At 59.7% G+C, this 55,763-nt stretch carries 54 protein-coding genes and 1 pseudogene (1 of these 55 running past the window's edge); 20 read left to right on the top strand and 35 right to left on the bottom strand.

All coding sequences use genetic code 11. The annotated features are described in order from the left end of the window. A pseudogene (locus tag Q668_RS11300) lies at positions 1-937 on the top strand (acyl-CoA dehydrogenase C-terminal domain-containing protein) (it extends 854 nt beyond the left edge of the window). Positions 938-1,210: 273 nt separating this feature from the next. Here the strand turns inward: Q668_RS11300 and Q668_RS11295 are convergent. The 5 genes from Q668_RS11295 to leuS form a co-directional block, all read right to left on the bottom strand. Further along, complete coding sequence (locus tag Q668_RS11295; protein ID WP_022989717.1) at positions 1,211-1,846, bottom strand: endonuclease; 636 nt, start codon at positions 1,844-1,846, stop codon at positions 1,211-1,213. 188 nt (positions 1,847-2,034) lie between these two features. Beyond that, positions 2,035-2,298 (bottom strand): hypothetical protein, encoded by a 264-nt coding sequence (locus Q668_RS11290; protein WP_022989716.1) that lies wholly within the window; start codon positions 2,296-2,298, stop codon positions 2,035-2,037. 104 nt (positions 2,299-2,402) lie between these two features. After that, positions 2,403-3,416, bottom strand: a complete 1,014-nt coding sequence (gene holA / locus Q668_RS11285; RefSeq protein ID WP_022989715.1) for a DNA polymerase III subunit delta — start codon at positions 3,414-3,416, stop codon at positions 2,403-2,405. Then, a complete protein-coding gene (lptE, locus tag Q668_RS11280; protein WP_022989714.1) occupies positions 3,413-3,994 on the bottom strand; it encodes an LPS assembly lipoprotein LptE in 582 nt (193 codons plus the stop codon). Before lptE ends, holA begins: the two co-directional genes overlap by 4 nt. 1 nt (position 3,995) lies before the next feature. Continuing rightward, entirely contained in the window at positions 3,996-6,581 is a 2,586-nt protein-coding gene (gene leuS, locus Q668_RS11275; RefSeq protein WP_036219793.1) for a leucine--tRNA ligase, read from the bottom strand. 183 nt (positions 6,582-6,764) lie between these two features. On the opposite strand from leuS, the gene Q668_RS11270 reads away from it, so the two are divergent. Further along, a complete protein-coding gene (locus Q668_RS11270) occupies positions 6,765-7,313 on the top strand; it encodes a zinc ribbon-containing protein (protein ID WP_022989712.1) in 549 nt (182 codons plus the stop codon). 306 nt (positions 7,314-7,619) lie between these two features. Here the strand turns inward: Q668_RS11270 and Q668_RS11265 are convergent, their stop codons facing one another. From Q668_RS11265 to miaB, 6 genes are all read right to left on the bottom strand, one after another. Next, positions 7,620-8,660 (bottom strand): IS110 family transposase, encoded by a 1,041-nt coding sequence (locus Q668_RS11265; protein ID WP_022989711.1) that lies wholly within the window; start codon positions 8,658-8,660, stop codon positions 7,620-7,622. Positions 8,661-8,937: 277 nt separating this feature from the next. Continuing rightward, entirely contained in the window at positions 8,938-10,407 is a 1,470-nt protein-coding gene (gene lnt, locus Q668_RS11260) for an apolipoprotein N-acyltransferase (protein WP_152521782.1), read from the bottom strand. Between the two features lie 67 nt (positions 10,408-10,474). Beyond that, positions 10,475-11,320 (bottom strand): HlyC/CorC family transporter, encoded by an 846-nt coding sequence (locus Q668_RS11255; protein ID WP_022989709.1) that lies wholly within the window; start codon positions 11,318-11,320, stop codon positions 10,475-10,477. Then, complete coding sequence (ybeY, locus tag Q668_RS11250) at positions 11,317-11,790, bottom strand: rRNA maturation RNase YbeY (protein ID WP_022989708.1); 474 nt, start codon at positions 11,788-11,790, stop codon at positions 11,317-11,319. Before ybeY ends, Q668_RS11255 begins: the two co-directional genes overlap by 4 nt. After that, on the bottom strand, positions 11,787-12,773 hold the full coding sequence (locus Q668_RS11245; protein WP_022989707.1) for a PhoH family protein: 987 nt from the start codon (positions 12,771-12,773) through the stop codon (positions 11,787-11,789). Before Q668_RS11245 ends, ybeY begins: the two co-directional genes overlap by 4 nt. Positions 12,774-13,224: 451 nt before the next feature. Then, complete coding sequence (gene miaB / locus Q668_RS11240) at positions 13,225-14,571, bottom strand: tRNA (N6-isopentenyl adenosine(37)-C2)-methylthiotransferase MiaB (RefSeq protein ID WP_022989706.1); 1,347 nt, start codon at positions 14,569-14,571, stop codon at positions 13,225-13,227. 393 nt (positions 14,572-14,964) lie between these two features. On the opposite strand from miaB, the gene trmH reads away from it, so the two are divergent. Then, positions 14,965-15,705, top strand: a complete 741-nt coding sequence (gene trmH / locus Q668_RS11235) for a tRNA (guanosine(18)-2'-O)-methyltransferase TrmH (protein WP_022989705.1) — start codon at positions 14,965-14,967, stop codon at positions 15,703-15,705. Between the two features lie 155 nt (positions 15,706-15,860). Here trmH and Q668_RS11230 read toward each other — a convergent pair whose 3' ends face one another. The 6 genes from Q668_RS11230 to Q668_RS16895 form a co-directional block, all read right to left on the bottom strand. Beyond that, entirely contained in the window at positions 15,861-16,877 is a 1,017-nt protein-coding gene (locus Q668_RS11230) for a nucleoid-associated protein (RefSeq protein WP_022989704.1), read from the bottom strand. 249 nt (positions 16,878-17,126) lie between these two features. Next, complete coding sequence (locus Q668_RS11225; protein ID WP_022989703.1) at positions 17,127-17,381, bottom strand: Txe/YoeB family addiction module toxin; 255 nt, start codon at positions 17,379-17,381, stop codon at positions 17,127-17,129. Then, positions 17,378-17,629: a type II toxin-antitoxin system Phd/YefM family antitoxin gene (locus Q668_RS11220; RefSeq protein ID WP_022989702.1), complete on the bottom strand. Its 252-nt coding sequence runs from the start codon at positions 17,627-17,629 to the stop codon at positions 17,378-17,380. Before Q668_RS11220 ends, Q668_RS11225 begins: the two co-directional genes overlap by 4 nt. A gap of 148 nt (positions 17,630-17,777) precedes the next feature. Beyond that, positions 17,778-19,436, bottom strand: coding sequence for a sulfate adenylyltransferase subunit CysN (gene cysN, locus Q668_RS11215; protein ID WP_022989701.1), 1,659 nt, complete (start codon positions 19,434-19,436; stop codon positions 17,778-17,780). Position 19,437: 1 nt separating this feature from the next. Then, positions 19,438-20,346 (bottom strand): sulfate adenylyltransferase subunit CysD, encoded by a 909-nt coding sequence (gene cysD, locus Q668_RS11210; RefSeq protein WP_022989700.1) that lies wholly within the window; start codon positions 20,344-20,346, stop codon positions 19,438-19,440. 146 nt (positions 20,347-20,492) lie between these two features. After that, the gene (locus Q668_RS16895) at positions 20,493-20,939 is read right to left on the bottom strand and encodes a PilZ domain-containing protein (RefSeq protein WP_022989699.1); all 447 of its coding nucleotides are present in this window, start codon (positions 20,937-20,939) and stop codon (positions 20,493-20,495) included. Positions 20,940-21,192: 253 nt separating this feature from the next. Between Q668_RS16895 and rimO the strand changes: the two genes are divergently transcribed. Continuing rightward, the gene (rimO, locus tag Q668_RS11200; RefSeq protein WP_022989698.1) at positions 21,193-22,533 is read left to right on the top strand and encodes a 30S ribosomal protein S12 methylthiotransferase RimO; all 1,341 of its coding nucleotides are present in this window, start codon (positions 21,193-21,195) and stop codon (positions 22,531-22,533) included. A gap of 156 nt (positions 22,534-22,689) precedes the next feature. Here rimO and Q668_RS11195 read toward each other — a convergent pair whose 3' ends face one another. Genes Q668_RS11195 through Q668_RS11185 form a run of 3 tightly spaced genes read right to left on the bottom strand, consistent with a single transcriptional unit; the run spans position 22,690 to position 26,628 of the window. Then, the gene (locus tag Q668_RS11195) at positions 22,690-23,355 is read right to left on the bottom strand and encodes a carbonic anhydrase (protein WP_022989697.1); all 666 of its coding nucleotides are present in this window, start codon (positions 23,353-23,355) and stop codon (positions 22,690-22,692) included. Between the two features lie 18 nt (positions 23,356-23,373). Continuing rightward, positions 23,374-25,182, bottom strand: a complete 1,809-nt coding sequence (gene oadA, locus Q668_RS11190; protein ID WP_022989696.1) for a sodium-extruding oxaloacetate decarboxylase subunit alpha — start codon at positions 25,180-25,182, stop codon at positions 23,374-23,376. A gap of 18 nt (positions 25,183-25,200) precedes the next feature. Then, on the bottom strand, positions 25,201-26,628 hold the full coding sequence (locus tag Q668_RS11185; protein WP_022989695.1) for an acetyl-CoA carboxylase biotin carboxylase subunit: 1,428 nt from the start codon (positions 26,626-26,628) through the stop codon (positions 25,201-25,203). A 132-nt stretch (positions 26,629-26,760) separates the two neighbouring features. On the opposite strand from Q668_RS11185, the gene Q668_RS11180 reads away from it, so the two are divergent. Further along, entirely contained in the window at positions 26,761-27,708 is a 948-nt protein-coding gene (locus Q668_RS11180) for a LysR family transcriptional regulator (protein ID WP_022989694.1), read from the top strand. Positions 27,709-28,201: 493 nt separating this feature from the next. Here Q668_RS11180 and gatB read toward each other — a convergent pair whose 3' ends face one another. The 3 genes from gatB to gatC are packed head-to-tail and all read right to left on the bottom strand — an operon-like array spanning position 28,202 to position 31,454. Continuing rightward, positions 28,202-29,653, bottom strand: coding sequence for an Asp-tRNA(Asn)/Glu-tRNA(Gln) amidotransferase subunit GatB (gatB, locus tag Q668_RS11175; RefSeq protein WP_022989693.1), 1,452 nt, complete (start codon positions 29,651-29,653; stop codon positions 28,202-28,204). A gap of 22 nt (positions 29,654-29,675) precedes the next feature. Further along, on the bottom strand, positions 29,676-31,133 hold the full coding sequence (gene gatA, locus Q668_RS11170; RefSeq protein WP_036219790.1) for an Asp-tRNA(Asn)/Glu-tRNA(Gln) amidotransferase subunit GatA: 1,458 nt from the start codon (positions 31,131-31,133) through the stop codon (positions 29,676-29,678). A 33-nt stretch (positions 31,134-31,166) separates the two neighbouring features. Continuing rightward, the gene (gatC, locus tag Q668_RS11165) at positions 31,167-31,454 is read right to left on the bottom strand and encodes an Asp-tRNA(Asn)/Glu-tRNA(Gln) amidotransferase subunit GatC (RefSeq protein ID WP_036219802.1); all 288 of its coding nucleotides are present in this window, start codon (positions 31,452-31,454) and stop codon (positions 31,167-31,169) included. Between the two features lie 403 nt (positions 31,455-31,857). Here gatC and Q668_RS11155 point away from each other — a divergent pair, with 403 nt between their 5' ends. Genes Q668_RS11155 through Q668_RS11125 form a run of 7 tightly spaced genes read left to right on the top strand, consistent with a single transcriptional unit; the run spans position 31,858 to position 40,952 of the window. Next, positions 31,858-32,898: a rod shape-determining protein gene (locus tag Q668_RS11155; protein WP_036219800.1), complete on the top strand. Its 1,041-nt coding sequence runs from the start codon at positions 31,858-31,860 to the stop codon at positions 32,896-32,898. A 29-nt stretch (positions 32,899-32,927) separates the two neighbouring features. After that, the gene (gene mreC / locus Q668_RS11150; RefSeq protein WP_081697596.1) at positions 32,928-33,794 is read left to right on the top strand and encodes a rod shape-determining protein MreC; all 867 of its coding nucleotides are present in this window, start codon (positions 32,928-32,930) and stop codon (positions 33,792-33,794) included. Then, on the top strand, positions 33,794-34,270 hold the full coding sequence (gene mreD / locus Q668_RS11145) for a rod shape-determining protein MreD (protein WP_022989687.1): 477 nt from the start codon (positions 33,794-33,796) through the stop codon (positions 34,268-34,270). Before mreC ends, mreD begins: the two co-directional genes overlap by 1 nt. A 4-nt stretch (positions 34,271-34,274) precedes the next feature. Then, a complete protein-coding gene (locus Q668_RS11140; RefSeq protein WP_022989686.1) occupies positions 34,275-34,877 on the top strand; it encodes a Maf family protein in 603 nt (200 codons plus the stop codon). Further along, on the top strand, positions 34,874-36,355 hold the full coding sequence (rng, locus tag Q668_RS11135; protein ID WP_022989685.1) for a ribonuclease G: 1,482 nt from the start codon (positions 34,874-34,876) through the stop codon (positions 36,353-36,355). The genes Q668_RS11140 and rng overlap by 4 nt, the downstream gene beginning before the upstream one ends. Positions 36,356-36,394: 39 nt before the next feature. After that, entirely contained in the window at positions 36,395-40,117 is a 3,723-nt protein-coding gene (locus tag Q668_RS11130; RefSeq protein ID WP_022989684.1) for a YhdP family protein, read from the top strand. A 10-nt stretch (positions 40,118-40,127) separates the two neighbouring features. Further along, positions 40,128-40,952, top strand: a complete 825-nt coding sequence (locus Q668_RS11125; protein ID WP_022989683.1) for a carbon-nitrogen hydrolase family protein — start codon at positions 40,128-40,130, stop codon at positions 40,950-40,952. A gap of 28 nt (positions 40,953-40,980) precedes the next feature. On the opposite strand, the gene yjgA is transcribed toward Q668_RS11125, so the two are convergent. The 12 genes from yjgA to Q668_RS11065 form a co-directional block, all read right to left on the bottom strand. Continuing rightward, positions 40,981-41,508: a ribosome biogenesis factor YjgA gene (yjgA, locus tag Q668_RS11120; protein WP_022989682.1), complete on the bottom strand. Its 528-nt coding sequence runs from the start codon at positions 41,506-41,508 to the stop codon at positions 40,981-40,983. 18 nt (positions 41,509-41,526) lie between these two features. Next, positions 41,527-42,888, bottom strand: a complete 1,362-nt coding sequence (mgtE, locus tag Q668_RS11115; RefSeq protein WP_022989681.1) for a magnesium transporter — start codon at positions 42,886-42,888, stop codon at positions 41,527-41,529. Positions 42,889-42,974: 86 nt separating this feature from the next. After that, a complete protein-coding gene (locus Q668_RS11110; protein WP_022989680.1) occupies positions 42,975-43,244 on the bottom strand; it encodes an HPr family phosphocarrier protein in 270 nt (89 codons plus the stop codon). A 6-nt stretch (positions 43,245-43,250) separates the two neighbouring features. After that, positions 43,251-44,135, bottom strand: a complete 885-nt coding sequence (rapZ, locus tag Q668_RS11105; RefSeq protein WP_022989679.1) for an RNase adapter RapZ — start codon at positions 44,133-44,135, stop codon at positions 43,251-43,253. A gap of 34 nt (positions 44,136-44,169) precedes the next feature. After that, positions 44,170-44,640, bottom strand: coding sequence for a PTS IIA-like nitrogen regulatory protein PtsN (gene ptsN, locus Q668_RS11100; RefSeq protein WP_022989678.1), 471 nt, complete (start codon positions 44,638-44,640; stop codon positions 44,170-44,172). A gap of 95 nt (positions 44,641-44,735) precedes the next feature. Next, positions 44,736-45,038 carry a ribosome hibernation promoting factor gene (gene hpf / locus Q668_RS11095; protein ID WP_022989677.1) on the bottom strand — a complete coding sequence of 101 codons (303 nt, stop codon included), beginning with the start codon at positions 45,036-45,038 and terminating at the stop codon, positions 44,736-44,738. 96 nt (positions 45,039-45,134) lie between these two features. After that, entirely contained in the window at positions 45,135-46,667 is a 1,533-nt protein-coding gene (locus Q668_RS11090) for an RNA polymerase factor sigma-54 (protein ID WP_036219797.1), read from the bottom strand. A 133-nt stretch (positions 46,668-46,800) separates the two neighbouring features. After that, the gene (gene lptB, locus Q668_RS11085) at positions 46,801-47,526 is read right to left on the bottom strand and encodes an LPS export ABC transporter ATP-binding protein (RefSeq protein ID WP_022989675.1); all 726 of its coding nucleotides are present in this window, start codon (positions 47,524-47,526) and stop codon (positions 46,801-46,803) included. Further along, positions 47,504-48,073, bottom strand: coding sequence for a lipopolysaccharide transport periplasmic protein LptA (lptA, locus tag Q668_RS11080; RefSeq protein ID WP_022989674.1), 570 nt, complete (start codon positions 48,071-48,073; stop codon positions 47,504-47,506). Before lptA ends, lptB begins: the two co-directional genes overlap by 23 nt. After that, positions 48,057-48,656, bottom strand: coding sequence for an LPS export ABC transporter periplasmic protein LptC (gene lptC, locus Q668_RS11075; RefSeq protein ID WP_022989673.1), 600 nt, complete (start codon positions 48,654-48,656; stop codon positions 48,057-48,059). The genes lptA and lptC overlap by 17 nt, the downstream gene beginning before the upstream one ends. Beyond that, positions 48,653-49,234, bottom strand: a complete 582-nt coding sequence (locus Q668_RS11070) for a KdsC family phosphatase (protein WP_022989672.1) — start codon at positions 49,232-49,234, stop codon at positions 48,653-48,655. The genes lptC and Q668_RS11070 overlap by 4 nt, the downstream gene beginning before the upstream one ends. Beyond that, the gene (locus Q668_RS11065; protein ID WP_022989671.1) at positions 49,235-50,224 is read right to left on the bottom strand and encodes a KpsF/GutQ family sugar-phosphate isomerase; all 990 of its coding nucleotides are present in this window, start codon (positions 50,222-50,224) and stop codon (positions 49,235-49,237) included. It abuts the gene before it with no gap. 137 nt (positions 50,225-50,361) lie between these two features. Between Q668_RS11065 and Q668_RS11060 the strand changes: the two genes are divergently transcribed. The 8 genes from Q668_RS11060 to hisG are packed head-to-tail and all read left to right on the top strand — an operon-like array spanning position 50,362 to position 55,694. Then, complete coding sequence (locus tag Q668_RS11060) at positions 50,362-51,174, top strand: ATP-binding cassette domain-containing protein (protein WP_022989670.1); 813 nt, start codon at positions 50,362-50,364, stop codon at positions 51,172-51,174. Further along, positions 51,171-51,953, top strand: a complete 783-nt coding sequence (gene mlaE, locus Q668_RS11055; protein WP_022989669.1) for a lipid asymmetry maintenance ABC transporter permease subunit MlaE — start codon at positions 51,171-51,173, stop codon at positions 51,951-51,953. The genes Q668_RS11060 and mlaE overlap by 4 nt, the downstream gene beginning before the upstream one ends. Positions 51,954-51,975: 22 nt before the next feature. Further along, complete coding sequence (mlaD, locus tag Q668_RS11050) at positions 51,976-52,425, top strand: outer membrane lipid asymmetry maintenance protein MlaD (RefSeq protein WP_022989668.1); 450 nt, start codon at positions 51,976-51,978, stop codon at positions 52,423-52,425. A 38-nt stretch (positions 52,426-52,463) separates the two neighbouring features. Beyond that, positions 52,464-53,117, top strand: a complete 654-nt coding sequence (locus Q668_RS11045; RefSeq protein WP_022989667.1) for a phospholipid-binding protein MlaC — start codon at positions 52,464-52,466, stop codon at positions 53,115-53,117. Then, the gene (locus tag Q668_RS11040) at positions 53,114-53,425 is read left to right on the top strand and encodes a lipid asymmetry maintenance protein MlaB (protein ID WP_022989666.1); all 312 of its coding nucleotides are present in this window, start codon (positions 53,114-53,116) and stop codon (positions 53,423-53,425) included. Before Q668_RS11045 ends, Q668_RS11040 begins: the two co-directional genes overlap by 4 nt. A 60-nt stretch (positions 53,426-53,485) precedes the next feature. Further along, positions 53,486-53,734 carry a BolA family protein gene (locus tag Q668_RS11035; protein WP_022989665.1) on the top strand — a complete coding sequence of 83 codons (249 nt, stop codon included), beginning with the start codon at positions 53,486-53,488 and terminating at the stop codon, positions 53,732-53,734. A 19-nt stretch (positions 53,735-53,753) separates the two neighbouring features. Beyond that, a complete protein-coding gene (gene murA, locus Q668_RS11030; protein ID WP_022989664.1) occupies positions 53,754-55,016 on the top strand; it encodes a UDP-N-acetylglucosamine 1-carboxyvinyltransferase in 1,263 nt (420 codons plus the stop codon). 27 nt (positions 55,017-55,043) lie between these two features. Then, positions 55,044-55,694, top strand: coding sequence for an ATP phosphoribosyltransferase (gene hisG / locus Q668_RS11025; RefSeq protein WP_022989663.1), 651 nt, complete (start codon positions 55,044-55,046; stop codon positions 55,692-55,694). Positions 55,695-55,763 lie beyond the last annotated feature (69 nt).

Below are 55,763 nucleotides of genomic sequence, written 5' to 3'. Positions count from 1 at the left end.
CCTGGCCGCCATGTTCACCATGATGAACTACGAGCGTCTGGGTGTGGGCATCCAGGGCATCGGCGCCGCCGAAGCTTCCCTGCAAAGCGCCCGCGAATACGCTAACGAGCGTATCCAGAGCCGCGCGCCGACTGGTGCCCAGCAGCCTGAAAAAGCCGCTGACCCAATCCTGGTACACCCGGACGTACGCCGCATGCTGCTGACCATGAAGAGCTACGTGGAAGGCGGACGTGCCTTCTCTACCTACGTAGCCCAGTGGCTGGATATTTCCAAGTACTCCCAGGACGACGAACAGCGCAAACACGCCGAAGGCATGGTTGCCCTGCTGACCCCCGTCGCCAAGGCGTTCCTGACCGACCGCGGCCTGGACACCACCATCATCGGCCAGCAGGTCTTCGGTGGCCACGGCTTCATCCGCGAATGGGGCCAGGAACAGCTGGTACGCGACTGCCGCATCACCCAGATCTACGAAGGCACCAACGGCATCCAGGCCATGGACCTGATGGGTCGTAAAGTCGTCGGCAGCCAGGGCAAACTGTACGAACTGTTCGTACAGGACGTAGCTACCTTCATCGAAGCAAACACCGGCGACGCCGCCCTCAAGCCTTACCTGGAGCCGCTGGCGGCTGCTGTCGAGCGCTTGTCCGACGTCACCGAACACGTCATCAAACAAGCCGGCGACAACCCCAACGCCATCGGCGCCGCTGCAGTCGATTACCTCGACATGTTCGGCTACACCGCCCTGGCGTACATGTGGGCCAAAACCGTCAAAGCCGCCGCTCCGAAGGCAGAGGCTGACACCTCCGGCTTCTACACCGGCAAGCTGAAAACAGCCCGCTTCTACTTCGACCGCCTGCTGCCAAAGACCCTGTCCCTGGCCGAAGGCATTCGCAGTGGGAGCGATGCCATGATGGCTCTGGCGGCTAACGAAATCTGATACAGGTTTCGTTCCTCCAGAAAGCAAAAAAGCAGGCCCAGGTGGCCTGCTTTTTTGTTTGATGCTAGCTGAAATGTCCGGGCATTGGACCGGGGAGGCCCTTCCGAAACCTTGCGGAGCTGATCTCAGAAGTGCGGGCGCCGGTCAGGGGGTAGCTTTCCAAAACCTTGCGGAGCCAGGGATGGCGGAGCAGAGCGTACACGGACGTATCCACAGCGTGTTTTGGAAAGCTACCCCCTGACTGGTGCTTACTCCCAAAGTGAGATCAAAGCCTCAGAGCCGACTAATCAGCCCGGGATTAACCACAAAGGGATTCTCATTACCCTGAATCTCGGCAATCCGGCTATGCCGCGCCAACTCGCCATCATCCGGCGGATCCATCTCGTTCCAGCCCTGGAACAGCGTAGTAGCCCCCAACCACGGCAAACCGTACGTATCGACCATGTACGCCATGGTCCGGGCCACATCACCCTTGGCATGCTCGGGCGGCTCGAAAAATTGTGTGCTTTCACGAATACCGCAGTCATCCGGTTGGGCACTGGCGCCAATGTTTTCATAGCGGGCATTGCGGCGACGCATCTCTATCCGGCTGGTTACCGGCACCATATTGTGCAAATCCGAGGCAATCTGCCGGTAGCGGTTATCCCGCTTGCACTGCGATGTAGTGCCGCAATCCAGGGCGGAACGCACATCCGCCAGCGGGTAGATATAACCGTCGGTCAGCACAAAGCCCTTGCTGGTAAACGGTTTTTCGCAGAAGAAGGATGAACCGCCTTCCGCATACAGGTTGCCCCAGAACTCATTCTTGATAACGGTTTCGGGATCACTGAAACGGATGTTCTGGCCAGTAACCAGACCGGCAGAGAGGGACAGGGCGAGAGTGACAGAGAGCGCAGTAACTTTTTTCATATGACAGGTATACCTCACAGTATGTGCCATATTCCTTGGCCAGCCAGACGGCAGGTTGGTGGCAAAATAAACAGCACGACAAAATTATGACGCACGATTCATTTGTTACTGTGAAGTATGGCACAGAGACGGTGAGAAATTTGTCTCTGTGCCTGTTTTGATGTGTCTGTTTGTTAACAGGTTAACGTTTACTTCAGCTTGTTGCGGATGTTCTGGTAGCCGGATTTAAGCTCTTCACCCATCTTGCGGGCGGTTTCCCGAGCTTCCTGGCTGGCATCTTCTGCGTCATGGAAAATCTGGTCGAGCTTCGAACGGAACTTGTCCCAGTTCTGCTCCAGGTCGTCCCATTCGTCCTTCACATCTTCCTTGGCCAGGTGCATCTGCACCTTGGCTTCGTCGCGGTATTGTCTGACTTTCTCGGACAGCTTGTTGAATTCGTCTTGCAGGCTCATGGCAGGTTCTCCTTCCCTGATTGAGTGGAGAATGTACAATGCGCCCGATTGCAAAATGGTGTCAAGTGCCGCCGGGGCCGGTACTCTCCCGGGTTTGACCCAGGTCAGCTGTTACGGGTTGCGGCCAGCAGAATTGAGAGGTCACGCAGGTAATGCCATGGCGTCAGGTCATCAAAGCCCTTGGCGGCTCGGTCAGTCAGGCTGCACAGGGCCAGGGCCTGGTTCAGGCGGGGCAGGGTCAGGCGGCGGGCTGCCTGTTGGATGGCAGACGCTCGCCGGGGCTGGAAAACGCCCCGTTTCTTCAGGAAGCCCGAGGGGTTATCGCCCGGGGGCAGGGCGGTCTTCAGCTCGATAATCATGTTCAGGTCGCGCACCAGCACGCTCAGCAGGCCCAGGGGATTTTCGCCTTCCTGCTGCAGCACGCCGATGATGCGGCTGGCGTGGCCGGCCTTACCGGTGAGCAGTTCGGTGACCAGTTCAAAGCCGTTGAAGCGGGCGCTGTCCTGAACAGCCTGCTCCACGGTTTCCTCGTCAATGGTTTTGCCGTTGGTCAGCAGCGTCAGGCGATCCAGCTCCTGGCTCGCCGCCAGCAGGTTGCCTTCCAGCCGTTCAGCTAGCATTCCCAGTGCACCGCGGGTCAGGCTCAGCCCCTGATTGCTTGCCCTTTGCTGCAGCCAGTTGGCGAATTTGTCCGCCTCAACCGGCCACACCGGCACATGTACGCCGGTTTTCTGAAGGTCCTTGTACCATTTACGCTTGGTTTCCGCGGCATCCAGCCTGGCGCTGATCAGCAACAGGATGACGTCTTCAGGCGGGGCCTGCAGGATTTGCTCGAGTACCTTGCGGCCATCGCCGAGTTTGCCGGTGGGCAGGTGAATCTCGATCCGGCGTTTCTCCGCAAACAGCGACATGGCGTTGCATTCGTCTGCTACGGAGTTCCAGTCGAGCTGATGATCTGCGTGGTAGGTGAGGCGGTCCTGGTAACCGGCTTCCCGGGCGGCCTTTCGAACCTGGTCACAACATTCCTGAACCAGCAGGGGTTCATCACCGGAGATCAGGTAAACCGGTGCCAGGCCTTTTTTCAGTAACTGAGGGAGCTGGCCAGGCTGGGTTTTCATTGCGTCTCAGCCTGTTCCTGGCTGGCCTGGTAATCGTTGATGATGGCGTCTATCCGTTCCCGGGTCATGGGCGCCAGGCGGAAGATAACCTGTTGGGCCAGCCGGTCGCCCAGCTGTTGCCGAAGCCCCTCTTCCTCGCGCTGCTTGGCGAGTACGTTGGTTTCGTCGTAGCGGTAGGTTTCGCTGGCATTCAGGTTGGTGCTGGCAATCAGCGGGATCCGGTCAGCCGTGAGCAGTTCAATGGCGACAGTATGGCGCAGAACGTACTCTGCTGCAGCGGCCTGGGCAGTAATGGCCGAGGCCCGGCGGTCCTGCCGGTAATCCCGCAGGCGCAGGATGTAATCGGCCTGGGCGGCGCTGTCAGCAACCTGGACGCCGCCCAGGGTCAGCTGATCCCGAACCGATTGACAGAAACGGCCGGGCAGGTTGTCCGGGCAGTCTACCGCCAGGGGTTGCAGCGCGGCCGGTACCGGCGAGGTGCCCCGTAACTGAAAGCCGCAGCCGCTGGCCAGCACCAGGGTAGCCAGTGCCAGGGCGATGAGTTTCAACGCATTCAGGAGCGGGGCGGTGGCGGTCATATCAGTTGGCCACCACGTTGACCAGTTTGCCGGGCACTACAATCACCTTGCGAACGGTATTGCCTTCCACAAAACGCTGAACGTTTTCGTTATCCAGGGCCAGCTTTTCCAGGTCCGGCTTGCTGATATCGGCCGGGACTGTGGCCTTGGCCCGTACCTTGCCGTTGACCTGCAGGACCACTTCGATCTCACTGCGGACCATGGCGCTTTCATCGGCAACCGGCCAGCTGGCGTCAACCACCGGCTCACTGTGGCCCAGCACCTGCCAGAGTTTATGACAGATATGAGGCACGATCGGAGCCAGCACCCGTACCGCGGTGTCCAGGGCTTCCTGGCGCACGGCGCGGCTCTGGGGTTCGTCATCACCCAGGCGGCCTACTTCATTCAGCAGTTCCATTACGGCTGCAATGGCAGTGTTGAAGGTCAGGCGGCGGCTGATGTCGTCACTGACCTTGGCAATGGTCTCGTGGGTCTTGCGGCGCAGGTCTTTCTGGCCGCTGTTCAGAGCGCTGGTATCCAGGGCGGGAACATCGCCGCCGGCGGCATGCTCGGTCACCATGCGCCACAGGCGCTTGAGGAAGCGGTGCGCGCCCTCCACGCCGCTGTCAGACCACTCCAGGGACTGCTCTGGCGGTGCGGCAAACATCATGAACAGGCGCACAGTGTCGGCACCAAACTCATCGATGATCGACTGGGGATCGATGCCGTTGTTCTTGGACTTGGACATCTTGGTAACGCCGCCGATTTCCACCGGCTGGCCATCGGCTTTCAGGATGGCGCGTACCACCTGGCCCTTGCCGTCGCGTTCTACGGTGACGTCCGCCGGGTTGAACCAGGTCTTGCCGCCGTTGTCTTCGTTACGGTAGTAAGTCTCGGCCAGCACCATGCCCTGGGTGAGCAGGCGGTTGAACGGCTCGGAACTGTTAACCAGGCCCACGTCGCGCAGCAGCTTGTGGAAGAAACGGGCATATAACAGGTGCAGGATGGCGTGCTCGATACCGCCGATGTACTGGTCTACCGGCAGCCAGTAGTTGGCGGCGGCCGGGTCCAGCATGCCCTTGTCGTAGTTGGGGCTGCAGAAACGGGCGTAGTACCAGGATGACTCCATGAAGGTGTCGAAGGTATCGGTTTCCAGGGTCGCGGCCTGGCCGTTGAACTCGGTTTTGCACCACTCCGGGTCAGCCTTGATGGGCGACTGCACGCCGTCCATCTCGACATCTTCCGGCAGGCGAACCGGCAGCTGATCGTCCGGAACCGGCATTTCGGTGCCGTCGTCCAGGGTCATCATCGGGATGGGCGCGCCCCAGTAACGCTGGCGGGAAACACCCCAGTCCCGCAGGCGGTAGTTGACAGTGCGCTTGCCGATGCCGTTGCTTTCCAGGTAGCTGGCGATTTCCTCGAAGGCTTCATCGCTGGTCAGGCCGCTGTATTTGCCGGAGCTGACCAGTACACCTTTTTCGGTGTAGGCCTTTTCCTGGACATCGATATCTTCGTGGTTGCCCGGCGCAATCACCTGCTTGATGGCCAGTTTGTATTTGCGGGCAAACTCGTGGTCACGGTCATCGTGGCCCGGTACTGCCATCAGGGCGCCGGTGCCGTAGTCCATCAGCACAAAGTTGGCGACCCAAACCGGAATCTCTTCCTGGGTCAGCGGGTGGATGGCCTTGAAACCGGTATCGATGCCTTTCTTTTCCATGGTGGCCAGTTCAGCTTCGGCTACCTTGCTGTTACGGCACTGGTCGACAAACTCGGCTACGTCACGGTGGCGCTCTGCTGCCGCCTTGGCCAGCGGGTGCTCGGCAGCGACCGCCATGTAGCTCACGCCCATCAGGGTGTCCGGGCGGGTGGTGTAAACGGTCAGGCCGTCTTCACGGTCTTTCAGCGGGAAGGTCAGCTCGGTACCGGTGGACTTGCCAATCCAGTTGCGCTGCATGGTCTTGACCTGTTCCGGCCAGCCTTCCAGATCGTCCATGTCTTTCAGCAGTTCTTCCGCGTAATCGGTGATGCGGATGAACCACTGGGGAATCTTTTTCTGCTCTACCAGCGCGCCGGAGCGCCAGCCGCGGCCATCAACCACCTGTTCGTTGGCCAGGACGGTCTGGTCAACCGGGTCCCAGTTGACGGTGGACATCTTCTTGTACACCAGGCCTTTTTCATACAGGCGGGCGAAGAACCACTGTTCCCAGCGGTAATATTCCGGGTCACAGGTGGCCAGTTCGCGGCTCCAGTCGTAACCGAAACCCAGCTGCTTGAGCTGGTTTTTCATATAGTCGATGTTGGAGCGGGTCCACTTTGCCGGCGCGGACTTGTTGGCAATGGCGGCGTTTTCCGCAGGCAGGCCGAAGGCGTCCCAGCCCATAGGCTGCATCACGTTCTTGCCCTGCATGCGCTGGTAGCGGGAAATCACGTCGCCGATGGTGTAGTTGCGAACGTGGCCCATGTGCAGCTTGCCGCTGGGGTAGGGGAACATGGACAGGCAGTAGTACTTGGGCTTGCCCGGCTCTTCCTTCACTTTGAAGGTTTCGTTGGTTTCCCAGAAGTTGCGGGCGGTCTGTTCTACGTCACGTGGGTTGTATTGCTCGTCCATTCCTGCCATTACCAAAAGTACCCTGTGAGAAAAGGATGTTCGAAAAGGCCGAACATTCTAACGCACCGAAGGCTTAACAGGTAGTCTGCCAAATTCTGCGGGATGTGCCAGACTGTCAGTAATGGCGAAGGCCGCAGGCCAGTGCCCCGAAGTCAGGTTGGAAGTCAGGTTGAAGGAGCCGTTATGACAGAACCGGAACGCAGTCACCTTTCAGGTAAAGCCCTCGAGGCCTATGACCGGATGCTGGAGCGGGTGCAGACCCGCCTGCACGATCTGCAGGAGACGTCCCTGCAGACTCTGGAAGAAGAAGTGCAGAAGGCGGTCGAGTTTGAATACGAACTGGAGGAGATGACCCGGGAGGAAGCCGACCTGCTGGGCGCCTACCTGCAGCGGGACCTCCAGCATTTGATGCACTTTGTGGAGGAAACCGGGGAGGGCCTGAAAGAGTGGCTGCAGCTGGACATCTCCCTGCTGGAGCAGACCCTGGCCGACCGCCTGCTGTCGGTGGCCGACCAGACCCTGGTTGACACCCTGGAGCTGTCGCAGAAGCTGGAGAACGAGGATGTCAGCCACTACATCTCCGGAGAAGTGGCCACCGCGGGTATGTTCCGCTGCCTGAACTGCAGCCATATGCTGTGCCTGACCAAAACCAGTCACCTGCATCCCTGCGAGGCTTGCGGCTCCCACTACTTTGAGCGCGTAACCAGCCGGTGGCCGCCAAAAAAAGAGTAATTTTTGCCACGGAATCCATATATGGTCTCCTCCCCGCTTGCAAGGCCTCAGACGTTGTTGATGAGGGACAGGTTGCTGCCATATATCCGGCCTGTTAACGAGGCGGCGTTGCCGCCTCTGGCCTTGATGAGGATTCGCCGCGCGCCTGCCTAATCACGGAAGCGGCCTTGAAGCCAGTGGATTCCACAGGTTCCAGGTGCGCCGGTTTGACCTGTTATGTCATCAATGTGTCTGTTGCCTTCGCAACCTTGGGTAAAGCCCTTCGTTATGAATTCGTGACGTTTTTACTCTGTTTTAGTTGCGTTTTCAGGCCATTGCCGCCATTTGGTTCTCAGCTGGCCTGTAGTGTTCATGGCGGGCCACAACGACCCAAGCCATTCGGATAATTTTGTTAGCCACAGCCACAACTGCTCGGTTGTGGCCTCTTCTGGCCTCCAGCGCCAGAGCCCACTGGCTCAAGGCGTCTTGCTTGCTCTTTGCTGTTCGCACCACGGCACGAGCGCCGTGTACCACCAGGGATCTCAAGTAAGCATCGCCTCGCTTGGTGATCCCGTACAGCGATTGTTTACCGCCGGTGCTGTGCTGCTTGGGCACCAGGCCCAGAGCTGCAGATGCATCCCGCCCCCGACGGAATTGCTGGCCATCGCCCATCCAGCTTTTAAGGGCACTGGCCACAACTGGACCGACACCGGGAATGCCCGTTAATCGCCGACACGCATTGTCTTCCTTGGCCTGCTGTCGTAGTTGCTCGTCATACCAGACCTGCTCTTCAAGCAAGGCTTTAAGCCGGTGCCACTGCCTGTTCAGCAGCATGCGGAATCGAGTGCTTAAACCGTTTTCAGCATCTTCAAGTAACTCCGGCACCCGCCGGCAAAAAGCGCTGACGGACTTCGGGACGGTTAAGCCATATTCTGCCAGCAGGCCACGCATCTGATTCACTAGCCGCGTGCTCTCCACTTTCAGGCTCCGGCGAATCGCATGAAACGCCTGATCATCCTGTTGCTCGATGCCCTTTACCGCCACCGGTCGAATGGCACCGTGAAGGCACGCCTCGGCAATGGCTTGTGCATCGTTATAATCGTTCTTCTGCCCCCGCAAATAACCTTTTACATGCTGCGGTGGCAGCAAAACCGCTTTGTGACCGAGGGCCTCCAGCCAGCGGCCCCAGTAATGGGAACTGCCGCAGGCCTCCAAAGCCACCGTCGTCGGTTCATGCTTCGCAAGAAACCGTTTTAAGCCATCCCGGCGAAAGGTTTTTCGGCGTTTTACATCGCCGCCGCGCCCCAGTTCAATAACCGCAAAAGAGGTTTTTGCCAGGTCGATGCCGATCACGGTATTCTGATGCATGGTCTCCTCCTTAACTCTTGGATAGTGTCTGCAACCTCTATCCTGGCGCATTGCGACGCCGATTTGGAGTGGGGAGGAGACCATCCCATCTCGGAAGGACACGGAAAAATAAAAGACTTAAAGACTTTTTTGCCACGAAATCCACGAAAAAACACGAACAAAGATTACTGACTAGAACCTGAAACGTCTTTGTCTTTATTTCGTGTTCTTTAGTGGATTTCGTGGCAAATCATTTTTCTTTTTTCCGTGTCCTTCCGTGGATTCCGTGGCCAAAAAGTCAGTTTTTAGGAATCACCCGCTCCCGCACAAACACGATCAGGATCACGGCCAGGGTCAGCACCGGCCACGAGCCGGTTTGCATGTAGGGGGTGCTGCCGGTGGCTGTGAACACTTCGCCGGTGAGTACCGCGCGCTGGAACTGGGGAATGCGCTCGGTGATCTGGCCTTTTTCGTTGATGATGGCCGTTACCCCGTTGTTGGTGCCGCGCAGCATGTAGCGCCCGGTTTCCAGGGCGCGCATGCGGGCCAGTTGCAGGTGCTGAAGGGGGCCGATGGAATCGCCGAACCAGCCATCGTTGCTGATGGTCACCAGCATGCCGGTATTCCGCGCGTTGAACGCCACAAAATCCGGGTAGGCCACTTCGTAGCAGATGTAGGGCATCAGCCGGGTATCGGTGGCGCTCAGGCCGGATTGCTGGCCCGGGCCCGGGGTGAAGCTGCTCATGGGCAGGTCAAAGAAGCCAATCAGGCCCCGCAGTAATCCCTGCAGCGGCACATACTCGCCGAAAGGCACCAGTTTCTGCTTGTGGTATATGCCCTCGCCGCCACCGGCAGCCAGAATGCTGTTGTGGAAGGTGTAGTCCTCGATGTCGCCGCTGTAGCCATACCAGGGAATGCCGGAAATCAGGGTGCTGTTCTCGCCAAGCCGTTCCTCGATGTGGTCAATGATCTTGCCGGCCTGGTCCTGGGGAATGGGAATGGCGGTTTCCGGCCACAGGATGATGTCTTTATCCCAGTGTTCTTCAGTCATCCCCAGATACGCCACAATCTGGTCTTTCAGGAACTCCGGATCCCACTTGATCTGTTGCGGAATATTGCCCTGCATGGCAGCAAAGCTTTTCGGCTCCTCGCTGATACTGGTCCAGCTGACCTGGTTAAGGGCAGGAGCCAGCAGCCAGGGTAGTACCGCGATCGCCGCTGTTGCACCCGCCGCAGTTTTTCGGCCAGCCAGGATCAGCCACCACACCCCGTAAGCCGCTGCGCCGGTAACCACGATCCAGAAGGTCAGCCCGTGCACACCGGTTAATGGTGCCAGCCCGGCCAGTGGGCCATCGGTGTGGGCGGTGCCCAGGTACAGCCAGGGAAAGCCGGTCAGCAACCAGCCCCGGAGCCAGTCCCCCAGTAGCCAGATGGCGGGAAACAGGATCAGCCGGCGCACCATGCTTTGCCTGGCCAGCTTGCCCCAGAACCAGAACGCCAGCCCGTGGAATAGCGCCAGCCCTGCCACGAACAGCACCATCAGCAGAACCGCGATGGGCATCGAGGTGTTGCCGTGCTTGCTGATGCTGATGTAAATCCAGCTCACGCCGGAGGCAAACAGCCCAAGGCCGACAAACCAGCCGGCGCGAAACAGCTTCTCCGAGGGCAGGTTCAGGGTAACCAGGAGGATCAGAAGAACCGATACCGGCCCCAGCGCCCAGATATGGAACGGGGAGAAGGTAAGGGTTTGCAGGGCGCCGGCGATCATCAGGATCACCGGGCCCAGCCAGGGATGGGCAGTAAATTTCAGGTTGAGCGGATGGCTCAGGCCGTTTTCATGACTCACTTCGGGTTACCTGCAGCAAACGGATGACTCGGTTATCGGCGTTCGCAATAGTAAACTGCAAACCGCCGAATTCAACCGTTTCGCCCCGTCTGGGCAGGTGGCCGAACTCTTTGAGCACCAGGCCGCCAATGGTATCGAACTCTTCTTCGTCCAGGCCGGTGCCAAAAAATTCATTGAAGTCGTCAACCGGAGTCACGGCTTTCACCGCAAAGGTGCCATCGCCCCGGGCCTTGATATGGGTTTCTTCGTCGAAATCGTGTTCGTCTTCGATCTCGCCGACGATCTGCTCCAGCACATCCTCAATGGTAATCAGGCCAGCCGTACCGCCGTACTCATCCACCACGATGGCCATGTGGTTGCGGTTTTCCTTGAACTCCTTGAGCAGCTGGTTCAACCGCTTGCTCTCGGGCACAAAGGTGGGCGGGCGCAGGATTTCGCGGATGCGGGACCAGTTGAGATCGTTATTCAGGGCCAGCGGCAGCAGATCCTTGGCCAGCAGAACACCCAGCACGTCGTCCGGGCTTTCACCAATCACCGGGAAACGGCTGTGGGCAGATGACATGATCTCGGGCAGGAATTCTTTCGGTTCCTGGGAGGCTTTCACGGTGATCATCTGTGAACGGGGAATCATGATTTCATCCACCCGCATATCGATCACCTGCATGGCACCTTCGATGATGCTCATGGAATCGGTATCAATAATGCTCTGGGACTCGGCGTCCCGCAGAATTTCCAGCACGTCCTCAACGGACTCAGGCCCGCTGGAAAAGGCCTGTGATATACGCTCCAGCCAGGACTTGCTGCCCTGGCTGCGACTCGACTGATCGTCGCTCATGAGTCTGGTTCCGTTTCCTCTGCTTCGTAAGGGTTAGCAAATCCGAGCTGCGACAGCAGCCGGACCTCGAGGGCTTCCATGACCTCGGCTTCGTTATCTTCAATATGGTCGTAGCCCTGAAGGTGCAACATACCGTGCACCACCATATGAGCCCAGTGGGCTACAGGCTCTTTATGCTGTTCCTGCGCCTCTTTTTCAACAACCGGTGCGCAAATAACCAGATCTCCGGCCAATGGCATCGTTATACCCGCTGGCGCTTCAAATGGGAAGGACAAAACATTGGTGGGTTTGTCCTTGCCCCGATACTGGTGGTTCAGCTCCCGGCTCTCGTCGTTATCGACAATACGGATGGTCACCTCGGACGGATCCTCGCCCAGCCAGGCCTTTTCGGCCCAGCTGTGGAACTGCGCTTCATCCGGCACACCCGCACCGTCAAAGGCCTTCTGGAAGTCCACAGTCAGCTTGTTCATCGGCTGCCGGAGCTCCCGTCATCAAAGGAATCGTAGGCTTCCACAATCCGCTGAACCAGCGGGTGGCGCACCACATCCTTGGCTTCAAACCGGGTAAAGCCAATGCCCGGCACCTTGCTCAACACGCCGGCGGCGTGAATCAGGCCGGAATTCTGGCCCCGGGGCAGGTCCACCTGGGTGGTATCACCGGTAATCACTGCCGTAGAGCCAAAACCGATCCGGGTCAGGAACATCTTCATCTGCTCCCGGGTGGTGTTCTGGCTCTCGTCCAGAATGATGAATGAGTTGTTCAGCGTGCGCCCGCGCATGAACGCCAGCGGCGCAATCTCGATCACGCTCTTCTCGATCAGGCGGGTAACCTGGTCAAAGCCCAGCATTTCATAAAGCGCGTCGTACAACGGCCGAAGGTACGGGTCCACCTTCTGGGCCAGGTCGCCCGGTAGAAAGCCCAGTTTCTCGCCGGCTTCCACCGCTGGCCGAACCAGCAGAATCCGCTTCACCTGCTCGTCCTTCAGTGCCTCAACCGCACAGGCCACGGCCAGCCAGGTCTTACCCGTGCCCGCTGGCCCGATGCCGAAGTTGATATCGTGGGTGCGTATGCTGTGCACATACTTCTGCTGATTCCGGCCCCGGGGCTTGGCGGTCAGTTTGGGGGTCTTGATGACGGTAATCTGGCCTTCATCATAAGGCACGTCATCCGGCAGCCGCTCAAGGCCGGTCTCGCGGATAAACAGGTGCACAGTATCCGGCGGAATGTCCTCGCTGGCCTCGGTTTCCCGGTACAGGTGCCGGATGACCTCGGTAGCCGCCGCCACGTTTTCAGTGTGGCCTTCCACCCGGAAATGATGCCCGCGCCGGCCCACTTTCACCTGCAGGCGCTGTTCAATCATCTTCAGGTGTTCGTCAAACTGCCCGCACAGCGTCGCCAGCCGACGCTGGTTCACCGGGTGCAGGTCAAATTGTCTGGTATCGTGAGTGTTCAAGTTTTCTCCGAGTTTCCTACTCCCGGGTATCAGGGAGTATGCATTTCTTGAATTGGGCAGTATGGCCGATGCGTGGGTTCGCTTCCACAGGGACGCTCAAGACGTCCTGTTCGCTTAGCTTCGGCCATCCATGGCCTACGATACCCTGTGGAAGCGAACCCACGCACCGGCCTTTCTTTCTATGTGCAGGTTCGCAAGACGAAAAACAAGTACGAGTTTTTTTAGGGCTTGCTTTCGTATTGACGAGCGTCTTCGTGAATCAGGCAGTGATGGGTCTTCTTTAGCATGCCACCGTGAGGTCAGGCGGAGGCGGGCTGGATAAGCCTCCCAAAAATGTCGGAGGCCATGGATGGCCGGAGAGAAGCGCACATGGATGTGCTCGTAGCGGTTTTTGGGAGGCTTATCCAGCCCGCCTCCCAACTCCACACAAAGAGTACATGGGTGCCGAAGCCTAAAACAACTCAGAACCAACAGGCACACCACGAAGAGAGTTCGGGTAGGCCTCGACGATTTCCGCGTCGATGAAATGGCCAACCACCTCAGGATTCTCGTGGCGGAAGTTCACAATGCGGTTGTTCTCGGTACGCCCCGCATACTCGCCCGGGTCCTTCTTGGACAGACCAGTCACCAAAATCCGCTGAGTGGAACCGACCATCTTGCGGCTGATATCCATCACATTCTGGTTCAGGCGATCCTGCAGAATACTCAACCGCTGCTTCTTGACCTCCATCGGCGTATCGTCCGGCAGATCCGACGCCGGCGTACCCGGACGGGCGCTGTAGATGAAGCTGAAGGACATATCAAAGCCGATGTCGTTGATCAGCTTCATGGTGTCCTCGAAATCCTTATCGGTTTCACCCGGGAAGCCGATGATGAAATCCGAGGAGAAGCTGATGTCCGGGCGGATTTTGCGCAGGCGGCGGAGTTTTGATTTGTACTCCAGCGCCGTGTGGCCGCGCTTCATGGCTGCCAGGATGCGGTCGGAACCGCTTTGTACCGGCAGGTGCAGGTGGCTGACCAGTTCCGGGACCCGCTCGTAGACATCGATCAGTGACTCGCTGAACTCCACCGGGTGAGAGGTGGTGTAGCGGATGCGGTCGATGCCGTCGATGGTGGCGATCACTTCGATCAGCTCCGCCAGGTCCATCTGGTCGCCGTCGTGGGTGTCGCCACGATAGGCGTTGACGTTCTGCCCCAGCAGGTTCACTTCGCGCACACCCTGGGCGGCCAGGTGGGCTACTTCGGCGATCACGTCGTCGACCGGGCGGCTGACTTCTTCGCCGCGGGTGTAGGGCACCACGCAGAAGGTGCAGTATTTGCTGCAGCCTTCCATGATAGAAACGAACGCAGAAGGGCCGTCGGCGCCGGGCTCAGGCAAATTGTCGAATTTTTCGATCTCCGGGAAGCTGACATCGACCACGCCAACGCCATTACCCTTGGTGCGTACTTCGGTGATCATGTCGGGCAGGCGGTGCAGGGTCTGCGGGCCGAAGACCATATCCACGTAGGGTGCCCGGTCGATGATGGCCTGGCCTTCCTGGCTCGCGACGCAGCCGCCAACGCCGATGATCATGTCGGGCTTTTTGCTTTTGAGACGTTTCCAGCGGCCGAGCTGGTGGAACACTTTTTCCTGGGCTTTTTCGCGAATGGAGCAGGTGTTCAGCAGCAGGATGTCGGCGTCATCCGGGTTGTCGGTCATTTCAACCGCTTCGCCGGTTTTGAGCAGGTCTGCCATGCGGGCAGAGTCGTACTCGTTCATTTGGCAGCCGTGGGTTTTGATGAACAGCTTCTTGGCCATGGGTCTCACGTAGTTTGGTGTGTGTTGCGCCGGGGTGGGGTGGCGCTGGCAAAAATTGACTGCGTATTATAACGGGGTGCCTAAACTTCAACCACCGTTGTCTCGGATTGTCTCTAGTTTTGCTGTGGTATCATTTCCAGCTTTCCGGCGTGGGTGCAAGAAGGCTTGTGGGATGGGGCTTCCAAAAAACGCTCCTTACGGCACCCCTTCGGGGTCCGGCCCACAATCACAGATTGTGGTCGCTCAGCTGTCGCATGAAGCATTGCTTCATAAGCGCTCGGCTGAGCCCCTGTGGCGCTTCTGTTCCGCCATCCATGGCTCCACAAATTTTTGGAAGCCCCATCCCACAAGCCTTCACCAACGCTATTCCCGGATTCCGACAGACATTACGTTATGACCCCCGAACGCCTCGCCCGAATCAAACAAGTCCTGAACACCCGCCAACCCGACCTGCGGGTGCTGACAGATCAGGTGCATAAACCCAGAAACCTGTCCGCCATTATCCGCTCCTGCGACGCCTTTGGTGTGGCGAACATGCACGTGGTCTGGCCGAAGGAGGGTTTTCGGGCGTTTCGCAAAACAGCCGGCGGAAGCTTTCACTGGGTAACAACCCACACCCATCCCACCATGGACAACGCGGTGACCGAGCTGAAGGCGCAGGGGCACAAGCTGTATGCCGCGCAATTGTCCGACCGGGCGGTGGATTTTCGGGAGGTGGATTTCACCGTGCCGTGCACGATTATCATGGGTAACGAGGTGGACGGGGTGAACCCGGTGACCGCCGAGCAGGCGGATGAGCATATCGTGATTCCGATGATGGGGATGGTGGAGTCGCTGAATGTGTCGTCGGCCTGTTCCATCATCCTCTCGGAAGCCCAGCGGCAGCGAAAGCTGGCGGGGATGTTTGGTCAGCGGCGGATGCCGGATGACGAATACAACCGCCTGCTGTTCTGCTGGTGCCAGCCCACGGTTAAGCGCTACTGCGACGACCGCAACCTGCCGTATCCGCCCATCGACCACGAAACCGGTGAGTTAATCGACGGGGTAGGGTGGATGCAGGAAGTTAGAAAAATAAGGGCGAACCGCCCCCGGTGGGACGAGCAACCAGAAAACATAAAAGCAAACGAGACCTGACGGACGCCCGCATCATTGTCATGCCGGTGCGGGGTGGGTGAAGCTTTTTTCTGCCGGAAAAAGATGTCTGAGCGAAGCGAGTTGTTTTTCCAAAGAAAAAAGCTTCACCCACCCCGCGACCCGCCCCCAAAACCAGCAGGCTAGGAAAGCACAACTCAGTCCTCGCGAGCCTCCAGATACCGCTGCAACTGCTCCCGCAACGCCTTGGGCAGGCGGGTTATGGTCAGGGCGTCTTTGTCACGGTCGTAGTAGACCGCCTGGTTCACCAGGTCAGAAGAGAAGGACACGCTCATGCCTCCACCAGAGCCGGCAATGCGCACCAGTTTCTTGACCTTGCGGTGGTCCGGGTGCAGCACGCCGGTTTCGGGCATTTCTGCGTTCTTGCTTGCAAATTCTTTGAAGCGCTCAGGCTGGCTTTCGTCCAGGTAATTAGACAGCGCCTCGATGGCCACCGGCTCGCCTAGAGCATGCTGGTCTTTGCAAAACTCGTAGGCCTTGGCGCGGACTTCACCGGCTTTTTCCGGTTCGCTGGACTTGGCGAAGGCTTCCACTGCGTCCAGGAAAGTCATGGTTTCCTTTTCCACATCCACGCTGTTGGTGAACGCGCACAGGCGCAGGAACAATTCGCCGGGGTCGCCGGTGCCTCGGGCGTGGACGACGGTCATGTAGTTGTCGCTGGAGTTTTTGTTGCGCCACTCATCCAGCTCGATCCTCACTGCCAGGTTCAGGCGTGACAGGCTCAGCACGTCTGTGGCGTCCAGTTTCTGGCTGCCGTCGAAGCGCATGGCGCCGTCGGTTTCGAGGATGAACAGGTAAACCACTTCGGAATCGGCCAGGGCGTCGTGCACCACCATCAGGTGGCCGTCAAACTCTTCCTGGCTGCCGTTGAGCAGTTCCTGCCACTGGCCGAACAGGCGGTCGGTCATGGCGGCGAAGGTTTGTTTGTCTTCCAGGTAGTCTTTGAGCCAGGCGCTGAAGGGGCATTCGCCGATGTCGTCTGAGAAGCGGCCGTATTTCTTGCCGGGTTTGCTGTTGAACAGGCGCTTCATCTGTTTGTGCAGGGCTTCATAATCGCCACCGGGCTCCTGCAGGGCCTCGCCGGCAACAAGGCGGGCGGGCTGGCCCGGTTGGTACTGGCTGGCGAAGGCGGTGCGCAGGTGTTTGATGGCCATTGTGTTCAGCTCCTGTGGTTAATCTTGGTGGGCGGGGGATTTTGCCATGGTTCGGCGTGGGATTCATTGTAGCTTTCGAGTTGTGGGGGCGGGTCGCGGGGTGGTGGTTTATTTTTCTTTGGAAAAACAACTCGCTTCGCTCAGACATCTTTTTCCGGCAGAAAAATAAACCACCACCCCACGACCGGCAGACCCTTTGAGTGAAGTCGGCTTTTTCTGGAACTGCTGAGGATAAGGGGGTGTTTGCTGTCAGTAGTGATATCGGAGCTGGGCGATGAGTAGGGCGTCTTCGGTGACTTTGTAGACCATGCGGTCTTCTTCGTTAATCCGGCGTGACCAGTAACCGGCGAGGTTGTGCTTTAGTGGCTCCGGCTTGCCGATGCCTTCGAAGGGCTCTCGCATGGTCGCCTTGATAAGTTTGTTGATGCGACTAACGACCTTTTTGTCAGTGCTCTGCCAGTACAAATAGTCTTCCCAGGCGTGCTCGGAGAAGATGAGTTTCATTCAAGAAGATCCTTTTCCTGGCCGCCGCCTTGTTCCAGTTCAGCGACGGATTCCAGCAATCGGCGGGCGTTTTTGGGTGCCCGTAGCAGATAGGCGGTTTCCTGCAGTGCTTCGTAATCCTCCAGCGAAATCATCACCACAGACTGGGCCTTGCTCCGGGTAATAATCACCGGTGAGTGGTCTTCACAAACCTGCTCCATGGTTTTCGCCAGATTACTTCTTGCAACGGTATAGCTGATAGCGTCCATAAAATATGCCCTGTACAGAATGCTGTACTGTACAGGATACTGTGCAGGCCAAAAAGTGGCAACCACCAACAAACAGTTGGATTACAGAACCCCCTAAAAATCTCCCCCACCCCGGCAGCCCGCCCGCCAAGGATGGGGAATCAAGAGCTTAAACCCGCTGACTCCGAGCCAGGTCCTGCAAGAGCCCGGCAACCGCAGCTGGAATATCGGTCTCTGAATCAGCAGAAACGCTGGCATTGGCAATGTCAGTGCCCAGGTTTACCGCCACAGCCACCAGGCCATGGGAGGTCAGCAGCTGGGCCACGCGCCGGCGTTCGTCGGCGTCGCCGGTGTTTTCTTCGGACACCACCACCGCCGTCTTGCCCTGGTCAAACAAAGCCCGCTCCACGGCCAGGGCCAGTTGCGGGGCCTGTTTGCCGGTGCAGGCGATGATGGCCGGTTTCTGGGCCAGGCGGCGCTCGCGCTCCTCAGAAGTAACCGGATCAAGCGATTCCAGGCCATCGGCCAGGCCGGCGATCATACCGGCGCCGACCGTTACGTTGGTCAGGCGGTCGATGACGATGAAGCTGCCGGTGGCGTGGTTGCGCTGGTAGGCGTCGAACGCGATGGGCTGGTTCAGGGTCAGTTCGCACAGGCCGATTTCGTTGAGCTGAAGCTGGCTTGGGTTCGGGTTCTGCTCCAGGGTGTTTACATCGGTCTGGTGGTGAATCTTTTTCACCGTGCCGGAGGTAAACGTCGGTCCCAGTTTGATGTCGTACAGGCGGCCGGTTTCCAGCGGTGCATCGGTCATCCAGACAATGTTGGCGTTAAAGCGGTTGTGAACTTCCGGCTCATCGTCCGCTTTCACCAGCATGTCGCCACGGCTGATGTCGATTTCGTCTTCCAGGGTCACGGTCACCGCCTGGTCGATGTAGGCTTCGCTCAGGTTGCCGTCGAAGGTGACGATTTCCTTCACTTTGCTGGTGCGCCGTGAGGGCAGGGCCATCACGGTTTCGCCCGGGCGGATCACGCCGGAGGCGACGGTACCGCAGAAACCCCGGAAATTGAGGTTGGGGCGGGTGACGTACTGCACCGGGAAGCGGAAGTGTTCCAGGTTTTTGTCCCGGGAGACCTCCACTGTTTCCAGGATTTCCATCAATGGCTGGCCGGTGAACCAGGGGGTGTTCTCGCTCTTGTTCACCACGTTGTCGCCGTCCAGGGCGGAAATCGGCACGAAGCGGATGTCCTTCAGGCCCAGCTTGGTGGCAAAGGCCAGGTACTCGTCGCGGATTTCGTTGAAGCGCTGTTCGCTGAAGTCCACCAGGTCCATCTTGTTCACCGCCACCACAATGTGGCGAATGCCCAGCAAGGAGGCGATGAACGAGTGCCGGCGGGTCTGGGTCATCACGCCGTGGCGGGCGTCGATCATCAGGATCGCCAGTTGCGCGGTGGAGGCGCCGGTGGCCATGTTGCGGGTGTATTGCTCGTGGCCCGGGGTGTCGGCAATGATGAACTTGCGCTTGTCAGTGCTGAAGTAGCGGTAGGCCACATCAATGGTGATGCCCTGTTCACGCTCCGCCTGCAGGCCGTCTACCAGAAGGGCCAGGTCCAGCTTTTCACCGGTGGTGCCCATTTTGGCGCTATCGGTTTTCAGGCTGGCCATGTGATCTTCGTAGATCATCTTGGTGTCGTGCAGCAGGCGGCCAATCAGGGTGCTTTTGCCATCATCCACGCTGCCGCAGGTAAGCAGGCGCAGCAGCTCTTTGTTTTCGTGTTGTTTCAGGTACGCCAGAATATCGTCGGCGATCAGTTCAGACTGGTGTGACATCTCAGAAGTACCCTTCCCGCTTTTTCTGTTCCATGGAGCCGGCGGAATCGTGGTCGATTACCCGGCCTTGCCGTTCGGAGCTGGTGGCCAGCAGCATTTCCTGGATAATTTCCGGCAGCGTGTTGGCCCCCGATTCAATGGCGCCGGTCAGGGGGTAGCAGCCCAGGGTCCGGAACCGCACCGATTTCATCACCGGCTTTTCGCCTTCTTTCAGCGGCATGCGGTCGTCGTCGACCATGATCAGGGTGCCGTCACGCTCCACCACCGGGCGCTCGGCGGCGAAATACAGGGGCACTATGTCGATGTTTTCCAGGTAGATGTATTGCCAGATATCCAGCTCGGTCCAGTTCGACAGCGGGAACACGCGAATGCTTTCGCCCTTGTTGACCTTGCCGTTGTAGATATTCCAAAGCTCCGGGCGCTGGTTTTTTGGATCCCAGCGGTGGTGTTCATCCCGGAACGAATACACCCGCTCCTTGGCCCGGGATTTCTCTTCATCCCGGCGCGCGCCACCGAAGGCGGCATCAAACTTGTACTTGTTCAGGGCCTGTTTCAGGGCCTGGGTTTTCATCATGTCGGTGTGCTTGGCGCTGCCGTGGGTGAACGGCCCTATACCTTGCTTCACGCCTTCTTCGTTGGTGTGAACAATCAGATCCAGCCCGTAACGGCTCACCTGCTTGTCACGGAATTCGATCATCTCCCGGAATTTCCAGGTGGTGTCTACGTGCATCAGGGGAAAGGGGGGCTTGCCCGGATAGAAGGCTTTGAGCGCCAGGTGCAGCATCACGGCGGAATCCTTGCCGATGGAATACAGCATAACCGGGTTGTCGAACTCGGCCGCTACTTCCCGGATGATGTGGATGCTTTCTGCTTCCAGCTGCTTGAGATGGGTGAGGTTGAATGTGGTCATGGTTTTCCGTTGCCGCAAAGGCCAGTAAGGGCTTTAACTCAGAAAACCGACTATATCAGAGGGCAATATGGAATAAGAAGATAGGCAACAAGAACTTCGGGTTCTAAAAATATAGCGACTCGCGGGCAGTCCGGCGGGTATGCCGGTCAGCTTCCTGCCAGCAGCTTGGCCACGTAACGGTCTACATAATCAAAGCCGTTGCCTTCAAATTCGCAGAAACGGATGCCCAGGTGAAACTCGTCCCTGGCAACGCGGCGCATGTGCACGATATTGCCTTCGGCTACCACGGCAACCGGTTGGGTGGGTAATACTGGCACGCTGAAACGGGTGGTTACTTCCAGCGACTGGCCGGGAGCCGGCGAGATAAGGCCGGGCAGCAGTTTCCGGGCAGTGTCCTGTGAGCAGGAAATCATCACGCCGGAGCGGGAAAGGTTGGCAATTTTGCCGTCAAGGCGGCTGCCATCCGCTCGTTCAATCAAAATGTCGGCAGACACTTCCACCCGTTGCTGGTTGCGCAGGTTGTGCCTTGCAGCGATGGGCTTGACCCGAACCCTTCTGGCGAATGCAGTTTCCAGATGTGTTGCCTTTCCCATAGATGGCTTCCGAACAGGTGTTTGATTGCTGAGAGAGTGTGGTTGTTCAAATTATGACCAGCAAGGGTATTGAAGCATATTATTGCAAATTTATGAATTAAATCTGAACCATGGTTCACAGAATGGCCTGCGGTGATCCGTATTATCCACCCACGACCGGTAGCCGGATAGTGCTGCAGTTGCAGTTCTGCTGAGGTAAAATCGCCGCCTCCATTCATCAGGAGCTTTGCTCCGGGATTCCTGCAGAACCGTTATGACCGAGAAAACAGAAAACACCGCCAAGGGCGGAAAAGTCGGCTTTATCAGCCTGGGTTGCCCCAAGGCACTGGTTGATTCCGAGCGCATTCTTACCCAGCTGCGCCTGGACGGGTATGACGTAGTGCCCACCTACAACGACGCCGACATTGTGGTGGTGAACACCTGCGGCTTTATTGATGCCGCCAAGCAGGAATCCCTGGACGCCATCGGCGAAGCCATCAGCGAGAACGGCAAGGTTATCGTGACCGGTTGCATGGGGGGGGAAGCCGAAAAAATCCGCGAAACCCATCCGGGCGTGCTGGCGGTGTCTGGCCCCCAGGCCTATGAAGAAGTGGTGGGTGCCGTGCACCAGTATGTGCCGCCGAAAAAAGACCACGATCCGTTTGTGGACCTGGTACCGCCCCAGGGCATCAAACTGACCCCGCGGCACTACGCCTACCTGAAGATCTCTGAAGGCTGCAACCACAGCTGCACTTTCTGCATCATCCCGGATATGCGCGGCAAGCTGGTGAGCCGCCCGATTGGCGATGTCATGGACGAAGCCAAGCGGCTGGTCGACGCCGGGGTGAAAGAACTGCTGGTGATCTCCCAGGACACCTCCGCCTATGGTGTCGACATCAAGTACCGCACCGGATTCTGGCAGGGCCGGCCCCTGAAAACGAAGATGCAGTCCCTGTGTGAAGCGCTGGGCGATATGGGCGTCTGGGTGCGTCTGCACTATGTGTATCCATACCCGCACGTGGATGACATCATCCCGCTGATGGCTGAAGGCAAGATCCTGCCGTACCTGGACATCCCGTTCCAGCACGCCAGCCCGAAAGTGCTCAAGGCCATGAAACGCCCCGCCCACGACAGCAAAACTCTGGAGCGCATCAAGAAGTGGCGGGAGATCTGCCCGGAGCTGACCATCCGCTCCACCTTCATCGTCGGCTTCCCCGGTGAAACCGAAGAAGACTTCCAGTACCTGCTCGACTGGCTGGACGAAGCCCAGCTCGACCGCGTGGGTGCCTTCACCTACAGCCCGGTAGAAGGCGCAAAAGCCAATGAGCTGGAAGGTGCCGTGCCGGAAGAAGTGAAGGAAGAACGCCTGGCGCGCTTTATGGCCAAGCAGGCCGAAATCTCCGCCGCCCGCCTGCAGGCGAAAATTGGCAAAACCATTGATGTACTGATCGATGAAGTTGATGAAGAAGGCGCCATCGGCCGCTCCAAGGCCGACGCCCCGGAAATCGACGGCATGGTCTATCTCAATGGCGAGACCGACCTGCAGCCAGGCCAGATCGTCCAGGCGGTGGTAGAACACGCCGACGAACACGACCTATGGGCCGTTCTTGCCTGATCGGAATAAGGGAACAAGTCTTGGCGTGTGAGGCCAAGGTCTGAAAGGGTGGGGTGGGGATACCTTCCCGCAGGAAAAAAAGATGTCTGAGCGAAGCGAGTTCTTTTTTTCCTGCGGGAAGGTATCCCCACCCCGCCCAAACACCATTACCAGACGTCAGGCCTCAGCAACCCGAGAAATCGTCTCCGCATAATAGTCATCGAAATTCTTGAACTCGATGCTATCCCGCCCGCAGCAGCGAATGTTGCCAGACTTGATGTCGTACACCCAGCCGTGAATCTCGATCTTGCCCGTGGCCAGCTTGGCCGCCACCACCGGGTGCGTACGCAGGTGCTGAACCTGCTGCAGCACGTTCTCTTCAATCGCTTCGTTCAGGTATTTCGGGTCCAGCGGCGCATCACCATCAATGCCGTGGCGCTCCCGCACGATTTCCATGGCCGAGCGACAGTGGCCCAGCCATTCCTTTACGTGGGGCAGGCCTTTCAGGGCCGGGATATCCAGCGCGCCCTTGATGGCACCGCAGTCGGTGTGGCCACACACAATAATGTGGCGCACACCCAGCACCGCCACCGCATACTCGATGGAGGCGGTCATGCCCCCGGTCTCGTTGCTGTGGGGTGGAATCACGTTGCCGGCATTGCGGCAGATGAACAGGTCGCCGGGGTTGGAGCCGGTGACCATGTTCGGGTCGATGCGTGAATCGGAACAGGTGAAGAACAGAACATCCGGGTTCTGGCTGTCGGCCAGGGCGCCGAACAGGTCCTTGTGCTCCGGGTAAACGTTCTTGCGAAAATTCAGTACGCCGCGAACAATGTGGTCCATAGTGTTTCCTCCTGCCGGTCAGGCAATCTCGATCAATACTTCGCCGGGAGTAACCCGGTCGCCCTTGGTGACGTAAACCGCCTGCACGGTGCCGTCCACGCTGGTGTGGATTTCGGTTTCCATTTTCATGGCTTCGGTGATTAGCACTGCCTGGCCAGCAGCAACAGTATCGCCTTCCTTGACCAGCACATCCACTACATTGCCGGGCATGGTGGTGGTGACATGGCCCGGGTCCGTGGCCTGCTTGCGACCGCTGCCGCCGGCTGCGGCCTCGTATTCATTCAGCGACTCAAACACCACTTCCTGGGGCATGCCGTCCAGCGACAGGTACAGCTTGCGCTTTCCGGGGCCGGATGCGCCTACGCCGGTAACGGCCACCTCGTAGGTTTCCCCGTGCACGTCAATGCGGAACTCGGTAGCCACGGCGGTGCCCATGCGGTCACGGCCCTTGTGCTCCACTGGCAGCAGTTCTTCCGGCTTCAGGGTGCCGTCTTTGCGCTGCTGCAGGAACTCCCGGCCGAGGTCCGGGAACATGGCGTATGTGAGCACATCTTCCTCGCAGGTGGCCAGACTACCAATGTCTTCTCGCAATTTGTCCAGCTCCGGGCTGAGCAGGTCTGCCGGCCGGCCTTCGTTCACGCTCTCGTTGCCGATGGCCTTCTTCTGGATGTCGGCATTCACTTCCGCCGGCGGGTGGCCGTAACCGCCCTGCAGGTAGCGCTTCACCTCGTTAGTGATGGTTTTGTAGCGCTGCCCGGCCAGTACGTTATACACCGCCTGGGTACCGACAATCTGTGAGGTGGGTGTTACCAGCGGCGGGTAGCCCAGGTCGGCCCGAACGCGCGGAATCTCGCTGAACACATCACGGATCTTGTCCAGCGCATTCTGTTCCTTCAGCTGGTTGGCCAGGTTGGACATCATGCCGCCCGGCACCTGGTTGATCTGGACGGAGACATCCTCGCGGGTGAATTCACTCTCGAACTGATGGTACTTCTTGCGTACCTCGTGGAAGTAATCGGCAATCTCGCTCAGCAACTCCAGGTCCAGCCCGGTGTCGTATTCCGTGCCTTTCAGGGCCGCCACCTGGGATTCAGTGGCCGGGTGGCTGGTGCCGTTGGCAAACGACGAAATAGCGGTATCGATCCGGTCGGCGCCCGCCTCGATTGCTTTGAGCTGGCACATGGCGGCCAGGCCAGCGGTGGCATGGCTGTGAATCACCAGAGGCAGGTCGACAGCCGACTTGATGGCCTTGACCAGCTCGTAGGTGGCGTAGGGCGTCAGCAGCCCGGCCATGTCCTTGATGGCAATGGAGTCCGCGCCCATATCCTTCAGTTGCAGGGCCTGTTGCACGAACAATTCCGGTGTGTGCACCGGGCTGGTGGTGTAGCAGATGGTGCCCTGTGCATGCTTGCCGGCTTTCTTCACCGCTTTCATGGCGGTTTCCAGGTTGCGCAGATCGTTCAGGGCATCGAACACCCGGAACACATCAATACCGTTGTCGGCGGCTTTCTGCACAAAGGCTTCGACCACATCGTCGGCGTAGTGCCGGTAACCCAGCAGGTTCTGGCCCCGCAGCAGCATTTGCAGGCGGGTGTTCGGCAGGGCCTGGCGCAGCTGGCGCAGGCGCTCCCAGGGGTCTTCTTTCAAAAAGCGCACGCAGGCATCGAAGGTGGCGCCGCCCCAGACTTCCAGGGACCAGTAACCCACCTGGTCCAACTTGTCGCAGATCGGCAGCATGTCTTCGGTGCGCATGCGGGTAGCAATCAGGGACTGGTGCGCGTCACGAAGGATAACGTCGGTTACTTCAATTTTTTTGGCTTTACTCATGTTCAATCCTCCTGCGGATTACCAGCCGGCGTGGGCTGCGATCGTGGCGGCAATGGCCAGGGCAATTTCACTGGGATGACGTTTGGCGGAATAGTTCAGCAACTCCGGGTGGCTGGGCACAAAGCTGGTATCGAACACCCCGGCCCGGAAATCCGGATGGTCCAGGATCTGCTGGTAATAGTTCGCGGTGGTGGTAATGCCGTGCAGGCGCATGTCATCCAGCGCCCGCTTGCCCCGGGCAATCACCTCGTCCCAGGTCAGGGCCCAGACCACCAGCTTCAGGCACATGGAGTCGTAGTAGGGCGGAATCTCATAGCCGGTATAGATGGCCGTATCCACCCGCACGCCGGGGCCGCCCGGTGCGTAATAATGGGTGATGCGGCCGAAGCTGGGCAGGAAGTCGTTCTTCGGGTCTTCGGCATTGATCCGGAACTGCAGGGCATAGCCCCGGTAGGAAATGTCTTCCTGCCGGTAGCTCAGAGGTTCGCCGGCGGCGATGCGCAGCTGCTCCCGGACAATGTCCACCCCGGTGATGGCTTCGGTAATGGTGTGCTCCACCTGCACCCGGGTGTTCATCTCCATGAAGTAGACTTCGTTGCCGGTGAGCAGAAACTCCACCGTACCGGCGTTCTCGTAACCCACCGCCCTGGCCGCTTTCACCGCCAGGCCGCCAATGTACTGACGTTGCTCCGGCGTAAGCTGCGGGCTGGGGGCTATCTCGATCAGCTTCTGGTTGCGGCGCTGGATGGAGCAGTCCCGCTCGAACAGGTGAATCGCATTGCCGTGGCTGTCAGCCAGCACCTGCACCTCGATATGGCGCGGGTTCACAATGCATTTTTCCATGAACACCTCGGCCGAACCGAAAGCCTTAGTGGCCTCGGAGATCACCCGCGGGTACTGGGTTTTCAACTCCTCAGGAGAATCGCACCGGCGAATGCCCCGGCCACCACCACCGGAGGTGGCTTTTAGCATCACCGGGTAGCCGATCTCGTTAGCCAGCTTCAGCGCGTGATCCAGGTCTGCCAGGTTGCCCTCGGAACCCGGGGTGATGGGCACACCGGCCGCCCGCATACTGTCCCGGGCCTGGGTTTTGTCGCCCATCTTGTGAATGACGTCCGACTTGGGGCCGATAAAGGTAATCCCGTGCTGCTCGCACAGCTGGGCAAAGCGGGCATTCTCCGACAGAAAACCGTAGCCGGGATGAATGGCGTCGCAGCCGGTCTCCAGCGCCAGGTTCACAATCCGCGCCGGGTCCAGATAGCCGGCCAGCGGGTCTTCTCCCAGTGAATAGGCTTCGTCGGCGCGCTTCACGTGCAGGCCGTAGCGATCCGGCTCGGTATAAATCGCCACCGAGCGGATGCCCATCTCGGCGCAGGCGCGGACAATACGCACCGCAATCTCGCCACGGTTGGCGATCAGAACTTTTTTAAGCGTGGGCTTCAACATGGGCGATTCCTCGTCTCGTCGTCCCGAATGAAGGTGGGAAAAGAGTAACGGGGATGACGGATCACGAAAAATTGATATTATTTCGCTTATGTATAACTAATATCTTATGAACAGGCTGATTCGGGAACGCCCATGCCCCTGAGTATCCAGAAACTCGCCAACCGCCTGACCTTCCGGCAGCTGCAGGTATTCAAGGCGGTCTACGACCTGAAAAGCTACAGCAAAGCCGGCGACCTGCTGGGCCTGACCCAGCCCGCCGTCAGCAGCCAGGTACGCCACCTGGAGCAGGCTTTGGGCATGCCCATGTTCGAATACGTGGGCCGCAAGTTGTATTGCACCGCCGCAGGCGAAGAAATGGCTGCCTGCGTGCGCTCGGTATTCCACGAACTGGCAGACATGCAGAACCGCCTGGCGGCGTTGGAGGGCAGGGTAGCGGGAGATCTGAAACTGGTGGCCGTCAGCACCGCGCAATACGTGGTGCCTTACCTGCTGCGCTCATTCCTGCAACTGAACCTTCAGGTCAACGTCTCGGTGGCCGTGGTCAACCGCGCCACCGCACTGCAGCGCCTGAACGACAACAGCGACGACCTGGTGATCATGGGTATGGTGCCGCCCGACCGGCCACTGACCTCGCTGCCGTTTCTCGACAACGAACTCATCCCCATCGTCCCGGCCGGCCATCCGCTGCTGGAGCAGGAGGTTGTAGCACCTCAGGACTTCCTCAACAGCCAGCTGCTAACCCGGGAAACCGGCTCCGGCAGCCGTCTGGCGCTGGAGGTCTATTGCCAGCAACACCGCCTGAAGATGGAGCCAACCATTGAACTAGGTTCCAACGATGCAGTGAAGCACGCAGTCCTGGCCGGTCTGGGTGTGGCGGTTGTGCCAAAGCTCAGCGTGCTTTCAGAACTGGCCCTGGGTTCCCTGCAGGCCCTAAACATCACCGGCTTCCCCCTGCGTCGCAGTTGGTGCGTGGTCTACCCCCAGGCCCGGCACCCGACTCCGGCCATGCAGGCGTTCATAGACTACATCCAGCAAAATATCGCCCAGTTTGAGCGGCTGTTTCGGCGTATGGGGTCTTAGGTTGGTGGTTTGCGTCTGGTTTCGGCCCTAGCCTGTTTGTTTCGGTGGTGGGCTGTGTTTGGGGCCCCTTCCCAAAAACCGCTACAAGCACGTCCGTGTGCGCTTCTCTCCGGCCATCCATGGCCTCCGAAATTTTTGGGAAGGGGCCCCAAACACTGCCATCCGGACATCGCAGTAATAGTCCGTTGAACGGCGGGCGCACTGGAGTTTCAAGTATGCATTCAGTTTATAACTGAGACTGCGTTGATATTCCTGCAGGGTGCAGTGGGCGGACTATTGTACAGAGTCAGAAAAGCCTTGGCGGGAGGCTCCTCCCGAAAATTTGCGGAGCCATGGATGGCGGAGCAGAAGCGCCACATGGATGTGCCGTAAGGAGCGGTTTTTGGGAGGAGCCTCCCGCCAAGGCCCTCCCGCATACTGGGCAGGCTGCGAACAAAGCCGCCCTCCCCACAATCCGAAAGCTAGGGCCGAAACAAAACGGCCCACGCCAATGCTAGCCGCCAAGCTTGCGAACAAGAATCTCGTTGAACAGCTTGGGGTTGCCCTGGCCCTTGGAGGCCTTCATCAGTGGCCCCATGAAGCCGCCAAGCATTTTCTTGCGCTTCTTGGGATCTTCCTCGCCCTGATACTGGGCCACCTGATCCGGCATGCCGGCCAGAACTTCGTCAACCATGGACTCCAGGGCACCAGTGTCAGACACCTGCTTCAGGCCCTTGGCTTCAATGATGGCATCTACATCGTCGTTCTCGCCCGTCCACAGGGCTTCGAACACCTTCTTGGCGCCCGCAGAGGACAGGGTGTTGTCGGCGATGCGGGTCACCATGGCGCCCAGTTGTGCGCCGGTAATCGGGGCTTCGGCTACGGATTTTTCTTCTGCATTCAGGCGTGCGGAGAACTCGCCCTGAATCCAGTTGGAGGCCAGTTTGGCGTCTTTGCCGTGTTCCGCGGTTTCTTCGAAGAACGCGGCCAGTTTGGCGTCGGCAGAAAGGATGCCGGCGTCGTAGTCGTTCAGGCCGTACTGCTCCTTGAAGCGGGCCTTGCGGGCATCCGGCAGTTCCGGCAGGCGAGATCGGGCGTCTTCGATGAAGGCGTCGTCGATTTCCACCGGGAGAAGATCCGGACAGGGGAAGTAGCGGTAGTCGTTGGCTTCTTCCTTGGTGCGCATGGAGCGGGACTCGTCGCGGTCGCCGTTGTACAGGCGGGTTTCCTGGGTGATGCTGCCGCCGTCTTCCAGGATGTCCATCTGCCGCTCTACTTCGTGGGCAATGGCCTGTTCCATGAACCGGAAGGAGTTCAGGTTCTTGGTTTCGGTGCGGGTGCCCAGGGTGTCGGAGCCTTTCGGTTTCAGGGAAATGTTGACGTCAAAGCGCATGGAGCCCTGGGACATATCACCGTCGCAGATGCCCAGAGAGGTCACGATGCCGTGCAGCTTCTTGGCGAAGGCTACGGCTTCCTCGGCGTTGGTCATGTCCGGCTCGGTCACCACCTCGATCAGCGGAGTACCGGCGCGGTTCAGGTCGATGCCGGTCATGCCATGATAATCCTCGTGCAGGGATTTACCGGCGTCTTCTTCCAGGTGGGCGTGGTGAATGCGCACCCGCTTGCTGCTGCCGTCAGCCAGGTCGATGTCCACGTAGCCGGGGCCGACAATGGGCTGGGCCAGCTGGGTGGTCTGGTAGCCTTTGGGCAAGTCCGGGTAGAAATAGTTCTTGCGCTCGAAGACCGAGCGGCGGCCGATTTCTGCATTGGTGGCCAGGCCGAACATCACCGCATAGCGGAATGCCTGTTCGTTGGGTACCGGCAGGGTACCGGGCATGGCCAGGTCAACCGCGTTGGCCTGGGTGTTGGGCTCGGCACCGAAAGCGGTGCTGGAGCCGGAGAAAATCTTGGTCTGGGTGGCGAGCTGAACGTGAATTTCCAGCCCGATCACGATATCCCACTGCATGTGTTCGTCTCCTAGTCCGGGCTTATTGGGGTTCACGCTGGTGCCAGTCAGTCACCTGCTGGAACTGATGGGCGGCGTTCAGCAGGCGGGCTTCGGAGAAATAGTCCCCGATAATCTGCAGCCCCACCGGCAAGCCGTCGACAAACCCGGCCGGCACCGACATGGCCGGAATGCCCGCCAGGTTGATGGCGATGGTAAACACGTCTTCCAGGTACATGGACACGGGGTCGGTGTTCTTCTCGCCCTGTCTGAACGCCGGCGTTGGCGACACCGGACTCATCAGCACGTCCACTTCCTTGAATGCATTGATGAAATCCTGCTGGATCAGCCGGCGAACCTTCTGGGCCTTCAGGTAATAGGCATCAAAGTAACCGGCGGACAGGGCATAAGAACCCACCAGAATCCGGCGCTTCACCTCGTTACCAAACCCTTCCGCCCGGGTGCGGGTGTACATATCCATCAGGTCTTTCGGATCTTCACAGCGATAGCCGTAACGCACACCGTCAAACCTGGACAGGTTGGCGGACGCCTCCGCCGGAGCGATTACGTAATAGGCTGCGATGGCCAGCTTCGCGTTCGGCAGGGACACTTCTTTCACCGTCGCGCCCAGCTTCTCGTACTCGCGAATCGCGTTACGAACCTGTTCTTCCATGGCGGGAGACAGCTGGTCGCTGAAGTATTCCTTCGGCAAGCCAATCTTCATGCCCTTCAGCGGCTCGTTCAGGGTGGCGGTGTAATCCGGCACTGCCCGGTCGATGCAGGTGGAATCCTTCGGATCGTAGCCCGCCATCACATTCATCATCAGCGCCGCGTCTTCCGCCGTGCGCGCCATCGGCCCGCCCTGATCCAGGGAAGAAGCAAAGGCGATCATTCCATAGCGAGAAACCCGGCCGTACGTCGGCTTCAGGCCAGTAATGCCACACAGCGCTGCCGGCTGGCGGATGGAACCACCGGTGTCGGTACCCGTCGCCGCCGGCACCAACCGAGCCGCCACCGCAGCCGCAGAACCGCCGGAAGAACCACCCGGCACCCGCTTGTCACCGCTGGACAGGCCCCAGGGGTTGGTCACCGCGCCATAAAAACTGGACTCGTTGGACGAACCCATGGCGAATTCATCCATATTGGTTTTGCCCAGACACACCGCACCGGCCGCCTTGAAATTGGCGGTTACCGTGGCGTCGTAAGGAGGCACAAAATTATCCAGCATCTTCGAACCACAGCTGGTGCGAACCCCGCTGGTGCAGAAGATATCCTTGTGAGCAAACGGCACCCCGGTCCACACCGTGGCCTTACCGGCTGCGCGCATCTCATCAGCGGCCTTCGCCTCAGCCAGCGCCTGCTCGTCGGAGATGGTAATAAAACTGTTGTACTTGCCGTCTTCCGTTTTCAGACGGTCCAGGAACTGCTGAGTCAGCTCCACACTCGAAATCCTGCCACTCTCCAGCTCTCTGGAAAGCTCTGCTACAGACTTGTTATGCATGATAAATCCCGAAATCTCTGATGGACGACCAAATCACTCGATAACCCTGGGCACCAGATACAACCCATCCTCGGTAGCCGGCGCAATCGCCTGAAACGCCTCCCGCTGATTGGTCTCGGTAACCACATCCGGCCGTAGCTTCTGCACCGCATCCAGCGGATGCGCCATCGGCTCCACCGAATCGGTATCTGCAGCACTCAACTGATCCACCAGATCCAGGATATTGCCGAGATCTTTCTCCAGAGCCGAAACCTGCTCGCTGTCCACCTTGATGCGGGCGAGCACGGCAACTTTTTCGATGTCCTCGCGGGAAATGCTCACGTTGCCTCCAATAGGAATAAAAGAGTGTGAAAACAATTTAATGACTGTTCTGAAGCCAGGAATAATGTTTGGAGATGCTTGTGGGTAGGGCTTTCCAAAACTGTGCGGAGCCAAGGATGGCGGAGCTCAAGCGCCACATGGATGTGCCGAAGGAGCGTGTTTTGGAAAGCCCTACCCACAAGCATCTGCGCACCAAAAGAAAGGAGCACCAGACCCTGACTGCAATAAAGCCCGATATATTAGCAGAATCGAAGCCAAGATTGGCCCCGGAACACGCCCAAAAATGTGAGAATGGTAAGCTCCCGCCACAGATGGCGCCTTGCCTGAAAATGGCGCCACTGCTAAAGTTGCCGGATTCTTCTACATCCGCAACCGCAACTCTCAGGTTGAAACTACACTAATGCTGATCAAAAGACTCCGAGGCCTGTTCTCAAGCGACCTGTCCATCGACCTGGGCACCGCCAACACACTGATTTTTGTACGTGATCGCGGAATCGTACTGGACGAACCCTCCGTTGTCGCCATCCGCACCAGCGGATCCCAGAAAATGGTTGCCGCCGTAGGCGCCGAAGCAAAACGCATGCTTGGCCGTACCCCGGGCAACATTACCGCCATCCGCCCGATGAAAGACGGCGTGATTGCAGACTTCGTAGTCACCGAAAAAATGCTCCAGCACTTCATCCACAAAGTGCACGAAAACAGCTTCATCACCCCGAGCCCCCGCGTACTGGTGTGCGTGCCCAGCAAATCCACCCAGGTTGAACGCAAAGCCATCCGCGAATCTGCCCTGGGCGCCGGCGCCCGTGAAGTCTTCCTGATTGAAGAGCCCATGGCGGCGGCCATCGGTGCCGGCCTGCCGGTAGAAGAAGCCAGCGGCTCCATGATCGTCGACATCGGCGGCGGCACCACCGAAATCGCCATCATCTCCCTGAACGGCATCGTTTATGCGGATTCCGTGCGTGTCGGCGGCGACAAATTCGACGAAGCCATCGTCACCTACGTGCGCCGCAACTACGGCAGCCTGATCGGTGATTCCACCGCCGAGCGCATCAAGCACGAAATCGGCTGCGCCTACGAAGGCCTGGAAGTGCGCGAAATCGACGTTCGCGGTCGCAACCTGGCCGAGGGTGTTCCCCGGGCCTTCACCCTGAACAGTGAAGAGATCCTGGACGCCCTGCAGGAATCCCTGGCCCAGATCGTCCAGACCGTGAAAAGCGCCCTCGAACAGTCTCCGCCCGAACTGGCCTCTGATATCGCAGAGCGCGGCATCGTATTGACCGGTGGTGGCGCCCTGCTGCGTGGCCTGGACAAGCTCATCAGTGAAGAGACCGGTCTGCCGGTGATCATCGCCGAAGACCCGCTCACCTGTGTCGCCCGTGGTGGAGGCAAGGCGCTGGAAGTCATTGATCGCGGTGGCATCGGAATGTTCTCCCAGGAGGGGTGACCCTGTGGGAGGGCTAAGCCATTAAGACCATCTTCGTCCAGGGGCCGGTTCCCGGCTTCAGACTTCTGCTTGTGATTCTGGTATCGGCAGCGTTAATCGCTGCCGATGGCCGTTTTGACAAGCTGGCACCGATGCGCAGCGTGATTGCTACCGGCCTTGGCCCCGTTTACTGGCTGGGCAACGCGCCCTACCGCTTCAGCGACTGGTTCTCCGGCCTGTTTGTCAGCCGCGACGACCTGCAGCAGGAAAACGAAGAACTGAAAACCCGCCTGCTCATTCTCGAGCGCCGGGCCCTCAAATACGCCGCCCTGGCGTCTGAAAACAACGAACTGCGCCGCTTGCTGAACTCCTCCGAAGTGCTGGATGACCGGGTGATTGTCGGCGAAGTGGTCGCGGTCTCCCCGGACCCTTTCTCCCATGAGGTTGTCATCAACAAAGGCAGCAACGACGGTGTAACCACCGGGCAGGCGGTGCTCGATGCCGAAGGCCTGTTGGGCCAGGTGATCCAGACCAGCCAGTTTACCTCCCGGGTATTGTTGGTGTCGGACAGCAGCCATGCCGTGCCCGTGGAAGTGGTTCGCAACGGCCTGCGCTCGATTCTGCTGGGTAACGGCGAGACCGACGAACTGGAACTGGTGCATGTACCCGACACTGCCGATATCCGCGAAGGCGATATGCTGGTGAGCTCGGGCCTGGGTGGTCGTTTTCCCCGGGGCTATCCGGTGGCAGAAGTCAGCAGCATTTCCAAGGAGCCGGGCGAGCCGTTTGTGGATATTGTCGCCGTGCCAAAGGCCCGGCTGAACCAGAGCCGCCTGGTACTGGTGGTGTTCCAGCAGAAGGATGAGCCAGCCGAAGCCCCGCTGGTACCGCTCGGAGAAGTGGAGGAGCAGAACTGATGTTGTCGGTGATCAGCTACCCCCTGTTTGCCCTGACGGTCGTTCTGGCGCTGGTGCTCAGCATTTCCTGGTTCCCGGTGGGCTGGTTCGAGTTCCGCCCCGAGTGGCTGGGGCTTATCGTCTTTTACTGGACCTTCCGGGCGCCCGCTCAATTCGGCATCGTGATGGCCTGGTGCCTGGGTCTGTTGCTGGATATCCTGGAATCCACACCGCTGGGCGTCAACGCCATGGCCATGGCCCTGATTGCTTTCCTGGTGCTGACGGTTCATCACCGCCTGCGCATGTATCCCTTGCCCCAGCAGTGTCTGATGGTGTTTCTGTTAGTGGGCATCAACCAGATGCTGGTGCATTTCGTTAAACAGCTGTTCGGCGCCGACACACCCGGCTTCAGTTACCTATGGCCGGCGCTGACCAGTGCCGTCGCCTGGCCCTTCGTGTCTGGACTGCTCGACAGCCTGAACCGCAAACTCGGATAACCCTATGACCGGCCTGATCCTGGCGTCTGCTTCTCCCCGACGTGCCGAGCTGCTGAGCCAGATTGGCGTAAACCACCGGGCCTGCCCGGCGGATATCGACGAAACCCCGCTGGCCGGCGAATCCCCTCAACACTACGTAGAACGGCTGGCCCGGGAAAAGGCCCTGGCGGTTGCTGCTGACCATCCGGAAAACCTGGTGCTGGGCTCAGACACCACCGTGGTATTGGCCGGTGAGATCCTGGCCAAGCCGGAGTCGGATGACCATGCTTGCAGCATGCTGTCCCGTTTGTCCGGGCAAACCCACCAGGTCATGACCGCCGTGGCGCTCGCCAGGGGAAGCGATTGTCAGTCCCGGGTGAGCATTACCGAAGTGACGTTCCGTACCCTGGGTGAACAGGAAATTCAGGCCTACGTGGCCAGTGGTGAGCCGATGGACAAGGCCGGCGGCTACGGCATTCAGGGCCGTGGCGGTATTTTTGTCAGGGAACTGAAAGGCAGTTACAGTGCCGTAGTGGGATTGCCACTACAGGAAACCGCCGAATTACTCGCTCAGGCCGGTTGTCCGGTCTGGCAGAACTGGCCGCGCAGTAAGGAGAACCAGGCATGAGCGAAGAAATTCTGATCAACGTAACCCCGGTGGAAACCCGGGTGGCACTGGTCGAAAACGGCATGTTGCAGGAAGCCTATATCGAGCGTACCAGTCGCAAAGGCATCGTTGGCAACATCTATAAAGGCAAGGTGGTTCGGGTGCTGCCGGGCATGGAAGCAGCATTCGTGGATATCGGCCTGGAACGGGCGGCGTTTATCCATGCCTCTGACGTAGCCTGCACCCAACAGCCCAGCGACGAAGGCGGAGACGGCCCGAAAACCGTGCCCGACATCCGCACCCTGCTGCGCGAAGGCCAGTCCCTGGTGGTTCAGGTCACCAAGGACCCGATTGGCACCAAGGGCGCTCGCCTGACCACCCAGTTATCGATCCCGTCCCGCTATCTGGTCTTTATGCCCGGGGTCAGCCACGTCGGTATTTCCCAGCGCATCGAAGATGAAACCGAACGCGCCCGCCTGAAAACCCTGATCGAGGAAGCCGCAGCCGAAGACAGCGACGTGCAGGGTGGTTACATCATCCGCACAGCGGCAGAAGCTGCCCAGGCGGAAGAGTTGATCGCCGACATGACCTACCTGCACCGGCTGAGTGTGTCTATCAAGGAACGGATCGGCAAGGTGCAGGCCCCGGCCGTTGTTTACCAGGACCTGCCGCTGTTTATCCGCACCATCCGGGACCTGATCCGGCCGCAAACCGAAAAGGTACGCATCGACAGCCGCGAGAGCTACCAGCGGGTGATGGAGTTTGTGCGGGAGTTTGTTACCGAGTTTGCCGACAAGGTTGAGTACTACCCCGGTGAGCGACCGATCTTCGACCTGTATTCCGTGGAAGATGAAATCCAGAAGGCGCTCAGCCGCAAGGTGCAGCTGAAGTCCGGTGGCTATGTGATCATCGACCAGACCGAGGCGATGACCACCATCGACATCAACACCGGGGCTTTTGTCGGCCACCGGAACCTTGAAGAAACCATTTTCAAGACAAACCTGGAAGCGGCGCGGGCTATAAGCCGGCAGCTGCGCCTGCGTAACCTCGGCGGCATCATCATTATCGATTTTATCGACATGGAAGACCCGGAGCACCAGCGCCAGGTGCACCGCATGCTGGAAAAAATGCTCGAGCGGGACCACGCCAAGACCAAGATTACCGGCGTGTCGGAACTGGGGCTGGTGGAGATGACCCGCAAGCGCACCACCGAAAGCCTGGGCCAGGTGCTGTGCGAGCCGTGCCCGATATGCGACGGCCGGGGTTTCCTGAAAACGGCCGAAACGGTGTGCTATGAAATTTTCCGGGAGATCCTGCGGGTCAACCGGGCCTACGAGGCGGAAAACTACCTCGTGATGGCGTCCCAGAAAGTGGTAGACCGGCTGCTGGACGAAGAATCCGACAACGTGGCCGACCTTGAAACCTTTATCAGTAAGACCATTCGCTTCCAGGTAGAGCCTTTCTACAGCCAGGAGCAGTACGATGTGGTTCTGCTCTGACGCCTGACCGGCGGAACCAGCCGGGGAGTTCTCTGCCATATGTCGAGCCGCGATCAGAACACCGATCAGCCGGAGCTGCCCAAAAGCGGCCCGGTTGGCCGGCTATTGGAGCTGATTGCAGGCGCCGTCTGGTGGTCGATCCTGGTGGTTCTGGTATTGCTTGCCCTGTATGCCGGCATCGGCCGGCAACTGACCGCCCAGGTCGACCGCTTTTCCGATCGTATTGCGGCTGAAATATCTGCCCAGACCGGGCTGGATGTAGATATTACCCGGCTGTCCTCCAGCTGGAACTGGCTCGACCCGTCCCTGGCCGCCTCCGGACTGACCCTCTCCAATCCCGATTCCGGCCGCACCATTGCCGAGCTGGAACACCTGCGCCTGCGGCTGGATTTCCTGGCGTCGGTATCACGGCTTCGGCTGGTGTTCGAGGATTTCGAGGCCGATGGCCTGGCGCTTACCCTGATTCGGGCTCCCGGAGACCAGCTCTCGGACCCGGTCGAACAGATGGCCGAACTGGAACCGCTCAATGAAGGGGCAGCCCGGGAGTGGCTGAAGCTGGCGGGCCAGTGGTTGTCGGAGCCGGAGGTACGGATTACCCGGGTCAGCCTGGCCATCGGCCAGAACGAGGACGACCTGCGCCATCTCTATATTCCCAGACTTGATTTGCTGTATACCCGTGGGCTGTTCCAGGCCTCCGGCCGTGCCATGCAAAGCGGCACGGCCACCCAGCTGGCCAGCTTTGCGCTGGTAGGCCAGCGCTTTTTCCGTGGCGACTTTACCGGCCAGCTGTATGTGGACGTGGATTCGGGCCGTCTGTTTGATGGCCTGATCGACGATCTGAGCTGGCGCGGCATCCGGGTGGAAGGCTTCGATCTGGGCGGCCGGGCCTGGCTGACCTTTGAAAACGGCACCTTGCAGCAGATACAGGGCACCCTGGAGACCCCGTACCTTCAGCTGGGTGTCGGCATGGCTTCACTGGCTCCGCTGGAAGACATCAGCACCCGCTTTGGCTGGCGCCGGGGCGGCGACCTGATGCTGCAGCAATTGCAGTGGCAATGGGATGGTGACCAGGTTGAACCCTTCAGCGTGCGCCTGCTGAACCAGCCCGATTCCTCTGCGCTGGTGGCTGATGCGGTGCCGCTGGGCCCGATCCGGCGGCTGGTGCGGGCTCTGTCTGTCTTGCCCGAGGTGGCCGAAGATGCACTGGACCACTACCGCCCCACCGGCTATCTGGACGACATGCTGCTGGATTTGCCGGAGCAGACCCGGGATTTCATGTTGTCCGGGCAGGTAAGGGGCTTAGGGGTTGAACCTTGGGGCGGCGCACCTGGTGCCACCGGGCTCAACGGCCGTCTGCAGCTGACAGCCGATCAGGGCTTTGTTGAGCTGGATACCCACCAGCCTGTCACCCTGGGTTTCCCGGAATTGTATACCGGCAGCTGGACTTTTAACGCCATGACCGGCCGGGTGTCCTGGCAAGTGTCTGGTGGTGTCAGCCGGGTTCGGGCAGATGACCTGGTGTTTTCCTATCAGGACAATACCCGCCTGACCGGTGCCTTCGAGCTGCGGCTGGACCGCGCCGGGGACGACTACCTGGGCCTGCGCGTAGGCGTGGAGAACGCCGAGGCCGGAATGCTGGCGGAATTTGTACCATCGAAAGTGGTCGACGAGGGGCTGTATCAGTGGCTCACCACCCGGATTACCGAAGCCGACATCACTGGCGGCCAGTACTATGGTCACGGCCGGATTGATTCCGGCGCGCCCAAGGGCTCCTTTGTGTCATCCATGTGGTACGAGTTCGAGAATGCCCGGGTTCGCTACGACGACCGCTGGCCGGAGGTAGAGGCCGCCGCCGGCCGGGTTGAAGTCCAGAATGCCGACACCCTGGTTACCCTGAACAGGGCCCGGACCGGGGGCCTTGAGGTCAGCGAAGGCGTGGTCCGGGTGGTGCCGGGCAGTGACGAGCAGCCTACCCGGGTGCTGGTGGATGTGGCATCCGGCGTGCCGGGCGAGGCAGTCGCCTGGTGGATGGCCAACAGTCCCTTGGGCGAACTGGCAGGGCAGGCGGTCAGTGGCGCCGGGTTTACCGGCCAGTTCCAGCTCGGCCTGAACATCGATATTCCCCTGAGCGATGGCGCTGATACCGCCGTGCAGGCCCGGGTTCAAACCGAAAACGGCGGTTTCCGCCTGCCAGGGCCCGACCTCAGCTGGACCGGAATCCGCACGGACCTGACCTACCACACCGAACGGGGTTTTTCCGGTGGCCCGGTCCATGCCCGTTTTATGGATCAGCCGGTCAGCGTCTCGTTCACACAGAATGCGGCGGGTGATGCACTGTCGATCCGCCAGGACGGCCGCCTGGCCCTGCCGGCGTTCTTGCAGCAGTGGGAGCCGGGTGAGGACAGCAGCTTTGGCCTGGCGGGTACCCTGGATTACAGCGCGCGGATGCGGATTGATGCCAGCGGGCCCTCGAGCATTGTGATGACCTCCGACCTTGCCGGCCTGAACGTAGACTGGCCGGAACCGCTGGGCAAAACCGCCGACCAAACCGCGCAGCTGGAAGCCCGGGTTGATCCTTTCGCTCCGGAAGGTGTGCGCATTACCGGAGACTGGCAAGACCGGATGGCGTGGGACCTGCTCTGGAAAGAATCGGCACTGGATTTGCGGTTTGATTATCTGAGCCTGGGCAGCCACCGGCTCACCGATATCACCATCAGCGCCCTGAACCTGGGCGACCGTTGGGTAGTCAACACCGAGTCGGAGCGGGCCGCCGGCCGGGTGGTGATTCCCGATGACGACGGCGTGGTTCAGGTAGACCTGCACACCCTGCACCTGAGCCGGGAGGACGCTTCAACCGAACAGGACCAAGTGCCTGAGTTGCTGACGCTGGAGCAACAGCTGGAAGCCTTCCGCCAGCTGGATATTGGCAGCTGGCCGGATGTGGACGGCCGCATCAGTAACCTCAAGCTTGGGGATGAATCAGCGGGCAGCTGGAGCTTCCGGTTGCGCCCGGCCCCGCACCAGCTGAATGTGGAGGCCATTGAAGGCCGCCTGGGTGCCCTGGAGCTGTCAGGTGATATGGTCTGGCGGGTCGTGGATGACCGGGAAACCACCCGCTTTCAGGGCCAGCTGACCGGCGGTGCCCTGAAAGACCTGGAAGCCCTGACCGGCAGCTCCATCCCCATGACCAACCAGGCCACGGCGGTGGAGCTGGATATTGACTGGCCTGGTGGCCCCAATGATATCGGCCTGAGTGCGCTCAGCGGGGAAGTCAGCGTGCGGCTGGACGATGGCGTGATCCTGGAACAGAACAACTCGGCCCAATTGTTCCGGGTCTTCAACCTGCTGAACACCGACACCCTGTGGCGCCGCCTGCGCCTGGACTTTTCCGACCTGTACGAGCGGGGCGTGGCCTTTGATGCTATTTCCGGCAAGGCCCGCATCAGTGACGGACTGGTTACCATGGACCCGGAGCTGCAACTGGTGGGCCCGTCCGGTGCCTTCAAGATCAACGGCACCACCAACATGGCCGATGAAAGCCTGGATATGCGACTGGTGGTGGTGTTACCGGTTACCCAGAACCTGCCCCTGGCTGCCATACTGATGGGGGCCAGTGCGCCGATTGGTGGCGCCCTGTTTGTGCTGGACAAGATCCTTGGCGACCCCTTGAGCAAACTGACCAGCGCCACCTACAGTGTCACCGGTAGCTGGAGCGAACCCGAAGTTGATCTGCGCAGTGTGTTTGATACTGCTGAACAGTAAGGAGGGAAGGATGACACAGGTAGCCGCCATACAGATGGTCAGCAGCCACGATGTTGCAGCCAACCTGGACGAAGCCGGGCGCTTGCTGGCCGAAGCCGCAGGGCAGGGCGCGAAGGTGGCCGTGCTTCCCGAGAACTTTGCGGTACTGGCCACGGGGAAGATGCGTGGCTGCGGTGAGCAGGAGGCCGGGCCGGAACCGGTCATCCGCCGTTTCCTGGCTGACCAGGCCCGGCAAAACAAACTCTGGATTGTCGGCGGCTCCCTGCCGCTGGCGAACCGGCCTGACGGCAGCGATATTCCGGACCGGGTGCGGGCCAGCTGCCTGGTGTATGACGACCAGGGCCACGAAGTCGCCCGCTATGACAAAATCCACCTGTTCGATGCCATGGTGGACGATGCCCACGGCCAGTACCGGGAGTCAGACAGCTTCGAGCCCGGGCAGCAGGTGGTTACCGTGGATACGCCAGCGGGCAGGCTGGGGCTGGCGATCTGCTACGATCTGCGCTTCCCCGAGCTGTTCCGGGCGCTACGAGAGCAAGGGGCTGACTGGGTGTGCCTGCCCAGCGCCTTCACCTGGCAGACCGGTGATGCCCACTGGCATGCGCTGATTCGTGCCCGGGCCATCGAGAACCAGGTATGGGTGGTGGCAGCCGGGCAGGGTGGCCAGAACAGCGAACGCCGCAAAACCTACGGCCATAGCTTGATTTGTGATCCCTGGGGCGAAGTGGTCTGCGAAATAGAGCAGGGCCCCGGCGTGGTGCTGGCCGACCTGGACCTGGAGCGGCTGGAACAGCTGAGAACCCGCATGCCGGTGTGGCAGCACCGGCGCTTGTAAAGCGGTGGGGCATTGCGCCCCGCCGTGATTACTGCTGCTCGGCGTCGTCGATCCATTCCCGCAGGGCGCGGAACAGTTTTCGGGACTGGCCGGTATTCTTCTCTTTCTCCACATCCTTGCGGGCGTTGCGCACCAGGTTGCGCAGATGCTGCACCTCGGCGGTCGGACAGTAGTCAATAAACTCGCCCACCACCTTGTCGCCCTCGGCGATCATCCGGTCGCGCCAGCGCTCGGCCAGGTGGTGCCGGCGCGTGTGTTCCTCGCTGCCGGCGTGGAAGGCATCAATGGCCCGGCTCACCGTTTCAGGGTCATCTTCCTGGCGGATCACCTTGCCGATGTATTGCAGGTGCCGGCGCCGGGCTTCGCGCTGGTTAATCCGGCGTGATTCCACAATGGCGGCTTTCAGGGTTTCGCTGATGGTCAGCGAGGCCAGTTGTTCATCGCTCAGGTCCAGCATGCGTTTGCCCAGTTCCTGCAGGGCGTGCATTTCCCGTTTGAGCTGGGATTTACTTGGGCCGAAATCTTCCTCGAACTGGTCTTCGTGTTGGTCTGTCATGGCAATTAGGCTTGTCTGTCAGGCGTAGAAAAGGGTGGCCAATCCCAGGAAGGCCATGAAACCGACAACATCGGTTACCGTTGTCAGGATAACGCTGCCGGCCAGCGCCGGGTCAATGTTCCGGGATTTCAGGAACAGGGGCAACACAGTGCCCACCAGGGCCGCTGCTACCAGGTTGATCACCAGGGCAGCGGCAATCACCGCACCAATCAGCCAGTCGTTGAACCAGAGCACCGCGGCTGTCGCCACCACCAGGGCCCATAACAGGCCGTTGAGTACGCCGGAGAGAAACTCCCGGTTCAGCAGCCAGCCTACGTTGGCGCCGCTGATCTGGCCCACGGCCATGCCGCGGATAACCAGGGTCAGGGTCTGGCTGCCGGCGATGCCGCCCATGCTGGCCACGATAGGCATCAGTACCGCCAGGGCCACCACCTTGGAGATGGTTTCTTCAAACAGGCCGATGACTGCCGAGGCGGTAAAGGCGGTAATCAGGTTTACGCCCAGCCAGACGGCCCGGCGCTTGGTGGTTTTCATCACCGGGGCAAAGGTGTCTTCGTCTTCGTCCAGGCCGGCCATGCTCATCAGGGAATGGTCGGCGTCGTCCCGGATAACGTCGACCACGTCATCGATGGTGATCCGGCCGAGCAGCCGGTTGCTTTCATCCACCACCGGCGCGGAGATCAGGTCGTAGCGCTCGAACAGGGTGGCAACCTTGGTGTCGGACAGGGTGACGTGAATCGGCTCTATGTCGGTATCCATAACCTCCCGCACGGTTGCGCCGGGATTGGATACCAGCATGCGGGTAATGGGCAGAATACCGATAAATTCGTCGCGCCGGCTGACCACAATCAGGCTGTCGGTCATCGGCGGCAGGGTACGGTGCCGGCGCAGGTACCGCAGAACAACGTCAATGGTGATGTCCGGGCGCACCGTCACCGTATCGGTGTTCATCAGGCCACCGGCGGTGTCTTCCGGGTAGGAGAGTACTTCCTCTACCCGCTGCCGGTCCTGCTCGTCCATGGTATCCAGGACTTCCTGAATCACCGTATCCGGCAACTGCTGCAGCAAGTCGGCCAGGTCGTCCGATTCGAAGTCTTCCAGCAGGTTGGCCAGTTCCTGGGCGTTGAACTCGCTCAGGAAGTCGGCCCGGATGTCGTCCGACATGTACTGGAGGACTTCACCTTCCAGTTGCTTGTCGACCAGCTTCCACAGCAAAACCCGCTGCCGTGGCGGGGAAGATTCCAGCAGGTGGGCAATATCACTGGGGCTCAGGCCGCCATTCAGGATGCGCGCTACCTGTTTGAGGGCACCACTGTCGAGGGCCTCACTGAGGGAGCGAAGCCGCTGTCGGGCCTGACTTTTTTCCAGAATGTCGGTCATGAAACCACCTGCGATCAGAAAACCTTTGTATTATAGCGGAGTTAGGTTACACAGGTGAGGAAGACTTGTAGGTGAATGGCGAAGTTTTATTCACCCTCGCCGAAATAGTCGTCGATCAGTGCAACCAGGGCGTCGATGGCTTCCTGTTCGTCCGGGCCATCGGCGGCCAGCTCCACTTCGGTGCCCTGGCTGGCGGCCAGCATCATCACCTGCATGATGTTGCGGGCATCCACTTCCCGGCCCTTGGCCTTCAGGGTGATCTTGCTGTCAAACCGGGAGGCGGTGGTCACCAGCTTGTTGGTCGCCCGGGCGTGCAGCCCGAGCTTGTTGATGATAGTGATGGGGCGGCAGATCATGGCGGCTCAGATCTCCCCCCGGGCTTGCAGGTGGGGCAGCTCGGTGTGGCGCACCTGCACGTTGCGGTACTGCGTGCGAAAGTAATCTCCCAGCTGCTCGCACACATACACCGACCGGTGCTGGCCACCGGTACAGCCGATGGAAATGGTCATATAGCTGCGATTGCTGTCGGCGAAGGACGGTAGCCAGGTGTTCAGGAAGCCGGTGAGGTCGTCCACCATTTGCCCGGTCAGGGGTTCCCGCTCCAGGAAATCGATTACCGGCTGGTCGGTACCGGTGTGCTGGCGCAGGCTGGTGTCCCAGTACGGATTGGGCAGGCAGCGCACGTCAAACACATAATCGGAATCCACCGGCACGCCGTGCTTGAAACCGAATGACTGGAACAGCAGGGCGATTTCCTGTTCCTTGCGGCCGGCCACCCGCTGTTTCACCATGTCGCGTAATTCGTACATGGACAGGCCGGTGGTGTTGATATACAGGTCGGCCAGCTTCGACAGCGGTTCCAGCAGCTGTTTCTCGTTGCTGATGGCTTCGCGCAGGGAGGTCTTGTCGTCGCTCAGGGGGTGCTTGCGCCGGGTGGCGTGGAACCGTTGCAGCAGGGATTGCTCGTCGGCATCCAGGAAGATGATTTCGATCTCGATCCCGGTATCACCCAGCCGCTGGTAGATGTCCTCGAAATTGGCCAGTTCACCGGACAGGTTGCGGGCATCGATACTGACCGCCATTTTTTTCAGGCGGCCGGGGGCCTCGTGGGCCACGGCTTCCCGGGTCAGGGGAAACAGCAGGCCGATGGGCAGGTTGTCTATGCAATAGAACCCCAGGTCTTCCAGTACGTGCAGTGCCGTACTTTTGCCCGACCCGGACCGGCCACTGACGATGATCAGCTTCATGGTTAGGCTTCTCCCGTACTTTGACAGCCCTCGGTTACGGGCTGTCGGTGGTCATGCCCTTATACAGGGAGTCGGCATCCTGGCATTTGCGCAGGCGCTCGCAGAATGCGCTGTCGTTGAAACGTTCGGCAAGCTGGCTCAACAGCTCCAGGTGCTCGCTGGTGGCTTCTTTGGGTACAACCAGGGCAAACACCAGGTCTACCGGCTGGTTGTCGATGGCATCAAAGTCCACCGGCTCAGCCAGGGTCATCAACACTCCGATTACCCGGTCCAGGCCTTCCAGGCGGCAGTGGGGTATGGCGATACCCTGCCCGATACCTGTGCTGCCAAGACGCTCCCGGGACACCAGGTTGTTGAAGATGTCGTTGTCGTTGAGAGTCTCGTCCTGATAGTGAATCCGCTCGGCAATAAACTCCAACACCCGTTTCTTGCTGGACGCCGGTACCTGGCACAGCGTTAGTGCCGGGGCCAGGATGTTGTCGATGGTCAGGGATGTATCGCTCATGGATTAACTGTGAACCCGTAAAAAAAAGGCTGCGGCCGGTAGCCCTGCCGCAGCTCGTTCGATTGAATTACCCGGTAGCCTGCGCCTGAAGGCGCTTAGCCGTTACCGTGCATCCGGTCTACGTTCTTTTCCTTGTGCTTGAGGATCTGGCGGTCAAGCTTGTCCACCAGGGCATCGATTGCCGCGTACATATCCTCGTTTTCAGCCTTTGCGTGAACCTCGCCACCCACAACGTGGAGGGTAGCTTCGGCCATCTGGCGAACTTTCTCAACTTCCAGCGTCACCTGACAGTTACTGATGTGGTCGAAGTGGCGCTCAAGCTTCTCGAACTTGGTGTTGACGTAATCCTTCAGTGCAGGGGTCAGTTCTACGTGATGGCCTGAAATGTTGAGTTGCATTGGCGTCTCCTGTTGTCATCATGCCGGCGTTCCGCCGGACTGAGTACCAGAGCTTCGTGCCCCGGTGAATATTGGTAAACGATTGCCGGTAAAGGCTTAAACCAGTCGCTTGCGTTCGTTCGAGGGAGGTATGTGCATGGCCTCCCGATACTTGGCCACGGTGCGCCGGGCCACGTTGATACCCTGTTCCCCTAGCATGGCCGCAATTTTGCTGTCGCTCAACGGCTTTTTCGGGGTTTCCTCTGCAATCAGTTTCTTGATCATGGCACGAATTGCGGTAGAGGAACACTCCCCGCCTTCGGCGGTGCCCACGTGGCTGGAGAAGAAATACTTCAGCTCGAAGATGCCCCGGGGTGTGTGCATGTACTTCTGGGTGGTTACCCGGGAGATGGTGGACTCATGCATCTCCACGGCCTGGGCGATGTCCGACAGGATCAGGGGCTTCATGGCCTCCTCACCCTGGTCCAGGAAGCCTTGCTGGTGCTCGACAATGCGGGTGGCCACTTTCAGCAGGGTTTCGTTGCGGCTCTGCAGGCTCTTGATGAACCACTTGGCTTCCTGCAACTGGTCGCGCAGGTAGGTGTTGTCGGCGCTGCTGTCGGCCCGGCGAATCAGCGAGGCGTAGCTGGCGTTCACCCGGATGCGCGGGGCAATTTCCGGGTTCAGTTCCACCCGCCACCGGCCTTCATGCTTGCGCACGATCACATCGGGGATTACGTAGTCGGTATCACCGTGATCAATCACATCCCCCGGTTTCGGGTTCAGGCTGGTAATCAGCGCCAGGACTTCCCGCAACTGGTCTTCCTTCAACCGGCTGCGGCGCAGCAGCTGCGCGTAGTCACGGTTACCCAGCAGGTGCAGGAACTGGGTGACAACCTGGCGCGCCTGGCGCAGCCAGGGGGTGTCCGGTGGCAACTGGTTCAGCTGGATCAGCAGGCATTCCTGGAGGTCCCGGGCGAACACGCCTGGGGGGTCGAAATGTTGCAGCCGGTGCAGCACGGCTTCTACCTCATCCAGGTCCAGCGGGTCTTCATCGCTGTCTTCACGCAGGCCGGCGTGGATTTCGTCCAGTGGTGAGGTGAGGTAGCCCCGGTCGTCCACGGCGTCCATCAGGGCATGGGCGATAGCCTGGTCCCGTTCGCTCAGGGGGGTGAGGTTCAGCTGCCATTCCAGGTGATCCCGCAGGGTTTCCGCAGGGGAGTTGCGGGTTTCGAAATCCGAGTCGTTCTCGTCATCGTCTTTCGGAGCGCTGGCCGGGGCGGTCTGGTAGATATCTTCCCAGGCGGTATCGACCGGCAGGTCGTCAGGAATGGTGTCGGTAATGTCGTTTTCCGAGTTCCAGTCCGGCCCGTTTTCGGATTCGTCCCAGTCGTTGCTGCTTTCCGGGGCGTTGTCATCCTGGGCGCTGGCGGTTTCGTTGTGCTGGTCGTCAGAACTTTGCTGTTCGGTGGTGTCGTCCGGGCCGTGATCGTCGTCCTCGGCGGTTTCCAGCATGGGGTTGGAGTCCAGCGCCTGCTGGATTTCCTGCTGGAGATCGAGGGTAGAAAGCTGCAACAGGCGGATGGCCTGCTGCAACTGGGGCGTCATGGTCAGGCTCTGGCCCAGTTTTAGCTGTAACGAGGCTTTCATAACCATGGCTTTAGATCCATAACAGACTGGTATCCCGGTAAAAAATCGAATTTCCTTGCAAGATCTTTGCCGAGTTTACTTGTTACCGTTCTGCAACACAATCAGACCTCGGTGAAAGGGCAGGGCGCTCCGCTTAAAGGCGGAATTCGTCACCCAGATACACCTCTTTTACCTGCTGGTTGGCCAGGATGGCCTCGGAGTTGCCGGAGGCAATGATGTGGCCGCCGGACACAATGTAGGCGTTCTCGCAGATATCCAGGGTTTCCCGCACGTTATGGTCGGTAATCAGCACGCCAATGCCCTTATCCCGCAGGTGCCGGATAATGTGTTTGATGTCGCTGACTGAAATGGGGTCTACCCCGGCGAAGGGCTCGTCCAGCAGGATGAAGGCAGGCTCCATGGCCAGGGCCCGGGCAATTTCCACCCGGCGACGTTCGCCACCGGACAGGGCCATGCCCAGGCTGTCCCGGATATGGGTGATGTGAAATTCTTCCAGCAGCTCTTCCAGCTTGGCTTCCCGGTCGGCCCTGTTCAGGCCCTTGCGGGTTTCCAGGATGGCCATGATGTTGTCCCGCACGGTGAGTTTGCGGAATACCGAGGCTTCCTGGGGCAGGTAACCGATACCCTTGCGGGCGCGGCCGTGCATGGGCAGCGGAGTGATGTCCTGGCTGTCGATGGTGATGCGGCCCCGGTCTGCCGGCACCAGGCCTACGATCATGTAAAAGCAGGTGGTTTTGCCGGCGCCGTTGGGGCCCAGCAGGCCGACGATTTCTCCGGAGCGGATCTCCAGGGAAACATCCAGGACCACTTTTTTCTGCTTGTAGCTTTTTGCCAGATTACTGGCCCTGAGTACTGCCATCAGAACCTTCCCCGTTGCTGGACTGGCCGGTGTTACGCGGCTGGATGACCATTTCGACACGGCCGGAACCGCCGGTTTCTGTATTGCCGCCCTCGGCGGTGACCACCCGGCTGACCGTATTGTAATGAATGACATCACCCTTGAAGGTGTTGCCCGCCTGTTCGATGACCGCCTGGCGCTCGAAGGTCAGCTGGTTGTCTTTCGCGGCCCAGGTAATGTTCAGGGCGCTGGCGTTGGTCATGCCTTCGCCTTCCCGGGACGGCTGGCGGTAATGGGCGGGTGATCCGCTGGCTTCAATGCGGCTCAGGCCCTGGTCGTCCCGGTACAGCACAACCCGCTGGGCTTCCAGCCGGGTGCTGCCCTGCACCAGTTCCACATCGCCGGTATAAGTGGCCACGCCGGCGCTGTCATCCAGCCGGGCGGAGTCGGCACTCACCTGGATGGGGGTGTTCGAGTCCATATCAAAGGCCATCGCCGGGGCGGCCAGCATCAGCGCGGCAGCCAGCAGCGCCGGCGGATAAAAACGGAGCTTACCTGACGGTTTCATATTGCCCTTCCACCCGGGAGTTGAGTTCCAGTATGCGTTGATCAATCCAGGCCTTCATTCCGGTGGCCTGGGTGGTACCGAACGGCTCGGTGATGGTTACCGGCAGGTCGGTGAATACGGTGCCTTCGTTGTTGTCCAGGGTCAGCGCTTCGGTGGCCAGCGTGGCCCGGGAGTCGCCGCTGGTGCGCAGTAAAGTCACGTTACCTTCCAGGTGCATCAGCCCCTGAGACTGTAGCAGGCTACCTTTATCGGCTTCAATTATCCATGGTTCGGCTTCACCCTCGCCGAGCAGGCGCGCGCGCGGGTCGGTCATCCTGGCGCTGCTGTCGTGATCAAACTGCTCTATGCGCGGGCTGGTTATGTGGATCTCCAGGGTGCCCTGTTCATTCCAGGCCCGGTAATCGGCGCCCACCACGAAGCCGTCCGGCTCGGCGGGGCCGCGAAGCTGTGCGGCTTCGGGGGCAGGCGCCGGTGGTTCGCCGCTTTGCCACATCAGGTAAACCGTGGCGGCAATCGTAGCCGCCAGGGCCAGGGTCCGCAGCCAGGGGTTGCCAGTCTGTGATGAAAAGAAGCGCTGGATCATGGCTGGCTGCCCTGCGCGTCTGCCAGGTAGGGAGCCAGAGTGCCGTCAAGCTGGCCCCGGGCCCAGAGAATCAGTTCGCAGGCTTCGCGTACGGCGCCCTGGCCGCCCGCCGCCTGTGTGCAGTAATCCGCATGCTGGCGTACCAGCCAGTGCCCGTTCGGCACGCTGATGCCCAGGCCGGCGTATTGCAGGGCAGGGAGGTCTGGCAAGTCGTCGCCCATGTAGCCGATTTGCGCGGCGCTGATGTCCATGTCGGCCACCAGTTCCTGCAGGGCGATGCGTTTGTCTTCGCGGCCCTGCATCAGGTGGCGGATGCCCAGGTCGGCCATGCGCTTTTCAGTGAGCGGTGAGCGCCGGCCGGTGATCACTGCGACGGTAATGCCTGCCTGCATCAGCTGTTTCAGGCCCAGGCCATCCAGGATGTTGAAGGTTTTCAGTTCGTCACCGCTGGCGCTGAAGTACAGGCGGCCATCACTCATGATGCCGTCCACATCAAAGGCCACCAGACGGATGGCGGCGGCCTTTGCTTTCAGGGTGTTGCCCCACTGGCCCGCTAAAGGGTGCACAAGTGTGCTCATTCAGATCACCCCCGCCCGCAGCAGGTCGTGCATGTTGATTGCACCGGTCAGTTGGCCGTTTTCGTCGGTTACCGGCAAGGCGTTGATTTTCAGCTCTTCCATCATGTTCAGTGCTTCGGCCGCCAGGTGGTCGGCGCGGATGGTTTTGCCGTGGCGGGTCATAACGTCCCGGATGGCCGTGGTGTGCACATCCACGGATTTATCCAGGGTGCGGCGCAGGTCGCCGTCGGTGAAGATGCCGGTCAGTTCGCCCTTTGTATTCACTACCGTGGTCATGCCCAGACCCTTGCGGGTGATTTCCAGCAGCGCGGTGCTGAGGCTGACATCTTCGGTGACTTTCGGAATCGCGTCGCCTGAATGCATGATGTCGGAGACCCGCAGCAGCAAGCGCCGGCCCAGGCTGCCGCCGGGGTGGGAAAACGCGAAGTCTTCCGCGCTGAAACCGCGGGCTTCCAGCAGGGCAACGGCCAGGGCATCGCCCATCACCAGGGTGGCAGTGGTGCTGGATGTGGGCGCCAGCCCCAGGGGGCAGGCTTCAATAGCCACGCTGACATCCAGGTTGGCGATGGCTTCCTTGGCCAGGACCGAGTTGGGGTTGCCGGTCATGCTGATCAGCGGAGCACCCATGCGCTTGATCAGGGGCAGGATGGTAACCACTTCGCTGGTGCTGCCACTGTTGGAGATGGCAATCACTACGTCCTGCGGGGTAATCATGCCCATGTCGCCGTGGCTGGCTTCGCCGGGGTGGACAAAGAATGAAGGAGTGCCGGTGCTGGCCAGGGTGGCGGCAATCTTGTTGCCGATGTGGCCGGATTTGCCCATGCCGGTCACCACCACGCGGCCCTTGCAGGCCATGATGACCTCGCAAGCCCGGGTGAAGTCGCCATTAATGCGGCCTTCAAGGGCTTCGATAGCTTCCCGTTCGATGCGGATGGCCCGCAGGGCAGAGGTGCGGTAGTCCTGGCCACCTGAAGAATTGGAGTCTGTCATCTCGGCTGGTTTTCCCTCTGTCCGCTTGCTCGGTCTGGCTGCCCCGGCTACCATCCGGGCCGTGAGCGATTGGCTGGCAAGTATATCATTTATGAACCTCTTGTCTTAATGTAGGCGCTCCCCGAGAAGGATGGATTATGGAGTCATCTGCTTACATAACACTTAAGGATGTGGTGTTTTCCCGAGGTGGTCGCCGCATTTTCGACGGCGTAACGCTGGATATACCCAAGGGCAAGATCACCGCCATTATGGGCCCCAGCGGCACCGGCAAGACCACGCTTTTGCGCTTGATCGGCGGCCAGCTAAGGCCGGATTCCGGGCAGGTTTCCGTGGACGGCCATAATGTGCCGGCCCTCAAGCGCAAAGACCTTTACCGGTTGCGGGAAAAGATGGGCATGCTGTTCCAGAGTGGTGCCCTGTTCACTGACCTGAGCGTTTATGAAAACGTGGCCTTCCCGCTGAGGGTGCACACCAGGTTGCCGGAAGACATGATTCGCGACATCGTGCTGATGAAGCTTGAGGCCGTGGGCCTGCGTGGTGCCCGTAAACTCATGCCTTCCGAACTGTCCGGCGGCATGACCCGCCGGGTCGCACTGGCCCGTAGCATTGCCCTGGACCCGGAACTGATCATGTACGACGAGCCGTTTGCCGGGCAGGACCCTATTGCCATGGGCGTGCTGGTGAAGCTGATCCGGGATCTGAACAGTTCCATGGGGCTGACCAGCGTGCTGGTCTCCCACGATGTGCCGGAATCTCTCAGTATTTGCCACTACGCCTGTATCCTGGCGGACGGTAAGGTGATCGGAGAAGGTACTCCGGAGGAGTTGCGCGAGCATCCGTCTGACCGAGTCCAGCAATTTCTGAATGGCCAGCCCGATGGCCCGGTGCCGTTCCATTATCCGGCCAGCGATGCCGCTGCGGACTTCGGCGTAAACGGAGGCGCATTATGATCGACCGTATTGCCGCCCTGGGCCGTGGCGGGTTGGATGTGATTTCTTCCTTTGGCCGGTCCGGGCGTTTCCTGGTGGGCGTTCTGGCAGGCATTCCCCGGCCGGCGACCGGGTTTCCGCTGTTGCTGCGCCAGCTGTATTTTGTCGGTGTACTGTCTCTGGCCATTGTGGTGGTGTCCGGTCTGTTTATCGGCATGGTGCTGGGTCTGCAGGGCTACACCATTCTCAGCGATTACGGCTCCGAAGCTGCGATCGGCCAGATGATCGCCCTGACGCTGGTGCGTGAGCTGGGGCCGGTGGTAACGGCTCTGCTGTTTGCCGGCCGGGCAGGTTCAGCGTTGACGGCAGAGATCGGCCTGATGAAAGCCACCGAGCAGCTCTCCAGTATGGAGATGATGGGGGTGGACCCCTTGCGCCGGGTGATTGCGCCCAGGCTCTGGGCCGGATTTATCGCCATGCCGGTACTGGCTATCATCTTCTCTGTAGTGGGTATCTGGGGTGGCATGCTGGTGGGCGTGGACTGGCTGGGCGTGTTCGAAGGCGCCTTCTGGGGCAACATGCAGTCGTCAGTGGATTTTGTGGATGACGTACTGAATGGCGTTATCAAGAGCGTGGTGTTCGGTTTTGTCTGTGCCTGGATCGCGGTGTATCAGGGCTACGATTGCGTGCCCACCTCCGCCGGCATCAGTTCTGCCACCACCAAAACCGTTGTTTATTCATCGCTGGCGGTGCTCGGGCTGGACTTCGTCCTGACGGCCGTCATGTTCGGCGATTTCTGATCAAATTTTCAGGGAGCCTGCAATGGCACAAAGAACCACAGAAGTAATCGTAGGCCTGTTCATGATCGCCGGGTTGGCCGCCCTGCTGTTCCTGGCGTTGCAGGTGAGCGGACTGTCGCCGAAATCGGCTGGTGATCGTTACACCCTCTATGCCAACTTCAATGACACCGGAGGCCTGGCGCCCCGGGGCAAGGTGTCGATGGCGGGTGTCACCATCGGTGCTATCGAATCCATCGAGCTGGATACCGAAACCTTCCAGGCCCGGGTAGTGCTGGCTATCGATGCCGGCATCGACAATATTCCGGCGGACAGTGCAGCAGTAATACGTACATCCGGCCTGCTGGGAGATCAGTACATTGATATATCTGTTGGTGGCGACCTCGAGTCCCTGAGCCCGGGCGACACCTTTTATTCCACTCAGTCCGCCATGAACCTGGAGCGGCTGATCAGTAACTTTGCCTCCGGACGCTGATGCCGGGCAGAGCACAGAAACGAATGCGGGAGAACACAATGCTTGCCCTGAAACAACGATTCATCTGGATGTTTGCCATGGTTGCCCTGGTGGCGGGCCAGGCCTGGGCCGGTCCGGAAGATGACCTGAAACAGTATGTAGACGAAAACACCCAGAAGCTGGTGCAGAAACTCAATGAAGAAAAGGGCCTTTACGAGCAGGACCCGGAAGCCTTCTACGCCAGCATGGATGAAACCCTGGACCAGTTTGTGGATTTTCGCCGCATTGCAGCCCGGGTAATGGGGCGCTACGCTCGCCAGACCTCTCCCGAACAGCGGGACGAGTTTGTGGCCAAGTTCAAGCGCAGCCTGTTCGATAGCTACGCCCAGGCGCTGGTGAGTGCCGAGAACTTCGAAATCAACGTGCTGGAAGCGGAAATCCTGGCTCAGAACGACGACCGTGCGTCTGTGCAGATGGAAGTAATCAGCGCGTCCGGCAACCGCTATCCGGTCACCTACTCCATGTACCGCAATGGCGAAGGCCGCTGGATGATGGAGAACGTGATTGTGGAAGGCGTGAACATCGGCCTGGCATTCCGGGATCGCTTTGCTCAGGAAATGGAGCAGAACCGTGGCCAGGTTCAGGCCGTGATTGATGGTTGGGGCGATGCTGTTGAAGCCCTGAAGCTTGATGAAGAGCTGGACCGTTCATGACCGCTCCGGCTGTCGAGCTCTCAGGTAATACTCTCGCCGTAACCGGTGAGGTGAACGCCGATACCGTGATCGCCCTGCGTAAGCAGGGTGAACGGTTGATCGGGGCGGCCAGCGGCCCGTTAACCGTTGACCTTTCCGGCCTGGCCACCGCCCACAGTGTGGTGTTGTCTATGCTGTTGTGCTGGCACCGGCTGGCCCTGGAAAAACAGCAATCCCTCACCTTTCAGGGTGCCAGCGACCGCCTGTTGTCGCTGGCCGCCCTCAGCAATCTGGAAGACCAGATTCCCGGATTTGCCACACACAGCTGACCGGCGCCCGGGAATTGGTTACAATTCCGCCCCTGATTTCAAACCAGTCGAGGAATCCCTATGGACGCCGCCCAGGTTACCGAACTTGTTAAAGAAGCCCTGCCCGGTTGCGAGGTTCAGGTACAGGTCGATGGCAGCCACTACCTTGTGGTTGCTGTGGGTGACGTATTTGAAGGCCTGCCCACCATCAAACGGCAGCAGATGATCAACAAGGTACTGTTCCAGCACATTATGGACGGCACCATTCACGCCCTTCACCCGAAAGCCTACACCCCGAGCGAGTGGGCCGAGCGGCAGGCCCAGGCCTGAACAGCACAGGACAAGTATTGTGGACAAACTTCTGATCGGGGGCCGCAAGCCCCTGGATGGCGAGATTCGTATTTCAGGCGCCAAGAACGCGGCCCTGCCCATTCTGGCGGCCACGCTGCTGGCCGATGAGCCGGTAACCATCGGCAACCTGCCGCACCTGAACGACATCACCACCATGATCGAGCTGCTGGGCCGCATGGGCGTGGAGCTGATGATCGACGAAAAGATGAGTGTGGAAATTCACGCCAACACCATCAAGCACTTCCACGCGCCCTACGAGCTGGTGAAAACCATGCGCGCCTCCATCCTGGTGCTGGGCCCGCTGGTGGCGCACTTCGGCGAAGCGGAAGTGTCCCTGCCCGGTGGCTGTGCCATCGGTACCCGCCCGGTGAACCTGCACATCCACGGCCTGGAGCTGATGGGCGCAGACATCAAGGTGGAGAACGGCTACATCAAGGCGAAAACCAACGGTCGCCTTCAAGGTGCCCACATCTTCATGGATACCGTCACCGTAACCGGTACCGAGAACCTGTTGATGGCGGCCACCCTGGCGGAAGGCAAGACCATTCTGGAAAACGCCGCCCGGGAACCGGAAGTGGTGGACCTGGCCGAATGCCTGATCGCCATGGGCGCAGACATCAAGGGCCACGGCACAGCGACCATCGAGATCAACGGGGTAGAGCGCCTGCATGGTTGCCACTACAACGTACTGCCGGACCGTATTGAGACCGGCACCTACCTGGTGGCGGCAGCGGCGACCGGTGGCCGGGTAAAACTGAAAGACACCCGGGAAGACCTGCTGGAAGCGGTATTACTGAAGCTGGAAGAAGCCGGCGCGGAAATCACCACCGGCCCGGACTGGATCGAGCTGGACATGAAGGGCAAGCGCCCGAAAGCGGTCAGCCTGCGCACGGCACCGTACCCGGCGTTCCCCACCGACATGCAGGCCCAGTTTGCGGCCATGAACGCCGTGGCAGAAGGCACCGGTACCATCGTGGAAACCGTGTTCGAAAACCGCTTTATGCACCTGCAGGAGCTGATCCGCATGGGTGCCGACATTACCCTGGAAGGTAATGCCGCCATCATCAAGGGCGTGGAGCACCTGACCGGCGCTCCGGTGATGGCCACCGACCTTCGGGCTTCTGCGAGCCTGGTGATTGCAGGGCTGGTTGCCGATGGCGATACCATTGTGGACCGCATTTATCACATAGACCGCGGCTATGAATGTATTGAAGAAAAACTGCAGCTGCTGGGCGCAAGTATTCGCCGTTTGCCGGCATAATTAACCAACGGGAAACCGGATAGATCCATGACAGATTCCATCACCATCGCCTTGTCGAAGGGACGAATCCTCGAAGAAACCCTGCCGCTGCTGGCGGAAGCCGGTATTGAGCTGGTGGACGACGTGAAAAAGTCCCGCAAGCTGGTGTTTCCGACCACGGATCCGAACGTGCGGGTGCTGATTATCCGCGCCACGGATGTGCCCACTTACGTTCAGTACGGCGGCGCCGATCTGGGCGTGACCGGCAAGGATGTGCTGATGGAGCACGGTGGCGAGGGGCTTTACGAGCCGCTGGATCTGAACATTTCCCGCTGCCGGTTGATGACCGCTGGCAAGAAGGGCGAGCAGCCTCCGGCGGGGCGCATCCGCGTGGCCACCAAGTTTGTGAACCTGGCGCGGCGCTATTACGCGGCCCAGGGGCGGCAGGCGGACATCATCAAGCTTTACGGGGCGATGGAGCTGGCGCCGATCCTGGACCTGGCGGATGAGATTGTGGATATCGTGGATACCGGTAATACCCTGAAGGCCAATGGGCTGGAGCCGCGGGAGCTGATTGACCATATCAGTTCGCGGTTGGTGGTGAATCGGGCTTCCATGAAGATGAAGCATGGGCAGATTAATCCCATTATCGAAAAGATGGCGGTGGCCGTGGATCGTCGGCGCGGTTCTCAGGAGTAAGGCTTCCCTATACTTTGGGAGTGTGTCACCCATCGGGTTGGCCCTTCCAAAAACCGCTCCTTACGGCAC

It is taken from the genome of Marinobacter sp. ES-1 (genome assembly GCF_000475255.1).
GTDB classification, from domain to species: domain Bacteria; phylum Pseudomonadota; class Gammaproteobacteria; order Pseudomonadales; family Oleiphilaceae; genus Marinobacter; species Marinobacter vinifirmus.
The sequence above is the reverse complement of the archived record's forward strand: the minus strand, read 5'-3'. Positions and strand labels throughout refer to the sequence as shown.

What these genes read in the sequence shown, in the direction of transcription:
- Q668_RS16895 (WP_022989699.1), bottom strand. Translation starts at nt 20,939, where the DNA reads ATGGGAAAGGCAACACATCTGGAAACTGCATTCGCCAGAAGGGTTCGG.
- Q668_RS11290 (WP_022989716.1), bottom strand. Translation starts at nt 2,298, where the DNA reads ATGAGCCTGCAAGACGAATTCAACAAGCTGTCCGAGAAAGTCAGACAA.
- Q668_RS11130 (WP_022989684.1), top strand. Translation starts at nt 36,395, where the DNA reads ATGTCGAGCCGCGATCAGAACACCGATCAGCCGGAGCTGCCCAAAAGC.
- cysN (WP_022989701.1), bottom strand. Translation starts at nt 19,436, where the DNA reads ATGTCACACCAGTCTGAACTGATCGCCGACGATATTCTGGCGTACCTG.
- miaB (WP_022989706.1), bottom strand. Translation starts at nt 14,571, where the DNA reads ATGGCCAAGAAGCTGTTCATCAAAACCCACGGCTGCCAAATGAACGAG.
- hisG (WP_022989663.1), top strand. Translation starts at nt 55,044, where the DNA reads ATGACAGATTCCATCACCATCGCCTTGTCGAAGGGACGAATCCTCGAA.
- Q668_RS11035 (WP_022989665.1), top strand. Translation starts at nt 53,486, where the DNA reads ATGGACGCCGCCCAGGTTACCGAACTTGTTAAAGAAGCCCTGCCCGGT.
- Q668_RS11270 (WP_022989712.1), top strand. Translation starts at nt 6,765, where the DNA reads ATGACAGAACCGGAACGCAGTCACCTTTCAGGTAAAGCCCTCGAGGCC.
- gatA (WP_036219790.1), bottom strand. Translation starts at nt 31,133, where the DNA reads ATGCATAACAAGTCTGTAGCAGAGCTTTCCAGAGAGCTGGAGAGTGGC.
- ptsN (WP_022989678.1), bottom strand. Translation starts at nt 44,640, where the DNA reads ATGAGCGATACATCCCTGACCATCGACAACATCCTGGCCCCGGCACTA.
- leuS (WP_036219793.1), bottom strand. Translation starts at nt 6,581, where the DNA reads ATGGACGAGCAATACAACCCACGTGACGTAGAACAGACCGCCCGCAAC.
- Q668_RS11045 (WP_022989667.1), top strand. Translation starts at nt 52,464, where the DNA reads ATGCTTGCCCTGAAACAACGATTCATCTGGATGTTTGCCATGGTTGCC.
- mreD (WP_022989687.1), top strand. Translation starts at nt 33,794, where the DNA reads ATGTTGTCGGTGATCAGCTACCCCCTGTTTGCCCTGACGGTCGTTCTG.
- lptE (WP_022989714.1), bottom strand. Translation starts at nt 3,994, where the DNA reads ATGACCGCCACCGCCCCGCTCCTGAATGCGTTGAAACTCATCGCCCTG.
- rng (WP_022989685.1), top strand. Translation starts at nt 34,874, where the DNA reads ATGAGCGAAGAAATTCTGATCAACGTAACCCCGGTGGAAACCCGGGTG.
- mlaE (WP_022989669.1), top strand. Translation starts at nt 51,171, where the DNA reads ATGATCGACCGTATTGCCGCCCTGGGCCGTGGCGGGTTGGATGTGATT.
- Q668_RS11090 (WP_036219797.1), bottom strand. Translation starts at nt 46,667, where the DNA reads ATGAAAGCCTCGTTACAGCTAAAACTGGGCCAGAGCCTGACCATGACG.
- lptA (WP_022989674.1), bottom strand. Translation starts at nt 48,073, where the DNA reads ATGAAACCGTCAGGTAAGCTCCGTTTTTATCCGCCGGCGCTGCTGGCT.
- Q668_RS11265 (WP_022989711.1), bottom strand. Translation starts at nt 8,660, where the DNA reads ATGCATCAGAATACCGTGATCGGCATCGACCTGGCAAAAACCTCTTTT.
- lptC (WP_022989673.1), bottom strand. Translation starts at nt 48,656, where the DNA reads ATGATCCAGCGCTTCTTTTCATCACAGACTGGCAACCCCTGGCTGCGG.
- holA (WP_022989715.1), bottom strand. Translation starts at nt 3,416, where the DNA reads ATGAAAACCCAGCCTGGCCAGCTCCCTCAGTTACTGAAAAAAGGCCTG.
- mgtE (WP_022989681.1), bottom strand. Translation starts at nt 42,888, where the DNA reads ATGACCGACATTCTGGAAAAAAGTCAGGCCCGACAGCGGCTTCGCTCC.
- Q668_RS11220 (WP_022989702.1), bottom strand. Translation starts at nt 17,629, where the DNA reads ATGGACGCTATCAGCTATACCGTTGCAAGAAGTAATCTGGCGAAAACC.
- lptB (WP_022989675.1), bottom strand. Translation starts at nt 47,526, where the DNA reads ATGGCAGTACTCAGGGCCAGTAATCTGGCAAAAAGCTACAAGCAGAAA.
- Q668_RS11125 (WP_022989683.1), top strand. Translation starts at nt 40,128, where the DNA reads ATGACACAGGTAGCCGCCATACAGATGGTCAGCAGCCACGATGTTGCA.
- Q668_RS11140 (WP_022989686.1), top strand. Translation starts at nt 34,275, where the DNA reads ATGACCGGCCTGATCCTGGCGTCTGCTTCTCCCCGACGTGCCGAGCTG.
- Q668_RS11295 (WP_022989717.1), bottom strand. Translation starts at nt 1,846, where the DNA reads ATGAAAAAAGTTACTGCGCTCTCTGTCACTCTCGCCCTGTCCCTCTCT.
- cysD (WP_022989700.1), bottom strand. Translation starts at nt 20,346, where the DNA reads ATGACCACATTCAACCTCACCCATCTCAAGCAGCTGGAAGCAGAAAGC.
- lnt (WP_152521782.1), bottom strand. Translation starts at nt 10,407, where the DNA reads ATGATCGCCGGCGCCCTGCAAACCCTTACCTTCTCCCCGTTCCATATC.
- Q668_RS11040 (WP_022989666.1), top strand. Translation starts at nt 53,114, where the DNA reads ATGACCGCTCCGGCTGTCGAGCTCTCAGGTAATACTCTCGCCGTAACC.
- mlaD (WP_022989668.1), top strand. Translation starts at nt 51,976, where the DNA reads ATGGCACAAAGAACCACAGAAGTAATCGTAGGCCTGTTCATGATCGCC.
- gatB (WP_022989693.1), bottom strand. Translation starts at nt 29,653, where the DNA reads ATGCAGTGGGATATCGTGATCGGGCTGGAAATTCACGTTCAGCTCGCC.
- Q668_RS11180 (WP_022989694.1), top strand. Translation starts at nt 26,761, where the DNA reads ATGCCCCTGAGTATCCAGAAACTCGCCAACCGCCTGACCTTCCGGCAG.
- Q668_RS11070 (WP_022989672.1), bottom strand. Translation starts at nt 49,234, where the DNA reads ATGAGCACACTTGTGCACCCTTTAGCGGGCCAGTGGGGCAACACCCTG.
- Q668_RS11255 (WP_022989709.1), bottom strand. Translation starts at nt 11,320, where the DNA reads ATGAGCGACGATCAGTCGAGTCGCAGCCAGGGCAGCAAGTCCTGGCTG.
- Q668_RS11225 (WP_022989703.1), bottom strand. Translation starts at nt 17,381, where the DNA reads ATGAAACTCATCTTCTCCGAGCACGCCTGGGAAGACTATTTGTACTGG.
- Q668_RS11065 (WP_022989671.1), bottom strand. Translation starts at nt 50,224, where the DNA reads ATGACAGACTCCAATTCTTCAGGTGGCCAGGACTACCGCACCTCTGCC.
- Q668_RS11060 (WP_022989670.1), top strand. Translation starts at nt 50,362, where the DNA reads ATGGAGTCATCTGCTTACATAACACTTAAGGATGTGGTGTTTTCCCGA.
- rapZ (WP_022989679.1), bottom strand. Translation starts at nt 44,135, where the DNA reads ATGAAGCTGATCATCGTCAGTGGCCGGTCCGGGTCGGGCAAAAGTACG.
- Q668_RS11185 (WP_022989695.1), bottom strand. Translation starts at nt 26,628, where the DNA reads ATGTTGAAGCCCACGCTTAAAAAAGTTCTGATCGCCAACCGTGGCGAG.
- hpf (WP_022989677.1), bottom strand. Translation starts at nt 45,038, where the DNA reads ATGCAACTCAACATTTCAGGCCATCACGTAGAACTGACCCCTGCACTG.
- trmH (WP_022989705.1), top strand. Translation starts at nt 14,965, where the DNA reads ATGACCCCCGAACGCCTCGCCCGAATCAAACAAGTCCTGAACACCCGC.
- ybeY (WP_022989708.1), bottom strand. Translation starts at nt 11,790, where the DNA reads ATGAACAAGCTGACTGTGGACTTCCAGAAGGCCTTTGACGGTGCGGGT.
- yjgA (WP_022989682.1), bottom strand. Translation starts at nt 41,508, where the DNA reads ATGACAGACCAACACGAAGACCAGTTCGAGGAAGATTTCGGCCCAAGT.
- Q668_RS11195 (WP_022989697.1), bottom strand. Translation starts at nt 23,355, where the DNA reads ATGGACCACATTGTTCGCGGCGTACTGAATTTTCGCAAGAACGTTTAC.
- Q668_RS11230 (WP_022989704.1), bottom strand. Translation starts at nt 16,877, where the DNA reads ATGGCCATCAAACACCTGCGCACCGCCTTCGCCAGCCAGTACCAACCG.
- rimO (WP_022989698.1), top strand. Translation starts at nt 21,193, where the DNA reads ATGACCGAGAAAACAGAAAACACCGCCAAGGGCGGAAAAGTCGGCTTT.
- Q668_RS11110 (WP_022989680.1), bottom strand. Translation starts at nt 43,244, where the DNA reads ATGATCTGCCGCCCCATCACTATCATCAACAAGCTCGGGCTGCACGCC.
- oadA (WP_022989696.1), bottom strand. Translation starts at nt 25,182, where the DNA reads ATGAGTAAAGCCAAAAAAATTGAAGTAACCGACGTTATCCTTCGTGAC.